Annotated in this window: 65 protein-coding genes (2 of these 65 only partly in view); 27 read left to right on the top strand and 38 right to left on the bottom strand. The window is 68.8% G+C overall.

Annotation, left to right across the window (positions count from 1 at the left end):
• A protein-coding gene (locus WOA58_RS07365) for an MFS transporter (RefSeq protein ID WP_340603539.1) crosses the window boundary here: on the top strand, window positions 1–432 show its final stretch. The gene continues 777 nt to the left of window position 1, outside the view; 432 of the gene's 1,209 nt are visible here — the last part of the coding sequence; the start codon falls outside the window, past its left edge; its stop codon occupies window positions 430–432.
• Window positions 433–494: 62 nt separating this feature from the next.
• Here WOA58_RS07365 and thsA read toward each other — a convergent pair whose 3' ends face one another.
• The 4 genes from thsA to WOA58_RS07345 form a co-directional block, all read right to left on the bottom strand.
• Window positions 495–2,054 (bottom strand): thermosome subunit alpha, encoded by a 1,560-nt coding sequence (gene thsA / locus WOA58_RS07360; protein ID WP_340603749.1) that lies wholly within the window; start codon window positions 2,052–2,054, stop codon window positions 495–497.
• A gap of 138 nt (window positions 2,055–2,192) precedes the next feature.
• Entirely contained in the window at window positions 2,193–3,146 is a 954-nt protein-coding gene (locus WOA58_RS07355; protein ID WP_340603538.1) for a glycosyltransferase family 2 protein, read from the bottom strand.
• 57 nt (window positions 3,147–3,203) lie between these two features.
• Window positions 3,204–3,911 (bottom strand): class I SAM-dependent methyltransferase, encoded by a 708-nt coding sequence (locus tag WOA58_RS07350; RefSeq protein WP_340603537.1) that lies wholly within the window; start codon window positions 3,909–3,911, stop codon window positions 3,204–3,206.
• 40 nt (window positions 3,912–3,951) lie between these two features.
• Window positions 3,952–4,350 (bottom strand): PPOX class F420-dependent oxidoreductase, encoded by a 399-nt coding sequence (locus WOA58_RS07345; RefSeq protein WP_340603536.1) that lies wholly within the window; start codon window positions 4,348–4,350, stop codon window positions 3,952–3,954.
• Window positions 4,351–4,473: 123 nt separating this feature from the next.
• On the opposite strand from WOA58_RS07345, the gene WOA58_RS07340 reads away from it, so the two are divergent.
• Genes WOA58_RS07340 through WOA58_RS07325 form a run of 4 tightly spaced genes read left to right on the top strand, consistent with a single transcriptional unit; the run spans window position 4,474 to window position 6,654 of the window.
• On the top strand, window positions 4,474–4,755 hold the full coding sequence (locus WOA58_RS07340) for a winged helix-turn-helix domain-containing protein (protein WP_390220739.1): 282 nt from the start codon (window positions 4,474–4,476) through the stop codon (window positions 4,753–4,755).
• Window positions 4,756–4,785: 30 nt separating this feature from the next.
• On the top strand, window positions 4,786–5,532 hold the full coding sequence (locus tag WOA58_RS07335) for an MBL fold metallo-hydrolase (protein WP_340603534.1): 747 nt from the start codon (window positions 4,786–4,788) through the stop codon (window positions 5,530–5,532).
• 36 nt (window positions 5,533–5,568) lie between these two features.
• Window positions 5,569–6,234 (top strand): YkgJ family cysteine cluster protein, encoded by a 666-nt coding sequence (locus WOA58_RS07330; protein ID WP_340603533.1) that lies wholly within the window; start codon window positions 5,569–5,571, stop codon window positions 6,232–6,234.
• A 15-nt stretch (window positions 6,235–6,249) separates the two neighbouring features.
• Entirely contained in the window at window positions 6,250–6,654 is a 405-nt protein-coding gene (locus tag WOA58_RS07325) for a TRAM domain-containing protein (protein ID WP_340603532.1), read from the top strand.
• Window positions 6,655–6,907: 253 nt separating this feature from the next.
• Here the strand turns inward: WOA58_RS07325 and WOA58_RS07320 are convergent, their stop codons facing one another.
• The 3 genes from WOA58_RS07320 to WOA58_RS07310 form a co-directional block, all read right to left on the bottom strand.
• On the bottom strand, window positions 6,908–8,608 hold the full coding sequence (locus WOA58_RS07320) for a radical SAM protein (RefSeq protein WP_340603531.1): 1,701 nt from the start codon (window positions 8,606–8,608) through the stop codon (window positions 6,908–6,910).
• Window positions 8,609–8,663: 55 nt separating this feature from the next.
• Window positions 8,664–9,086, bottom strand: coding sequence for a universal stress protein (locus WOA58_RS07315; protein WP_340603530.1), 423 nt, complete (start codon window positions 9,084–9,086; stop codon window positions 8,664–8,666).
• A 69-nt stretch (window positions 9,087–9,155) separates the two neighbouring features.
• The gene (locus WOA58_RS07310; protein WP_340603529.1) at window positions 9,156–9,647 is read right to left on the bottom strand and encodes a metallophosphoesterase; all 492 of its coding nucleotides are present in this window, start codon (window positions 9,645–9,647) and stop codon (window positions 9,156–9,158) included.
• A gap of 73 nt (window positions 9,648–9,720) precedes the next feature.
• Here WOA58_RS07310 and WOA58_RS07305 point away from each other — a divergent pair, with 73 nt between their 5' ends.
• Together WOA58_RS07305 and WOA58_RS07300 are read left to right on the top strand one after the other, a co-directional pair.
• Window positions 9,721–9,879 (top strand): DUF7559 family protein, encoded by a 159-nt coding sequence (locus tag WOA58_RS07305; protein WP_340603528.1) that lies wholly within the window; start codon window positions 9,721–9,723, stop codon window positions 9,877–9,879.
• Window positions 9,876–10,358 carry an Hsp20/alpha crystallin family protein gene (locus WOA58_RS07300; RefSeq protein WP_340603527.1) on the top strand — a complete coding sequence of 161 codons (483 nt, stop codon included), beginning with the start codon at window positions 9,876–9,878 and terminating at the stop codon, window positions 10,356–10,358. Before WOA58_RS07305 ends, WOA58_RS07300 begins: the two co-directional genes overlap by 4 nt.
• On the opposite strand, the gene WOA58_RS07295 is transcribed toward WOA58_RS07300, so the two are convergent.
• The 4 genes from WOA58_RS07295 to WOA58_RS07280 form a co-directional block, all read right to left on the bottom strand.
• Window positions 10,355–11,455: an NAD(P)/FAD-dependent oxidoreductase gene (locus WOA58_RS07295; RefSeq protein WP_340603526.1), complete on the bottom strand. Its 1,101-nt coding sequence runs from the start codon at window positions 11,453–11,455 to the stop codon at window positions 10,355–10,357. The genes WOA58_RS07300 and WOA58_RS07295 overlap by 4 nt on opposite strands.
• A gap of 64 nt (window positions 11,456–11,519) precedes the next feature.
• Window positions 11,520–12,296, bottom strand: a complete 777-nt coding sequence (locus WOA58_RS07290) for a DUF7388 family protein (protein WP_340603748.1) — start codon at window positions 12,294–12,296, stop codon at window positions 11,520–11,522.
• Window positions 12,297–12,441: 145 nt separating this feature from the next.
• Window positions 12,442–13,023 (bottom strand): NUDIX hydrolase, encoded by a 582-nt coding sequence (locus WOA58_RS07285; protein ID WP_340603525.1) that lies wholly within the window; start codon window positions 13,021–13,023, stop codon window positions 12,442–12,444.
• Between the two features lie 24 nt (window positions 13,024–13,047).
• Window positions 13,048–13,455, bottom strand: coding sequence for a DUF7109 family protein (locus tag WOA58_RS07280; protein WP_340603524.1), 408 nt, complete (start codon window positions 13,453–13,455; stop codon window positions 13,048–13,050).
• 74 nt (window positions 13,456–13,529) lie between these two features.
• On the opposite strand from WOA58_RS07280, the gene WOA58_RS07275 reads away from it, so the two are divergent.
• A complete protein-coding gene (locus WOA58_RS07275; RefSeq protein WP_340603523.1) occupies window positions 13,530–13,766 on the top strand; it encodes a hypothetical protein in 237 nt (78 codons plus the stop codon).
• Here the strand turns inward: WOA58_RS07275 and WOA58_RS07270 are convergent.
• The 7 genes from WOA58_RS07270 to WOA58_RS07240 form a co-directional block, all read right to left on the bottom strand.
• The gene (locus WOA58_RS07270; RefSeq protein WP_340603522.1) at window positions 13,763–14,854 is read right to left on the bottom strand and encodes a glycosyltransferase family protein; all 1,092 of its coding nucleotides are present in this window, start codon (window positions 14,852–14,854) and stop codon (window positions 13,763–13,765) included. The two genes, WOA58_RS07275 and WOA58_RS07270, sit on opposite strands and share 4 nt — an antisense overlap.
• Window positions 14,855–14,900: 46 nt before the next feature.
• Window positions 14,901–16,073 carry an MFS transporter gene (locus tag WOA58_RS07265; protein ID WP_340603521.1) on the bottom strand — a complete coding sequence of 391 codons (1,173 nt, stop codon included), beginning with the start codon at window positions 16,071–16,073 and terminating at the stop codon, window positions 14,901–14,903.
• 63 nt (window positions 16,074–16,136) lie between these two features.
• Window positions 16,137–17,225 carry an aldo/keto reductase gene (locus WOA58_RS07260; RefSeq protein WP_340603520.1) on the bottom strand — a complete coding sequence of 363 codons (1,089 nt, stop codon included), beginning with the start codon at window positions 17,223–17,225 and terminating at the stop codon, window positions 16,137–16,139.
• 38 nt (window positions 17,226–17,263) lie between these two features.
• Window positions 17,264–18,142, bottom strand: coding sequence for an SDR family oxidoreductase (locus WOA58_RS07255; RefSeq protein ID WP_340603519.1), 879 nt, complete (start codon window positions 18,140–18,142; stop codon window positions 17,264–17,266).
• Window positions 18,142–18,570, bottom strand: a complete 429-nt coding sequence (locus tag WOA58_RS07250) for a DUF5791 family protein (RefSeq protein ID WP_340603518.1) — start codon at window positions 18,568–18,570, stop codon at window positions 18,142–18,144. The genes WOA58_RS07255 and WOA58_RS07250 overlap by 1 nt, the downstream gene beginning before the upstream one ends.
• A gap of 45 nt (window positions 18,571–18,615) precedes the next feature.
• Complete coding sequence (locus tag WOA58_RS07245; protein ID WP_340603517.1) at window positions 18,616–19,959, bottom strand: alkaline phosphatase family protein; 1,344 nt, start codon at window positions 19,957–19,959, stop codon at window positions 18,616–18,618.
• Between the two features lie 250 nt (window positions 19,960–20,209).
• The gene (locus WOA58_RS07240; protein WP_340603516.1) at window positions 20,210–20,743 is read right to left on the bottom strand and encodes an inorganic diphosphatase; all 534 of its coding nucleotides are present in this window, start codon (window positions 20,741–20,743) and stop codon (window positions 20,210–20,212) included.
• Between the two features lie 196 nt (window positions 20,744–20,939).
• Between WOA58_RS07240 and WOA58_RS07235 the strand changes: the two genes are divergently transcribed.
• On the top strand, window positions 20,940–21,299 hold the full coding sequence (locus tag WOA58_RS07235) for a PadR family transcriptional regulator (RefSeq protein WP_340603514.1): 360 nt from the start codon (window positions 20,940–20,942) through the stop codon (window positions 21,297–21,299).
• Here the strand turns inward: WOA58_RS07235 and WOA58_RS07230 are convergent.
• Together WOA58_RS07230 and rnhA are read right to left on the bottom strand one after the other, a co-directional pair.
• Entirely contained in the window at window positions 21,296–21,850 is a 555-nt protein-coding gene (locus tag WOA58_RS07230) for a DUF7108 family protein (protein ID WP_340603512.1), read from the bottom strand. The genes WOA58_RS07235 and WOA58_RS07230 overlap by 4 nt on opposite strands.
• Window positions 21,843–22,436 (bottom strand): ribonuclease HI, encoded by a 594-nt coding sequence (rnhA, locus tag WOA58_RS07225; RefSeq protein WP_340603511.1) that lies wholly within the window; start codon window positions 22,434–22,436, stop codon window positions 21,843–21,845. The genes WOA58_RS07230 and rnhA overlap by 8 nt, the downstream gene beginning before the upstream one ends.
• Before the next feature lie 178 nt (window positions 22,437–22,614).
• Between rnhA and WOA58_RS07220 the strand changes: the two genes are divergently transcribed.
• From WOA58_RS07220 to WOA58_RS07205, 4 genes are all read left to right on the top strand, one after another.
• A complete protein-coding gene (locus WOA58_RS07220) occupies window positions 22,615–23,586 on the top strand; it encodes a transcription initiation factor IIB (RefSeq protein WP_340603510.1) in 972 nt (323 codons plus the stop codon).
• Between the two features lie 105 nt (window positions 23,587–23,691).
• A complete protein-coding gene (nreA, locus tag WOA58_RS07215; RefSeq protein ID WP_340603509.1) occupies window positions 23,692–24,999 on the top strand; it encodes a DNA repair protein NreA in 1,308 nt (435 codons plus the stop codon).
• 48 nt (window positions 25,000–25,047) lie between these two features.
• The gene (locus WOA58_RS07210) at window positions 25,048–25,221 is read left to right on the top strand and encodes a hypothetical protein (RefSeq protein WP_340603508.1); all 174 of its coding nucleotides are present in this window, start codon (window positions 25,048–25,050) and stop codon (window positions 25,219–25,221) included.
• A gap of 39 nt (window positions 25,222–25,260) precedes the next feature.
• Window positions 25,261–25,476, top strand: coding sequence for a hypothetical protein (locus WOA58_RS07205; RefSeq protein ID WP_340603507.1), 216 nt, complete (start codon window positions 25,261–25,263; stop codon window positions 25,474–25,476).
• On the opposite strand, the gene WOA58_RS07200 is transcribed toward WOA58_RS07205, so the two are convergent.
• Genes WOA58_RS07200 through WOA58_RS07190 form a run of 3 tightly spaced genes read right to left on the bottom strand, consistent with a single transcriptional unit; the run spans window position 25,477 to window position 27,000 of the window.
• Window positions 25,477–25,998 (bottom strand): DUF302 domain-containing protein, encoded by a 522-nt coding sequence (locus WOA58_RS07200; RefSeq protein WP_390220634.1) that lies wholly within the window; start codon window positions 25,996–25,998, stop codon window positions 25,477–25,479. It lies immediately after the preceding gene.
• 48 nt (window positions 25,999–26,046) lie between these two features.
• Window positions 26,047–26,706: a CPBP family intramembrane glutamic endopeptidase gene (locus WOA58_RS07195; protein WP_340603506.1), complete on the bottom strand. Its 660-nt coding sequence runs from the start codon at window positions 26,704–26,706 to the stop codon at window positions 26,047–26,049.
• Window positions 26,707–27,000, bottom strand: a complete 294-nt coding sequence (locus WOA58_RS07190) for a DUF5789 family protein (RefSeq protein WP_340603505.1) — start codon at window positions 26,998–27,000, stop codon at window positions 26,707–26,709.
• An 80-nt stretch (window positions 27,001–27,080) separates the two neighbouring features.
• Between WOA58_RS07190 and WOA58_RS07185 the strand changes: the two genes are divergently transcribed.
• Entirely contained in the window at window positions 27,081–27,653 is a 573-nt protein-coding gene (locus tag WOA58_RS07185) for a GNAT family N-acetyltransferase (protein WP_340603504.1), read from the top strand.
• Here the strand turns inward: WOA58_RS07185 and WOA58_RS07180 are convergent.
• Window positions 27,650–27,901: a hypothetical protein gene (locus WOA58_RS07180; RefSeq protein ID WP_340603503.1), complete on the bottom strand. Its 252-nt coding sequence runs from the start codon at window positions 27,899–27,901 to the stop codon at window positions 27,650–27,652. The genes WOA58_RS07185 and WOA58_RS07180 overlap by 4 nt on opposite strands.
• An 89-nt stretch (window positions 27,902–27,990) precedes the next feature.
• On the opposite strand from WOA58_RS07180, the gene WOA58_RS07175 reads away from it, so the two are divergent.
• From WOA58_RS07175 to WOA58_RS07155, 5 genes are all read left to right on the top strand, one after another.
• Window positions 27,991–29,673 (top strand): acyl-CoA mutase large subunit family protein, encoded by a 1,683-nt coding sequence (locus WOA58_RS07175; RefSeq protein ID WP_340603502.1) that lies wholly within the window; start codon window positions 27,991–27,993, stop codon window positions 29,671–29,673.
• A gap of 69 nt (window positions 29,674–29,742) precedes the next feature.
• Complete coding sequence (locus WOA58_RS07170; RefSeq protein ID WP_340603501.1) at window positions 29,743–30,561, top strand: aldo/keto reductase; 819 nt, start codon at window positions 29,743–29,745, stop codon at window positions 30,559–30,561.
• 51 nt (window positions 30,562–30,612) lie between these two features.
• Window positions 30,613–31,356: a hypothetical protein gene (locus WOA58_RS07165; protein ID WP_340603500.1), complete on the top strand. Its 744-nt coding sequence runs from the start codon at window positions 30,613–30,615 to the stop codon at window positions 31,354–31,356.
• Between the two features lie 38 nt (window positions 31,357–31,394).
• Window positions 31,395–31,544 carry a hypothetical protein gene (locus WOA58_RS07160; RefSeq protein ID WP_340603499.1) on the top strand — a complete coding sequence of 50 codons (150 nt, stop codon included), beginning with the start codon at window positions 31,395–31,397 and terminating at the stop codon, window positions 31,542–31,544.
• 144 nt (window positions 31,545–31,688) lie between these two features.
• Window positions 31,689–31,877, top strand: coding sequence for a DUF7333 family protein (locus tag WOA58_RS07155; RefSeq protein WP_340603498.1), 189 nt, complete (start codon window positions 31,689–31,691; stop codon window positions 31,875–31,877).
• 1 nt (window position 31,878) lies between these two features.
• Here WOA58_RS07155 and WOA58_RS07150 read toward each other — a convergent pair whose 3' ends face one another.
• The 5 genes from WOA58_RS07150 to WOA58_RS07130 all read right to left on the bottom strand — a co-directional run bounded on the left by WOA58_RS07150 (window position 31,879) and on the right by WOA58_RS07130 (window position 35,475).
• Window positions 31,879–32,829 (bottom strand): phosphoadenosine phosphosulfate reductase family protein, encoded by a 951-nt coding sequence (locus tag WOA58_RS07150; protein ID WP_340603497.1) that lies wholly within the window; start codon window positions 32,827–32,829, stop codon window positions 31,879–31,881.
• 122 nt (window positions 32,830–32,951) lie between these two features.
• Window positions 32,952–33,182, bottom strand: coding sequence for a hypothetical protein (locus tag WOA58_RS07145; protein ID WP_340603496.1), 231 nt, complete (start codon window positions 33,180–33,182; stop codon window positions 32,952–32,954).
• Window positions 33,183–33,368: 186 nt separating this feature from the next.
• Entirely contained in the window at window positions 33,369–34,340 is a 972-nt protein-coding gene (locus WOA58_RS07140) for a phosphoadenosine phosphosulfate reductase family protein (RefSeq protein WP_340603495.1), read from the bottom strand.
• Window positions 34,341–34,424: 84 nt separating this feature from the next.
• The gene (locus tag WOA58_RS07135; protein ID WP_340603494.1) at window positions 34,425–34,994 is read right to left on the bottom strand and encodes a DUF7110 family protein; all 570 of its coding nucleotides are present in this window, start codon (window positions 34,992–34,994) and stop codon (window positions 34,425–34,427) included.
• Between the two features lie 136 nt (window positions 34,995–35,130).
• A complete protein-coding gene (locus tag WOA58_RS07130) occupies window positions 35,131–35,475 on the bottom strand; it encodes a glutaredoxin family protein (protein WP_340603493.1) in 345 nt (114 codons plus the stop codon).
• A gap of 155 nt (window positions 35,476–35,630) precedes the next feature.
• Between WOA58_RS07130 and WOA58_RS07125 the strand changes: the two genes are divergently transcribed.
• Entirely contained in the window at window positions 35,631–37,049 is a 1,419-nt protein-coding gene (locus WOA58_RS07125; RefSeq protein ID WP_340603492.1) for a hypothetical protein, read from the top strand.
• Here WOA58_RS07125 and WOA58_RS07120 read toward each other — a convergent pair whose 3' ends face one another.
• The 3 genes from WOA58_RS07120 to WOA58_RS07110 are packed head-to-tail and all read right to left on the bottom strand — an operon-like array spanning window position 37,050 to window position 39,912.
• Window positions 37,050–38,171: a glucosidase family protein gene (locus WOA58_RS07120; RefSeq protein ID WP_340603491.1), complete on the bottom strand. Its 1,122-nt coding sequence runs from the start codon at window positions 38,169–38,171 to the stop codon at window positions 37,050–37,052.
• Between the two features lie 42 nt (window positions 38,172–38,213).
• The gene (gene gfcR, locus WOA58_RS07115; protein ID WP_340603490.1) at window positions 38,214–38,849 is read right to left on the bottom strand and encodes a transcriptional regulator GfcR; all 636 of its coding nucleotides are present in this window, start codon (window positions 38,847–38,849) and stop codon (window positions 38,214–38,216) included.
• A complete protein-coding gene (locus WOA58_RS07110; protein WP_340603489.1) occupies window positions 38,836–39,912 on the bottom strand; it encodes a glucose 1-dehydrogenase in 1,077 nt (358 codons plus the stop codon). Before WOA58_RS07110 ends, gfcR begins: the two co-directional genes overlap by 14 nt.
• Before the next feature lie 136 nt (window positions 39,913–40,048).
• On the opposite strand from WOA58_RS07110, the gene WOA58_RS07105 reads away from it, so the two are divergent.
• Window positions 40,049–41,296, top strand: a complete 1,248-nt coding sequence (locus WOA58_RS07105; RefSeq protein WP_340603488.1) for an HAD family hydrolase — start codon at window positions 40,049–40,051, stop codon at window positions 41,294–41,296.
• A gap of 300 nt (window positions 41,297–41,596) precedes the next feature.
• Here WOA58_RS07105 and WOA58_RS07100 read toward each other — a convergent pair whose 3' ends face one another.
• From WOA58_RS07100 to WOA58_RS07090, 3 genes are read right to left on the bottom strand one after another with little or no spacing between them, the layout of a single operon-like run.
• Entirely contained in the window at window positions 41,597–42,172 is a 576-nt protein-coding gene (locus WOA58_RS07100) for a cysteine hydrolase family protein (protein WP_340603487.1), read from the bottom strand.
• Complete coding sequence (locus WOA58_RS07095; RefSeq protein WP_340603486.1) at window positions 42,165–42,995, bottom strand: YqcI/YcgG family protein; 831 nt, start codon at window positions 42,993–42,995, stop codon at window positions 42,165–42,167. Before WOA58_RS07095 ends, WOA58_RS07100 begins: the two co-directional genes overlap by 8 nt.
• A 44-nt stretch (window positions 42,996–43,039) precedes the next feature.
• Window positions 43,040–44,182: an MBL fold metallo-hydrolase gene (locus tag WOA58_RS07090; protein WP_340603485.1), complete on the bottom strand. Its 1,143-nt coding sequence runs from the start codon at window positions 44,180–44,182 to the stop codon at window positions 43,040–43,042.
• Window positions 44,183–44,402: 220 nt separating this feature from the next.
• Here WOA58_RS07090 and WOA58_RS07085 point away from each other — a divergent pair, with 220 nt between their 5' ends.
• On the top strand, window positions 44,403–46,121 hold the full coding sequence (locus tag WOA58_RS07085; RefSeq protein ID WP_340603484.1) for a hypothetical protein: 1,719 nt from the start codon (window positions 44,403–44,405) through the stop codon (window positions 46,119–46,121).
• Between the two features lie 25 nt (window positions 46,122–46,146).
• Complete coding sequence (locus WOA58_RS07080) at window positions 46,147–47,043, top strand: dihydrodipicolinate synthase family protein (RefSeq protein WP_340603483.1); 897 nt, start codon at window positions 46,147–46,149, stop codon at window positions 47,041–47,043.
• On the opposite strand, the gene WOA58_RS07075 is transcribed toward WOA58_RS07080, so the two are convergent.
• Complete coding sequence (locus tag WOA58_RS07075; RefSeq protein WP_340603482.1) at window positions 47,038–47,493, bottom strand: pyridoxamine 5'-phosphate oxidase family protein; 456 nt, start codon at window positions 47,491–47,493, stop codon at window positions 47,038–47,040. The two genes, WOA58_RS07080 and WOA58_RS07075, sit on opposite strands and share 6 nt — an antisense overlap.
• Window positions 47,494–47,614: 121 nt before the next feature.
• Here WOA58_RS07075 and WOA58_RS07070 point away from each other — a divergent pair, with 121 nt between their 5' ends.
• Both WOA58_RS07070 and WOA58_RS07065 read left to right on the top strand, forming a co-directional pair.
• Window positions 47,615–48,853: a mandelate racemase/muconate lactonizing enzyme family protein gene (locus WOA58_RS07070; protein ID WP_340603481.1), complete on the top strand. Its 1,239-nt coding sequence runs from the start codon at window positions 47,615–47,617 to the stop codon at window positions 48,851–48,853.
• 259 nt (window positions 48,854–49,112) lie between these two features.
• Complete coding sequence (locus tag WOA58_RS07065) at window positions 49,113–50,075, top strand: acetamidase/formamidase family protein (protein ID WP_340603480.1); 963 nt, start codon at window positions 49,113–49,115, stop codon at window positions 50,073–50,075.
• On the opposite strand, the gene WOA58_RS07060 is transcribed toward WOA58_RS07065, so the two are convergent.
• Window positions 50,076–50,582 carry an MOSC domain-containing protein gene (locus tag WOA58_RS07060; protein ID WP_340603479.1) on the bottom strand — a complete coding sequence of 169 codons (507 nt, stop codon included), beginning with the start codon at window positions 50,580–50,582 and terminating at the stop codon, window positions 50,076–50,078.
• Window positions 50,583–50,673: 91 nt separating this feature from the next.
• Between WOA58_RS07060 and WOA58_RS07055 the strand changes: the two genes are divergently transcribed.
• Window positions 50,674–51,207 carry a hypothetical protein gene (locus tag WOA58_RS07055; RefSeq protein ID WP_340603478.1) on the top strand — a complete coding sequence of 178 codons (534 nt, stop codon included), beginning with the start codon at window positions 50,674–50,676 and terminating at the stop codon, window positions 51,205–51,207.
• Here WOA58_RS07055 and WOA58_RS07050 read toward each other — a convergent pair.
• A complete protein-coding gene (locus tag WOA58_RS07050; RefSeq protein ID WP_340603477.1) occupies window positions 51,204–51,554 on the bottom strand; it encodes a 2Fe-2S iron-sulfur cluster-binding protein in 351 nt (116 codons plus the stop codon). The two genes, WOA58_RS07055 and WOA58_RS07050, sit on opposite strands and share 4 nt — an antisense overlap.
• Before the next feature lie 110 nt (window positions 51,555–51,664).
• On the opposite strand from WOA58_RS07050, the gene WOA58_RS07045 reads away from it, so the two are divergent.
• On the top strand, window positions 51,665–51,968 hold the 5' end (the start) of the coding sequence (locus tag WOA58_RS07045) for a geranylgeranyl reductase family protein (protein WP_340603476.1). It continues 1,064 nt past the right edge of the window; 304 of the gene's 1,368 nt are visible here — the first part of the coding sequence; the start codon lies at window positions 51,665–51,667; its stop codon lies off the right edge, out of view.

Below are 51,968 nucleotides of genomic sequence, written 5' to 3'. Positions count from 1 at the left end.
ACTGTGTTGGTGGCCGGCCAGGCGATCGGCGCGCTCTCGATCCCGCCGCTCTCGGACCGCCTCGACGCGCGCCGCCAGGCGGTCGTCTGCTCGGGGCTGCTCGTCACGGCCGGGACGACGGTCCTGATACTCGCCGAGTCGGCGCTCGTCGTCGCCGCCGCCGGGATCGTCGCCGTCGGGGTCGGCCTCGGTGGAGTCGGCCCGCTGCTGCGCGCGATCCCCGTCGAGCTCGAGGGGATCGGGCCCGGACTCACGGCCACCGCCGTGGGCTTCGTCTTCGCCGTCGGCGAGATCGGCGGCTTCCTCGGCCCGTTCCTGATCGGCTCGCTGCTCGACCTCACGGGCTCGTTCGTCCCCGGGCTCGGCGCCATCGCCCTCGCCGGGCTCGTGATCGCCGCCGCTGGCTGGTTGATGACCGGCGTAGGGGGGTGAAGCGATCGCTGTCGGGATCCATCCTCGAAAGAAGGGAAACGCCGGTTCGTGATTGGGCGGCGTCAGTCAGCGGAGATGATGTCGTCGATGCGGACGATCATCGTCGCGGCCTCGGTGGCGCTCTCGACGGCCTCGCGCTTGACGGCGGCGGGGTCGAAGACGCCCTCCTCGTAGGGGTCGGCGACCTCGCCGGTCTGGCCCTTCGAGATGATGCCCGCACGGCCGCTCGCGTCGTACTCCGAGCGCAGCTCGACCAGTGCGTCGATCGCGTCCATCCCGGTGTTGCGCGCCAGGGTCCGGGGCAGCATCTCGACCGCGTCGGCAAAGGCCTCAACGGCCAGCTGCTTGCGCCCCGAGACGCCCGCGGCCTCGCTGCGGACCCGCTCGGCGATGGCGATCTCGGTCGCGCCCGCGCCGGGGACGATCCCGCCCGATTCGATGGCGGCGGTCACAACGTCGAGCGCGTCGCCGACGGCACGTTCGAGTTCGTCGACGACGTGGTCGGTGCCCCCGCGGACGAACAGCGTGACGGCCTCGGCCTCGGCGCCGCCCTCGACGAACGCGAACTCGTCGTCGCCGTACTTCTCGACGCCGATCGACTCGGCGTAGCCGAAGTCGTCGGTGTCGAGGTCCTCGAGCGTCCCGATGCGCTTGGCGCCGACGGCGCGGGCGACCGCACGCGCATCGCTGTTGCCGACGTTCTCGAAGGCGAGGATGCCCGCCTCCGCGAGCGCGCTCGCGACGCGGTCCTCGACGTCGTCAGTGACGAACGCGACGTCGACGCCGGCCTCGGCGAGCTTCTCGGTATACCCTCGAAGCTCGGTCTCCTCGGCCTCGATGGCGGCGTTGAGCTGGTCGATGTCGGTGATGTTGTACTCGGCGTCGATGTTCGCCTCGCGCACGCCGAGCTCCATGTCGAGCACCGCGACGGTGGCGTCCTCGACCGACCGGGGCATGGTCTCGGTGACGGGCTCCTCGTCGACGATGACGCCCTCGACGAGCTTCGTCCCGCTCGAGCTGCCGCCGACCTGGGTCTGGACGCGGATCTCGTCGCGGGCGATGCCCTCCTCGGACTGGACGCCCTTGACCGTCTCGACGACGATCTCGGCGAGGCGCTCGGCGCCGACGTCGCCGGTGCCCTTGCCGGTCATGCTGGACTCGGCGACCGCGTGCAGGTGCTCGTCGTCGATGTCGTCGCGCTGGGTGAGGTCGTTGATCGCCCCCTGGGCGATGCGGGCGGCCTCGTTGTAGCCCTCGACGATCGTCGTCGGGTGGACGTCGTCCTCGAGCAGATCCTCGGCCTGCGCGAGCAGCTGACCCGCCAATACGGCGGCCGTCGTCGTCCCGTCGCCGACCTCGTCCTCCTGGGTCTGGGCGACCTCGACGATCATCTGGGCCGCGGGGTGCTCGATGTCCATCTCGTTGAGGATCGTCGCCCCGTCGTTGGTGATGACGACCTCGCCCGAGCTATCGACGAGCATCTTGTCCATCCCGCGGGGCCCGAGAGTGGTCCGTACGGCCTCGGCGACCGCCCTCCCGGCCGAGATGTTCGAGGACTGCGCGTCCCGACCCTTGGTGCGCTCGCTGTCGTCGCTGAGGATGAAAACGGGCTGTCCGCCCATGCGCCGCTGTGATGCTTGTGACATGTGTATCTCTCAGATAAGGGTCGTTAGCGGTTCTATATAATGTTTTCTACTCGGGACGACGGTGCGAACCGCTGTCATCCCGCTTCCCGCCCGCGTTCTTCGGGTGAAACCCGCTCACCGCCAGTCGTACCGTTCGACCGCCCGGTCGCGACGCCCGGAGATCCCGTAGGGGTTGCGACGCGTCGTTCGGTCGCTCGCGCGCGCACGGAGGCCGTCCTTCAGCCCGATCAGCGTGTTCGCGGTCACCGCACTCCCGCCGCCGACCCACGCCGTCGGCTTGACCTCGCCCCTGAGCACCCCGCGTGCGGAGCTGACCCCGTCGACGGTCGAATGGCCCGCCAGACGCCGGAGGACGCTCGGGCGCGGCCCGTAGTTCTTCGCGAGCCGGTAGGCGAGCGCCCGGTACTTGAGCCCCCATCGGCGGTGGGCCTCGTTGCCGACGAAGCTCCCCCCTTGGCTCACGACCCGCGGGTCGCCGTCCTCGCCGCCGTCGGTCTCGACGCCCTCGCGGACGCCCATCCCGGACTGCCAGCTCACGGCCCGCTCCTGGCCCGCGAGCCGGTGGGCCAGGTCCCGGGCCCCGCCGGTCTCGAGGTACTCGTCGAACCCGTCGAGCTCGTCGATCGCCTCGCGGGTCAGCGCGACGTTGCCGCCGTTGAAGTAGGTGACCTCCCGGCCGACCACGGTGCGGTGTTCGCGCGCCTCGGTGGTGACCCCGCCCCGGATCGGCCGGTGGGTCGGCCCGGTGACGGCGTCGCTCCCCTCGAGGCCGCGCTCGATCGCCCCCGCCCAGCCGTCCTCGATCCGGTGGCCCTGATCGAGCAGCGCCACGGCCTCGCCGCCCGCGACCTCGAGGCCGGCGTTGCGCGCGACGTTGATGTTCCTGTCGGCTATCTCGACGAGCACGTCCACGTCGGGGCGCTCGTGGAGCATGCCGCTGGTCCCGTCCGTCGAGGGCCCGTTGACCACGACCGTCTCCGCGGTCGGCAGGCGCTCGCGGAGCGCGTCGAGACACCCCACGAGCTGCCGCCGACCGTTGAGGGTCGGGACCACGACGGAGAACTCCATACCACCCGATACCGCACCCGAACACTAAAAATACAGTGGACTGGGGTCGCGCCGGCGCTAGTTGATCCGTGCGTCCCAGTACGTGACCGACGCGAACCCGTCGCCCGCTTCGGTGTCCCGGAGCCCGGACTCGACGCGGTAGAACGCGTCGGCGACCGACCGCGGGATCGCCCGGTAGAAGCCGTAGGGAAGCAGGAAGTCGTGGGTCGAGTCGGTCAGCTCGTAGCCCGTGCGCTCGAGCATCGCGCTGACGTCGCTCTCCTCGTAGAGCCGCGAGCCCATCGGCAACAGCCGGTTGTAGATCGAGCGCGTGCTCGGCGTGTTGAACGTATCGAAGACGAGCTGGTCGCTCGTCACCCGGCGGATCTCCTCGAGATACCGATCGGGGTTGGGGATGAGGTGGAAGAACCGCATCGCGAGCACGGCGTCGAAGTGGTCGTCGGGAAACGGCAGGCGAGCCGCGTCCCCACGGACGAACTCGACGCGCTCGGACAGCCCTGCCCCGCGGGCCTTCTCGCGGCCCTGCGAGAGCATCGCGTCCGAGATGTCCAGACCGACGACGTCCGCGCCGCGGGCCGCGAGCATCACCGAGAACCGCCCGGTCCCACAGGCGATCTCGAGGACCTTCTTCCCCTCGAGGTCGCCGAGCGCGGTGCTGACCGCCTCCTTCTCCTGGCGGTCGATCAACCGACCGCCCTGGGAGAACCGTTTGTCTTCGTACTCCTCGGCGACCTCGGTCGCCTGGTACCACTCCTTGCCCTTCACGATCTCACATACTCCGGCCGGGGGATAAAGGCCTACTGGATCACTGGCCCGCCACGACCCGATCCGGGCGGATCTTGACGATCACGCGCTCGGCGTCCTCTCCGTCGTGATACGGGTACTCCTCGACGTCCATGTACCGCCGGGCCAGCGCGTCGATATGCTCGACGGCCCCCTCCGTCGTCACCTCCGCGACCTCCCCGCGGATCGAGAGGTAGGTGTAGGGGTCCTCGGGGTCGAGGAGCGACAGCCCCACCTTCGGGTTCCGCGTCAGGTTGCGTTCCTTCTGGCGCCCGCGGAGGGTGTTGATCAGGACGTGCTCGCCGTCGTAATCCACCCACACCGGCGTCACCTGCGGCGTGCCGTCCTCCATCAGCGTCGCGACGTGGGCGAACGTCTTCCGGCCGAACAGCTCCTCGTACTCCTCCGGTATCTCCTCCATGCCCCGTCGTACGCGCGGGACCCGGGTAAACCGTTCCCTCGGTGTGGTAATTATACTCCTTATGTTATATGGACTGTTTACACAAACATATAGCCAACGTTTACCATGAACCCCTTGCGAGGGATGGGTATGAGTACACGTGCGGATCAGCTGGGTGGGTCCGAGACGGTCCTGTCGGACGAGGAATACCGCGAGCGCCTCGTCGAGCTGCCCCCGAGCGCGAAGCTCGTCGCGAAGGTCCTCGAGACCGACTCGCCGCTCTCGCAGGGCCAGCTCGCCGAGGAGTCGCTGCTGCCCGACCGTACCGTTCGCTACGCGCTGAACCGCCTCGAAGAGTCCGGGATCGTCGACTCGCGCTACAGCTTCCGCGACGCCCGCAAACAGGTCCACTTCCTGCGCCGGTAGCTTCTCGCCGGTCGGGGATCTATCCCCGGCATGGAGCTCCGTCGGTTCCCCGTCCCGGTCGCGACCAGCGCGCCGACCGGCACGACCAACGCCTACCTCGTCGGCGACCTGCTGGTCGACCCCGCCGCGCGCACCGACGCGCTCGACGACGCCGCCGAGCGCGCGACCCACGTCGCGGTCACCCACACCCACCCCGACCACGTCGGGGCCGTCTCGGAGTACGCCGACTCCCGGACCGTCTGGGCGCTCGCGGGCCACGAGGCGCGCTTCGAGGAGGCCACGGGGATCGAACCCGACGAGACCTTCGCCGATGGCGATCGCCTCGCCGGGCTCACGGTCCTCGAGACGCCGGGCCACGCGCCCGACCACGTCGCCCTCTCGACGGGTGAGGCGGCGATCTGTGGCGACCTCGCGATGGCCGAGAGCAGCGTGTTCGTCGGCGGCGAGGGCGCCGATATGACCATCTATCTCGACTCGCTTCGCCGGCTCCGGGAGCTCGACCTCCGGGTCCTCCATCCGGGCCACGGCGAGCCGATCGAGGCTCCGAAAAACCGGCTCGAGGGGCTGACCGAGCACCGCCTGGAGCGAGAGCGCCGGGTCCGGAAAGCGGTCGAGGCCGGGAACCACGAGGTAGAAGCGATCCGCGACGCGGCCTACGAGAAGGATCTCTCGGGAGTCGCGGAGCTCGCCTCGCTGACCGTCGAAGCTCATTTGGAGAAGCTCGCCGCGGAGGGCGAACTCGAGTGGGACGGCGAGCGCGCCCGGGTCCGGGACTGACGACGGCCTTTTGGCTCGCCGGGTCCTCGTCGAGCCATGGAGTCGCTCGAGACCGAACTGGAGCGCGCCCGCGGGCTGGACGTCGGCGGGCTCGCGGACGCCATCGAGTCCATCGGCTTCGAGTGCACCCGGTGTGGTGCGTGCTGTAAGAGCGAGGCCGACGATCCCCACACGGCGACGGTCTTCCCCGACGAGGTCCGGGAGCTGGAGGACGAAGAACGGGACTGGCGTGACGTCGCCCGTCCGATGCCCTACGGGCTCGACGAGGCCGGCGAGGGCCAGACCTTCGAGTGGGCGCTGCAGACCGACGGCTGTGGGGACTGCACGTTCTACGCCGAGGACGAGGACGGGACCGGCGCCTGCACCGTCCACGACGAGCGCCCGCTGATCTGTCGGACCTACCCCTTCAGCGTCGCGCTCGGAGGGACCAGCCAGCCGATGGGCGAGGCAGTGGATGAGGAGGGGATGGTCCGCGCCCACGAGTGCGAGGGGCTGGGCCGCGACATCTCGCGGGCGGAGGCCGAGGAGCTGGCGGCGGCGCTCAAGGAGCGCGCGGTCCGCGAACTGGAGGAGGCGATCGGGGTACGCGAGAACTATCGGCCCGTCGAGGGATCGACGATCGTCCACGACTCGGAGGGCCCGAAACGGCCCGACGGACGCGAGATCGGCGACACTACTATTAGGGGCGACTCCCACGATTAGCGTGGAGATCTCCCCATGCAAATCTCTGATAAACTCCTGTGTCTGTTCAACGCCGAACTCACCGAAACCAACGGCAGCTACACCGTCGAGATCCCCGAAAGCGAGGTCGAGACGGGCTCGCTCGACCCCGGCGAGACCTATCGTGTCGCGCTCATCTCCCGCGAGGAGACCGAACCCGAGGAGAAGAAGGCCAGCAGCAGCCGCCGACCCTCGAGCGAGCCCCAGCCCCCCGTCGAGGAGGGCGAGATCCGCTACGTCGAGATCGAGGACATCGGCAAACAGGGCGACGGCATCGCCCGCGTCGAGCGGGGCTACGTGATCATCGTTCCCGGCGCCGAGATCGGCGAGCAGGTGAAGGTCGAGGTCAGCCAGGTCAAATCGAACTTCGCGGTCGGCGAAGTCATCGACGAATCGGTCTGAGACACGCACGTTTTTCATCGTCGGGTATCCTCGTGCGCCTTCGGCGCACTGCGGGTACCACTCTCTGCTCACGGCAGCGAAGCCGCCGTTCGCATGGTTCGCGGGAGCTCTGCTCCCGCGCTACTCGAAAAACCTGTCCGCGGGGTTTCGGTCCCGCTGACGCCACTGAACGTCGCACAGTGAGCGCACTAAAAACCGCGAGCGAACGGCGTTCGCTCGCGGACCGCCCTACTCCGTTCGGTATATAACCTTCTCAGGCGAACCGCGAGAGGTCCACGCCCGCCTTCTCGCCGGCCTCGCCCGCAGACTCGTAGGGCCGGCCCACGACGATGTCGCCCGCGGTGGACTTCCCGATCCCCGGCACGGCCGTCAGCTCGTTCATCGACGCGCCGTTGACGTCGAGAGGATAGGGCACCCCCGTCACCGAGCGGTAGCCGTGGTCGACGATCGCGACGTCCATCGAGCTTCCCAGTTCGTGCTCGCCGGGCACCCCGATCAGCAGCGAGTAGGTGCCCAGCTGGCGCCCGAACGTCGTCCCCTCCTCGTGGTACTCCATGTGGACGTCCTCGAGCACCGTGCCGGCGGGCGCGACCCGCTTGAGCATCGGGTTGTCGATCTCCTCCCTGACCTCGCGCTTGTAGGGCTTGAACCGCTCCTTGTGCTCGCGGGCGATGTCGGCGCCCGTCTCGGCCATCTCCGTGCCCGCGAACGCCATCACCTGGCGGATGTTGATCCGCCGGACCATCAGCCCCTCGTCATAGACCCGCTGCAGGAACGCCTTGTTGTGCTCGTAGGTCTCCGGGCGCTCGCCCATCAGCCCGTGAACGAGGTTGATTCCAGGTAGGAGCTTCGGGAGACGGTCGCCCGCACCCTCGCCGTGGGACGGCCCCGTACCGGGCTCCTCGCCGGGTCGCCAGCCCCCCTCCTCGTTGACCACCCGCACCGCCTCTAGACACTCCTCGGCACTCACGAGCAGGTTGTTCTCCTCTTGGACGACGGGATCCGCGCTCTCCAGCCCGAACGCCGCGGTGTCGCCCGGCGTGTTGTGCTCGGCGATGATCCGGATCCCCTCGCGCGAGCGCTCGGGGTAGTCGACGATCGTCACCGGGTTCATGTTGTCCAGATGCAGCGTCCCGAGGTCGGGGACGGCCTCCCGGATCCCGCCGTAGAGCTCGCGCAGCGCGTCGGGGTTGGGCGCCTCCCCATCGCCGCCGAACGCGAGGATGTCGGCCTGGCGGCCCAGCCGGAAGTGCCGTGCGCCCCGATCGGCGAGCTGCGAGACCTCGCCGACGACCGACTCGGCGCTGCGGAAGGCGGGGTCGCCGTAGAGCGGCTCGGTACAGAACGAACACCGGTAGGCACACCCACGGGACGTCTCCATCTCGCAGATCAGGTAGTCGGGGTGGTTGGGGTGCTGTTCGATCACGAACGCGCCCTTCCGGCCCCAGCGGTCGATCTCCCGGTTGTCCCGCATCCGACTGTTGAACCCCTCCAACCCCGACTCGACGAGGTCGTAGGCGGCGGCCTCGACGTCGCCCTTCGCGACGAAGTCGTAGTCGAGGTCCTTTCGCTCCGTCTCCTGGGCGCCGGCGTTCTCCTCGCCGACGCCGAACTTCACGGGCCCGCCCATCAGGCTGGTTCCCCGCGAGACCCACGCCAGCTTCTTGACCTCGTCGGGCTCGGCGGGGGTGCCCCCGACGTAGCTCCCTGGAACCGTCATCCCGCCGATGTAGAGCATGAGGTCCGCCTCCTCGACGTCGCGCCATTTCGATCGATCGTCGCGCAGCTCGTCGATCGTGTGGTAGGTGATCTCCTCGCGGGCGACGCCCGCATCGACCAGCGCGCCCGCCGTGTAGCGCGGATACGTCGAGATGTAGGGGGGGACGCCGAAGTGGGCCGGCTCGTCGACGTAGCCGTCGACCAGCGTCACGGAGAGGTCCGCCGGGTCGGTCATACGCGGCGTAGACCCCCGACCGGTAAAACGGATGTGGCTCGTGGCTCGGCCCGTCTCAGCCCACCACCGTCACCGGGACGTCCGCCTGGAGCACGACCGACTGGGTGACGCTCCCGAAGAGGAGCTTGCCCGTCGCCGAGCGTTTTCGCCCCCCGATCACGACCATGTCGACGTCGTGCTCGTCGACGTATTTCAGGATGGTGTCGTCGGGCGCGCCCTCCTCGACGACCGCGACGCAGTCGACGCCGGCCTCGGCCGCCCGGTCGGCGATCTCCCGGGTGACGCGCCGTGCCTCCTCGGCGACGGCCTCCATCGTCGACTCGGCCTTCGTCGGCGCGAGCTGCCGGGTCGCCGCCCTGTCGACCACACAGAGCGCGTGGACCGTCGCGCCGTACGTCCCCGCGAGGTCGAACGCGTGTGGGATCGCCGCCGATGCCTGCTCGCTGCCGTCGGTCGGGACGAGTATGGTCTCGTACATCGTCCTGTAGAGTGTTGTCTATTAACATAACCCCGGCGGGTGAGCCCCCGTGCCCGCCGGGCCGGCGGCTCAGACCTCGCGGAACTCGACGTCCCCGGTCTCGGTGTCGACGATCGCCACCGTCCGGTGCTCGTCGGGCACCGTCGGGAACTGCGCGCCGGGGTTCACTACGAGGGTGTCGCCGACCTCTCGGAGCTCGCGTTCGTGGTGGTGGCCGTAGCAGACGTAGTCGTACTCGCCCGACTCGGCGTAGCCCTCGACTTCCTCCGTCAACTCGCCGTGAAGCACGGCGAAGCGCTTTCCGTCGAACTCGAGCTCGGCGAAGCGGCCGTGGAGCTCGCCATCGAGCTCCTCGAAGCCCGCCTCGAGGCCCGCGACCTCGCCGTCGTTGTTGCCGAGCACGCCGTGAAGCTCGAACCCCTCGAAGAAGGGCAGGACGGGCGGGGCGATGAAGTCGCCACAGTGGATCAGGGTCTCGACCTCCTCCTCGCGGAAGGTCTCGGTCGCGCGCTCGATCGCCGCGACGTTGTCGTGGGTGTCGGAGATGACGCCGATTCGCATGTCGGGGGGTCGGCCGGCGAGCACTTAGAAGCCACCCACGGCATTGATAATCGCGGCGGACCTAGGGAGCTCCATGCCCGCGACCCTCGAAGTCGTCTGTACGGACGACGGCTGCGAACTCGACATGTTCGAGCTCCACTACACCTACGACATGCCCGACGACGTCGGCGTCGGGGACTTCTCGTGTCCCTACTGCGGCGGCGTCGACTGTCTGGAGGCGGTCGAACTATGAAGGTCTGGGAGATCGGCAAGTCGGTCGGCAACCGCGTCGCCGAGAGCGTCGGCCGGGTCTCGAGTCGTGTCCAGGAGTCCCGCCCGCTCGACGCCGACCTGCTCGAGAGCGACGACGCCTACCTCGCGGTCTTCGACGCGCCCGGCGTCTCGGCCGGCGACGTCGAGGTCCGATTCGCCAACGGCGAGGTCCGGGTGCGCCTCGAGCGGTTCCGCGAGTTCCACGAGGGCTTCGAGATGCGCCTGCCGGGCCGCGGGCTCTCGCTCGACGGCCACGTCCGCCTGCCCGAGGACGCCGCGATCGACCCCGAGGCCGCAACCGCGACGCTCAAGGACGACGGCACGCTCCAGGTACGCATCCCGAAGGGCGAGGACGACGCGACGACCGTCACCATCGAGGACGGCGAGACGATCGACACCGCCTCGCCCGACGACGGGTCGACGACCCCCGACGACGAGTCGGTCGGCACCCCCGCCTAGAGCGCCATCCCCTCGACGATCGGGAACGCCTCGTCGCCCGAGAAGCGCGTCGGGTCGAACTGCCCGATCCCCGACCCGCCCCGGAGCTCGCGGGCGATCGTCTCGCCGATCGCCGGCGCGCGCATGAACCCGTGGCCCTGCCAGCCCGTCGCGACGTACAGGTCCTCCGAGAGCCAGCCCAGCAGGGGGTCGCCGTCGGGCGTCGCGGTACAGAGCCCGGCCCAGGAGCGATCGACTGCCACCTCCCGCCCGAACCGCGCTTCGACCCGCGCCGTCGCCGACTCGACGAATGATTTGTCGGCCTCCCGGTCCCACCCGTCGGGATCGCTTTCGACCTCCTCGGTGCCGTCGCCGACGAGCAACCCTCCCGAATCGGGGCGCAGATAGAACCCCTCGGTCGCGTCGTAGGCCATCGGCGTTTCGGCCCCTTCCTCGGTCGTTAGCGCCTGCACCCGGTAGGGCTTCATCGCGAGGTCGTAGCCCGCCTCCCCGACCACTCGCGCGGTGTGTGCACCTGCAGTGACCACGACGGCATCGAAGGGCTCGCTTTCGCCGTCGACCCGGACACTGCCTCCGCCCTCCGTGAGCACCGCTTCCGTCCCCGTTCGGATCTCGACGCCCGCTGAGCGGGCCTTCCCGGCCAGCAGTTCGGCGTAGGTCGCAGGATCGGTCCAGCCCGCGTTCCGGGCGACGGCCGCGACTCCGACGTCGTCGGTTTCCAGATCCGGCGCCAGTTCGACGAGCTCCGCACGACCGACGAGCGCGGCGTCGATTCCGTGATGCTGCATCCGCGGGACCTGCTCGCGGATCGCCCCGCCCCGGTGCTCGTCGCCCGCGTGGGCGAACCAGAGATATGGCGTCTCGTGGAAACGAAAGTCGCCCTCGCCCGAGAGCTCGCGGAAACGTTCGATCGCCCGGCGTCCGATCCGCGCGTCGACGTCCTCGGCGTAGGCGTCGTAGAGCACGCCCGCGGCGCGGCCGGTGCTGCCCGAGCCGACCTCGCCGCGCTCGAACACGACGACGTCCTCGCCGGCCCGCGCGAGGTCGTGGGCGGCCGTGAGCCCGACCGCGCCGGCGCCGACGATCGCGACGCTCATCGGTCCGTTCCTCCTGCTGATCGTCCCATGGCGGCTCGTGTGCGGGCCGGCTACTTGACTCCCGCTACAGGAACTCCCCGATCCCGCGGGCCGGATAGCCGACGACCGTGTCCGCGCCGGCCGCCTTGAGCGACCCGACCTGCTCGCGTACCGCCTCGACATCGCCCACGAGCGCGAAGTCGCCGCTGGCCGCCGAGAGCACCTCGCGGGCCCGTCCCGTCGCCGCCGCGTCCGTCGGCGCGCCCTCGGGCAGCGCGCGGGCGACCGGCCGCCGCCGCGAGACGTAGCCGCCGAGCGCGTCGAGCACTTCGTCGGCGTCGTCCGTCAGCACGGTTGGCGCGTAGACGGCGACCTCCCCCTCGAAGCCGGCGGCCCGCAGCGCCCGGAGGTCGCGCTCAGTCGAGCGCCCCAGCAGCTCGAACTGTGGCGCGCCCGTCGCGAGCGCGAGCCGCTCGACGCCCTCGGTGCCGACCCAGGCGTCGGGGTCGGCCTCGGCGGCCGCGCCGAGCCGCGGCGCGACGGCTCTGGACCGTTCGTCCTCTGTGAGGTAGGCGCCGTGGCCCGCGACGAGCACCCGTTTGGCTCCCTCCGGAAGCTCCGCGAGCAGCGAGTCGTCGCCCAGCGGGTCGAAGCCGTCGGCGCGGACGGGCGTGGTTAGGTAGAGCTCCCTCTCCTCGGCGAGCTCCGCGAGCACGCCTCGCTCGGGGAGGTGGCGTTGCCCCTCGTAGTCGATCACCAGGGAGTCGAAGGGCAGCTCCGTTCCGCGGGAGACGTCGCACTCGGCGGGTTTGAGCGCGGCGGCGTCGAGCCCGGTCGAGCGGACGTCCTCTCCGGCCAGCATCGGTTCCTCGGAGAACTGGCTCACTGTCGGCGCGGAACGCGGGCCCCCGCGCTGGCGGGCGTTCGAACGCGGTTCGACGGTCCTTCGGTCATTGGCCTCCCTACCGCGCTCGGGCGCAAAAGCGTATCGTTCGTACCGTTCGGCGCTATCCGTAGGACTCGGGGTCGAGGCGCTCGGGCGCGCGCCAGTCGGTCGCCAGCTCGAGGAACTGGACGACGATCCGTCCCGTCGCCCCCCAGACGGTGTAGCCGTCGACGTGGAAGTAGTGGATGACGATCTCGCCGTAGTGGGGGTGCTCGCGGCGCTCGAGCTCGTGGTTCGCGTCGTCGATCAGGCCCGCGATCGGCAGGACGGCGATCTCGGCAACCTCGCGGTCGTCGGGCTCGTAGACCCGGTCGGGCACCCTGACGACGAACGGCGTGATCGAGAAATGGGTGACGGTGCGGATGTCGTCGAGCTGGCCAACGAGCTCGACCTCCTCCTCGCGCAGCCCGATCTCCTCGTTGCCCTCCCGCAGCGCGGTCGCGTAGATGTCCTCGTCGACCGTCTCGCGCCCGCCGCCGGGGAAGCTCATCTGGCCGGGGTGATCGGAGAGGTCCTCGGCGCGCTTGGTGAACAGCAGGTGGGGCTGGCCGCCCCGCTCGACGACGGGCACGAGCACCGCCGCCTCGCGCCTCTCGTCCGTGACCCGGCGGGGCTCGTGGCCCCTGACCCGACTGAGGTCCATCGCCCGACCCTACCGGCTCGCGCGTTATAGCCGTTCTTGCTCGCGCTCGCGGACCCCGCTCGCGTCGACCGGCGCCCACGCCTCGAGGTCGTAGCTCACCTCCCGGGCCAGCTCGGGGTCGTCCTCCGCACGGAGCCGTTCGAGCACCCGCTCGCCGACCGCCTCCCGGTCGACCTCCCGCTCGGGGACCTCGAGGATGTGCGGCAGGTCGCCCGCGCCCTCCGGGAGCGTCGGGAAGGCCGCCGGACCCGCCAGGAGCAGCCCATCGTGCTCGACCAGCGCGTAGGCCTCGATCGCCCCCTCGACCCGCTTCTCGGGGCCCGGATCGCGACCCTGTCGGAAGGCCAGTTCGGAACGCGCCTCCCGCAGCTCCTCGCGGGTCAGCGCGCCAAAGAGGTCACAGATCCCCGCGAGCTCGTCGTCGCTGAGCATGGCTCCCCATCGAGGGGCCGACCCCAAGAACCCCTCGGCGCAACGGCTTTCCCGCCGCCCCTCCTTCCGTCGCCATGGACGACACCGCGCTCCTCGAGGCGCTCCGGGAGGTCGACCCCGCTACGACCGAGGGGATCGCCCGCGGCCTCGGGGCGGATCCCGACGCCGTCGACGAACGCCTCTCCGAACTCGAGTCGATCGACCGGGTCGAACGCGACGGGGACGAGTGGCGGATCGCGGGCGACTCGCGCCTCGACTCCAGCGTCGAGCACATGGCCGACCGGCTCGGGAGCGAGGGCGAGCGCCGCTAGAGGGTGTCGAGCGCCCGGTCGCTCGCGCGAACGACGTCGGCCGGTTCCAGCGACGTCCCCGACCAGGCGGGCAGCCGGAGGTCACCCTCCGCGGGGACGATCGCCTCCGCGTAGGTGTCGACCTGCGAGCGCTCGTCCTCCGGGTCGTACTCCAGACCGTTGAACGCGGCGTCGGCGGCGTAACCCCGGACGAACCGCTCGGCGCTCGCGCGGTAGCGTTCGGGGAGGCCGTCGAACTCGGGCTCGATGCCCCGTTCGGCGAGGACCCCGAAGAGCGCGTTCGCGACGTGCTCGCTCATCCCCGCGAGGCCGGTCGCCCCGCCGACCGCCCGGTGGTCGTGCTCGTGGACGCCCAGATCGACCTGGACGCTCCCCTCGAAGCCGGCGAGCTCGAAGGTCTCGCCCAGCACGCCGACCTCGAGGCCCCACGAGGGCTGGAGGCGCAGCTCGCGGGCGAGCTCGGCGGTGAAACCCATCTCGCCGGCCAACGCGTACCGGAAGGCGTCCAGATACTCGAGGACCGGCGCGTCGTGACGATCCCGAAGGGCGGCGACCAGCGGCTCGTAGAACAGCCTGAGCAGCCGGCCGTAGAGCCGCCCGTTCTCGACGCGGGCGTAGTAGCCCTTCGAGAACGCGAAGCCGGACCCCGAGAGCGGCGCCAGCAGCCGGGGGACGTGCGAGGCGTCGTAGCTCTTCACGTCGGCGTCGTGGAGCGCGACGAACTCCTCGCGGGCCGCGAGCCCGAGCCCGAGCCAGACGTCCCGGCCCTTTCCCGCCGGCGCGTCGAGCCCGTGATCGGCGAGCAGTTCCTCCACCTGTGGCGCGTTACACCACAGGAGGGTCAGCGGGAGGTCGAACCCCGCGAGCCAGTCGCGAAACGCCCCGACCCGTTCTGCGGGCGCGCGAAGGGGAACGACCACGCGGGCGGGGTCGACCTCCTCGAGCGCCGCGAGGGTGCGCTCGGGGGCCAGCCCGGCGAGTTCCCGTTCGGTCATCGGGACGACGACGGCCGCACGGTCGACGGGCGCCTCGGGGGTCGGCCCCGTCAGGTCGTGCAGCGTCGCGATCCGTTCCTGGACGTACTCCATCCGTCTCTCTGTTCGTCACTTCGGGCGAGCGGGTAAAAGCGGGCCGTTACGCGTCCGTCGCCGCCGGCAGCCGGCCCGTGGCGCCGAGCAGCGCGAACGCGCCCACGAGGACCGCGAGCGCGAGCGCGAGCCCCTGGAAGACGGCGTCGTAGCCGACCCCGTACTCGACGAGCTCGCCGACGAACCAGCTCCCCAAGGCCTGACCGAACATCATCCCGCCGCTGAAGGTGGCGTAGGCGCCCCCGCGGTGCTCGTCGGGGAACGACGACAGCAGGAACGCGTCGGCCGCGGGGAACATGCTGTGGATCACGTAGCCGATGACCGCGCTGAGGAGGACGATCCCCCACAGTCCATCCGTTACGGTCAGCAGGAGGACGCCCGCGATGAACGACCCGATGATCCCGAAGAGGTACGGCAGCGTCGGCAGCCGGTCGACCAGCTGGCCGCTGATCCAGAAGGCGGGCACGCCGGCGGCGAAGGCCACCGTCAGCAGGTTACGGGCCGTGGCGGGGTCGAACCCGCGGGCGGTCTCCATGTAGGAGGGGTAGAAGTTGAAGATCCCCTGCCAGAGGAAGCTCGCCGCGCCGAAGACGGCGACCCCGATCGCGATCAGGCGCCACTCGCCGCGGATCGCGCCCACGAAGTCCCGGTCGACCCCGCTCGCGGCGGGGAACTCGGTGCGTTTCGCGATCCGATAGAGGATCGCGGTCGCGATCAGCGCCGCGAGCGCGATCAGCGCGAAGACGAGCCGCCAGGAGACCAGCAGCGCGAGGCTCACGAGCGGGGCGGCGATCACGGCCGCGAGCTGGGTCGCGGTGCCGTGGATTCCGAGCATCCGGCCGACCTGCCCCGAGTAGAGCTCGCTGATCAACGGGTTCGCCGAGACGAAGTAGCCGCTCGTGGCGGTGCCGATGAGAAAGGCGCCCAGCGCGAGCGTGACCACGGAGTTCGCGAACGTCGCGAGCAGCGAGGCGCCGGCGAGGGTCGCCCCCGAAAGCAGGACGACCCGGTGGCGCGGGATGACGGTGAGGAGGTAGCCGATCGGGATTCGGGGGAGCGCGCTGCCGGTCCAGACGAGGGTAACGACCAGCCCGATGGTCCCGGGGCCCACCGAAAAGGCGGCCTGCAGGGGCTCGACCAGCGGCGCGTAGACGACGCGCACGAGGTTGATGAGGAACGCCATCGAGCACAGCGAGACGAACAGGCGGGTCGTGGCCACTACCGCACCCGAGACGCGGGCGGGCCCCAACGTTTTCGGAACGCGCCGGGGTTGCCGCGTCCCCTACTCGAACACCCGGTCGAACGCCTCCGCGCCCATCGGGTCGAACCGACAGGCGTCGAGGTTCTCGCGGACGTGTTCTCTACTACTCGCCCCGACGAGCGCGCTCGTCACCCCCGGCGCGCTGCGCGCGAAGTTGATCGCCTTCCCCGCCGATGACTCGCCCTCCAGGCGCTCCGCGACCGACTCGGGCAGTCCCTCCGCGAGCCGGCCCTGTCCGATGCTCGCGCTCGCGAAGGCGTTCAGCCCCGCCTTCTGGGCGAACCAGAGCGCGCTTTCGGCCCCTTCCGCCCCCTCGTGGGCCTCGACGGTGAACCCGTCGGCCATGTGGACGTTGAACGGCAGCTGTATCGCCCGGAGGTGCGTCGCGGTGTTGCCCGCCTCCTTCGCCGCCGCCCGCGCCCGCGAGGCGACCTCGGGCAGCGAGAGGTGGTTCGCGTGCTCGGGATGCACCCGGAAGGCGTCCCAGGTCGCCACGCCGTAATACCTGAGATCGCCCGCCGCGACGCGCTCCTCGAGTCGGGTGAACGTCTCCTCGAGCCGGTCGTAGACCGCCTTCCGGGAGCGCTCCTCCAGCTGGGCCTCGGGGTTGTGGACGTAGTAGAGATCGATCGCCCCCAGATCGAGGTTGTCGAGGGAGCGATCGAGCTGGTTCTCGATGAACCCGGGCGCGATGCAGTGGCTGCCCCGGACCAGCTCCTCGCGGGGGACGATCCCCGGCTCGACGTACTCCTCGCGGACGTACTCGCCCGGGTCTGCGGGTCGCTCGCCGTCGAAGGGGAGGAAGCCGCCCTTGGTCGCGACGAGCACCTCCTCGCGCTCGACGTCGGCCTCGGCGAGGGCCCGTCCCACCACTCGCTCGCTTCGCTGATGGCGGTAGTTGATCGCGGTGTCGAGGACGTTACAGCCGTTCTCCAGGGCCGTCGTGATCGATTCTTCGTACTCGTCGTCGACCACGTCGGTCGGCTCGCCCAGGTAGGTGCCGATCCCCAAACTGGAGACGACGCCGTCGCCGAAGCGCCTGAAGTAGGTCCGGCCGAACTCGTCGCCGAAGCGGTCCCGGTAGGCCCAGGTGCCGTCTGCGGTCGCCATGGGGAGAGTACCGCCCCGGACGGGATATACTGTCGGCCCTACCGGCTCGGGTAGGCCTTCACCGCCTCGCGATACCCCTCCCGGAAGGTCGGGTACGAGAACTCGTAACCCAGCTCGCGGAGCCTCTCGTTCGAACAGCGCTTGCTCGTGAGGATCCGCCGGCGGGCGGGCTCCGAGAGGTCGTCGTCGGCCAGCCGTTCCTCCTTGGTCTCCTTGGGCGGCTCGGGCAGGCCGCACTGCTCGGCGAGCCAGTCGGCGAACCCCCACTTGCCGACGGGCTCGTCGTCGACGGCCAGTACGGTCTCGCCGCGCGCGAGGTCCTCCTCGAGGAGGTAGCGCACGACCCCGGCGGCGTCGTCGCGGTGGATCATGTTCAGGTAGCCCTCGGTCACGGGTCGCTCCAGATACCGCTCCAGTCGGTACCTGTCGGGCCCGTACAGCCCCGCAAACCGCACGACGGTGCCCGTGACGGGCGAGTCGAGGGCCACCTCCTCGGCCTCTCGCAGTACGCGGGTCTTCTCGGTGGTCGGCTCCGTCGGGGTGGCCTCGTCGACCCAGTCGCCGCCGTGATCGCCGTAGACGCCGGTGCTAGAGGTGTAGACCAGGCGGTCGGGCGGGTCGGCGCGGCCCGCGAACTGTTCGATGGCGGTCCGAAGCCCCTCGACGTAGATCCCGCGGGCGGCCTCGGCGCCCCGACCCCCCGAGCTCGCGGCGAAGACGATCGCGTCGACGTCGGGCACCCGCGAGAGCGCCTCGCTGTCGGTGACGTCCGCCCGCATCGCCTCGAAGCCCGCGTCCTCGATCGCCTCACAGCCCTCCGACGATCGGCGGACCCCGATCGGCTCGTGGCCGCGTGCGAGGAGCTGGCGGCCGAGCTCGATTCCCACGTAGCCACAGCCCAGGATGGCGACCCGCATCAGCGCTTTCGCTCCCCGATGAACTGGTGGATCTCGGCGTACTCCGCGAGCGTCATCGGCGCGCGACCCTCGACGCGCTGGTGGACCTCCTTGCCCGAGAGGTCGCTATCGAGGTTCGCCGCGATGGTGTCGACGTCGAGCACGGCGGTGGTCATACCCAGCAGAAGACGGTCCTCGACCTCCGCACGGACGATCTCGGCGTCGGGCTCGTCCTCGGAGAGCGCGAGGATACCGCAAGCCTCCTCGACGGTGAGCTCGGGCGACTCGCCCGCCGCGAGCGCCGCCAGGGTGTCCTCGTCGATCCCCGTCTCCTCAGCTGCGTGCTCGACGCCGACCTCATCGATCACGCCGGCGAGTTCCGCCTCGTACTGTTCTCTGAGGTCCTCGGGGCTCTCGGCCTCGCTCCCGTCGAGATCGCGATAGAGCATACCCGGGCTACGGGGCCGGGGTTGAAGAATACCGTCGGTCCGCGCTCAGACCAGGCTCGCGCCGTCGAACTCGCCGCGGTCGTACTCGACCTCCATCAGGTCGAGGATCGTCGGCGCGATGTCGTAGAGGTTGGCGTCGCTGATCGACGCCTCGCCGTCGATGTGTAGGGTCGCGTTGTCGAAGCTGTGCATCCCGTTTCGCGGCCCCTTCCCGAAGACCTCGCCGTGACCCTTGAAGCCCGACTTGAGGTCGAAGCCATGGGAGGGGATCGCCACCAGGTCCGGCGCGATGTCGTCGTGCTCGCCCCGGAAGGCGTCCTCCTTCTCGACGACGCGCTCGCAGACCTTCCGGCCGTCGGGCCCCTCGAGGGCCTCGAGGTCGGCCTTGAGCTCGTCGCGGACCGCATCGTACTCCTCCTGCGGGACGCTTCCCCGCGGCTCTCGGTCCTCGAGGTTGATGTAAAAGCGCCCGGGGATCAGCGAGTACGCCTTCGCGTCGGTCGCGATGTCGCCCAGTTCGGAGTGGTCGTCGTCCTCGAAGGAGAGCCACCCCTCCTCGGCGAGCCACTGGTTGCAGTGGACCTCGTAGTCGAGGGTCGTGAAGCCGTGGTCGCTCGCGACCACGAGCGTGACGTCGTCTGCGAGGCTCTCCCGGAGATCGCCGATGTAGCCGTCGAGCTTCCGGTAGAACTCCATGAACTCGTCGTAGTACTCGCCCTCCTCCTCGTAGTCCTCGAAGAGGAAGTGGTTGACCCGGTCGGTGGTCATGAAGACGCCGAAGAAGAGGTCCCAGTCGTCCTCGGCGATGTAGTGCGAGAAGGCCTCGTAGCGCGCGTCGAGCGTCGCGTGGGCGTCCTCGATGAACTCCCGTTTGTCCTCGTCGTGGCCGAGCTTCGCGTTGACGTCGATCCGGTAGTCGAGCCCCGAGAGCGTCTCGCCGAGCTCGTCGGGGTAGGCCGCCTTCTCCAGCCCGGGCGAGAGGAAACCCGAGACCATCCGCTGGACCGTGCGCTGGGGCGGGAAGGTCACGGGGACGTTCATCACCGTCGCCTTCCGGCTGGCATCGGTGACCCGGTCCCAGAGCCGGTCGGCCTGGACGTCCCGACCCATCGGGACGTAGGTGTCATAGGAACCGTTCTCGCGGTCCTGAAAGCCGTAGACGCCGGTCTCGCCGGGGTTCTGTCCGGTCGTCAGCGAGGGCCAGCAGGCGCTCGATTCGGGCGGGACGATGCTCTCGATCGCCTCGGCGGTCCCCTCGTCGGCGATCGCCGCGAAGTTCGGGAACTCCTCGGGGTGCTCGGAAAGGAGCGAATACGGGACACCGTCGATACCGACGAACGCGACGCGGGGCTTTTCTTCGCCGCCGCGTATCCGATCGAAGAGACCCATGCCCCCCTCTACTGGCGTCCCCTACAAGAAGCTTCGTTTCACGTCCCGTGCTACCGGTCGCTGCCGGCGCCCTCGTCGCCTCGGGCCTCCGTCTCGCTTTCGGCGTCGAAGTTCGTCGGGACGACTGTCGGGTGGGCGAGACCCACCGCGGCTGTGCGTGCTGCCATACGACATCGTAGGTCCCGGACGTTCAAAAGATTACCCATAATTATAACACATCCGAACGGCGGACGGTGATTACTCGTGGGTATCAGCCGAACTGCTCCTCGTAGAGCTCCTGGGAGTGCTCGATCGCGTCGTAGGCGGCCTCGCGGTCCTCCCAGCCCAGCGTCTCGACCTCCTTGCCCTCCTCGAGGTTCTTGTACGTCGAGAAGAACTCGTCGATCTCGTCGATCGTCTGCTGAGGGATGTCCTCGAGGTCCTCGATGTGGTCGAACCGGGGGTCCTCGGTCGGGACGGCGATCACCTTGTCGTCCTGCTCGCCGTCGTCGTCCATCCCCATCAGCGCGACGGGACGCGCCTCGATCACGCAGCCGGGGAACGTCCGGTCCTCGACGAGCACGAGCACGTCGAAGGGGTCCTCGTCGTCGTAGTAGCTCTGCGGGATGAAGCCGTAGTCCGAGGGGTAGTGGACGTTGCTGTGGAGCACCCGATCGAGCATCACGCCCGGAATGTCCTTGTCGTACTCGTACTTGTTGCGCTCGCCCTTGAGACACTCGACGACCGCGTAGATCTCTTCGGGCGGGTTCGGTCCGGTCTCCAAGTCCTCCCAGAGGTTGCTCATATGCACCTCGACCTGCTCAGGGCGGGAAAAAAGTCCTTTCGACACTCCGGCCGTTCCCCAATCATGTCCGGTATAAAACATTATCCGCTAATCAATATTCAATTTATGATGTTTGTGGGTAACAAGTTATATTTTCAACAGAAATAAATGGAATGGTTGGCAAGTGTTAAATAGCGGGATGACATGTTCTATAGCGATGTCAGAGGCACAATCTGTTCCGGGCACCCAGCAGACGGCACACGATTTGACCGCGTTCCAGCACAACATCCTCGTGATCCTCGCGGAGGAGCCGATGTACGGGCTGGCGATCAAGCGCGAACTGGAGAGCTACTACGACACGGAGGTCAACCACGGCCGGCTCTACCCAAACCTCGACGACCTGGTCGAGCGCGACCTGGTCGCGAAAAGCGAGCTGGACAAGCGCACCAACCAGTACGAGCTCACCGACGACGGCTACGAGACGGTTCTGGGCCAGCTCAACTGGGTCTTCTCGAAGCTCATCACCGACGAGGAGCGCGCCGAGGACGTCGGCGACCTGGTTGCCGCGCACGACTAACGCCGATCCGGATCGGCTTTCGCGGCCGCCTCCACGTGCTGTAGCGACCGCTCGATGCGCCGTTTCTGTTCCTCGCTCGGCCACGCGTTCCGCACGAAGTACTCCGAGAGGAACTCCGCTCGCTCCTCCGGGGTCGCCTGCTCGACCGGCTTCGCGTAGTGGTTGCCCATGAAGTCGGCGAACGCCTCGGCGTTCTCCCCGTGGACCTCGCCGTGGGCCTCCCGGACCCGGCGGGCGACCGCGCGGTTGTGCTTCTCGACCGCGTCCCAGTCATCGGGGCTCTCAGGACCGGCGACCTGCACCTCGATCGCCCGATCGGTGTCGTCGACCCGGTCGGGGCGGATCGTCCCGTCCTCGATCCACCCGTCGGGATGGAGCACCAGCGTCGCCGTCGCGTCCTCCTCGCGGACGCGGGCGGTGAAGCCGTGTTCGGAGAGCAGTTCCTCACGGTGCGCGCGGTAGGCCGCCGCCTCGTCGGGGTCGCTCGCCCGTCGCGCGAGCCTCGTCAGTCGCGTCGCCTCCTCGACCGTCTCCTCGGGTAGCTCAGCCATTCTCGAACGCCTCGTTGACGAGTTCGTCCGCGCGCTCGTTTACCTCCCGCGGAACGTGCGTGATCGACCACTCCTCGAACCCCGACAGCAGCTCGCGGGCCCGGACGCGCCGTTCGCGCATCCCGGGGTCGTTGGCGTCCCACTCGCCGCGGACCTGCTTGACCACGAGCTGTGAGTCCCCGTTGATCTCCACCTCGTCGAACCCGTACTCGCGGGCGGCCTCGAGCCCCCGGATCAGCGCCTCGTACTCCGCGCGGTTGTTCGTCGTCTCGCCGATCCGCTCGCCCCCCTCGGCGACGATCCCGTCGCCCGAGACGAGCACCCAACCGATCGCCGCCGGGCCGGGGTTGCCCCGGCTGCCACCGTCGAAGTAGCAGTGGACCCGCCCGCCGGCCTCCCGGAGCACCGACTCGATGTCGGCGGGACGGGCGCCCTGGACGACGACCGTGTCCTCGTAGGCGACCGCGTTCGCGTCGCCCAGCGTCGCGCGCCAGCGCTCGTGGTCGGTGTTGCCCGCCGAGACGGTCGCCCCGGCGGCCTCCAGCTTCTCGCGGGCCTCGTCGGGATCGTGGGGGAGGGACGGCATTGTCTGACGCTGGCCGGTTCTCGACTATAGCCGTTCTGGTCTCCGTCCGCCGCCCGATATCGGCCCGCTGGCACCTCTTTCCGGGAGAATTCGCCCCTCCACGGATTCCGTCCTTTGAGTCGGGACTCGAACCTGCCCAAGGGTTTAAGTACACCGGTTCCACTACTATTTAAGTGCGATGACACGGTCCACCCGTCAGCGGGAGCGCGAGCACGAGACGGAGCAACCCGAGGGAGCCCAGGAGGACGAAGGGGTCCGCACCTGTCCGGAGTGTGGGTCCGACGACCTCGTCAAGAGCTCCGATCGGGGTGAACTCATCTGCGATGACTGCGGCCTGGTCGTCGAGGAGGGGAACATCGACCCCGGGCCCGAGTGGCGGGCGTTCAACCACTCCGAGCGCCAGAGCAAATCGAGGGTGGGCGCGCCGACCACCCAGACGATGCACGACAAGGGGCTGACCACCACGATCGACTGGAAGGACAAGGACGCCTACGGCCGGTCGATCTCCTCGAAGAAACGCAGCCAGATGCACCGACTGCGAAAGTGGCAGGAGCGCATCCGCACGAAGGACGCCGGCGAGCGAAACCTCCAGTTCGCACTCAGCGAGATCGACCGCATGGCCAGCGCGCTCGGCGTCCCCCGCTCGGTCCGGGAGGTCGCCTCGGTGATCTATCGCCGGGCGCTCTCCGAGGACCTCATCCGCGGGCGCTCGATCGAGGGCGTCGCCACCGCGGCGCTGTACGCGGCGTGTCGCAAGGAGGGCATTCCCCGGAGCTTGGAGGAGATCAGCGAGGTCTCGCGGGTCGAGCGAAAGGAGATCGGCCGGACCTATCGGTATATCTCCCAGGAGCTCGGCCTCGAGATGCGTCCCGTCGATCCCAAGAAGTACGTCCCCCGATTCTGCTCCGAACTCGAACTCAGCGAGGAGGTACAGTCGAAGGCCAACGAGATAATCGAGAAGACCGCCGAGGAGGGCCTGCTGTCGGGCAAGTCCCCCACGGGCTACGCGGCGGCGGCGATCTACGCCGCCTCGCTTCTCTGTAACGAGAAGAAGACCCAGCGCGAGGTCGCCGACGTCGCGCAGGTGACGGAAGTCACCATCCGGAACCGCTATCAGGAACAGATCGAGGCGATGGGCATCCACAGCTGACCCGTCGCTCTCGCCGGCCGTTTCGCGCTCCGTGCCCCGGCGCGGATCGCCCCCGAGCGCCCGCCAGCCGAACGTTCAAGCCGCTTCGCGTCCTATAAACGTCGAATGCGACTCGACGAGTACCTCGAGGGGTTCGAACGCGACGAGGCCGCCGAGCGCCGCCGCCTCGCCCGCGAGAAGTCCTACGGGATCACGCAGTACCTCGACGAGGTCGAGGACCGCTTCTCAGACGCCCTCTCGGGGGACTCGCTGGTCGGCTCGACCGCCCCCTCGATCTTCGTCGGCCACTCGAACTACCCGCAGGTGTCGACCGGCCTGCTCTCGCCGGTCGGCGACGAGGACCACGCCGAGCAGTACGCCACCGACAGCGGCTGGTACCGCCAGGGGCTCTCGATCGACGACGTCGTCCAGCGCCGGACCGGGCTGTTGAACGCCAACCGCTTCACCGACGTCCGTTCGGTCGGGGAGAGCCCGACCACCGCCAAGACCGGCTCCCCGAACGTCCACGACGTCTGGGACGGCTTCGTCGGCACCCAGCGCGAGGTCGCGATCGCCGACCGGCCCGTCGACGTCGAGATCGGCCTCTCGGACTCCCGACTGGACTTCGACTTCCCGGACGGCGACACTGCCGCGCCACGGGGCCCCCGGACGGGCGCCGAGTCCGCGACCCTGACCGAGAACCCCCACGTCCCGCGGGCCGTCGAGAAGACCTTAGAGGACGACGACTGGCGCGCCGAGGGCGCGATGACCTACCTCTACCGACGGGGATTCGACGTCTACGAGATCAACCGCATCCTCTCGGCGGGCGCGCTGGGCGAGGCCGAGACCCGGCGGCTGGTCCCGACCCGCTGGTCGATCACCGCCGTCGACGACACGATCGGGAAGTTCCTCCGGGGCTCGATCCGCTCGAACCCAAGCGTCGACCAGACGCGGGTGTTCTCGAGCGAGTACATGGGCAATCGCTATTGGGCGATCCTGACCCCGGGCAACTGGGAGTTCGAGCTCGTCGAGATGAAGGCGCCCGGCAGCGTCTGGAACCCCGTCGACTCGGACGTGTGGGTCGCGAGCGACCACGAGGGCTACGAGGGCCGAACGAAATACGTCGACGGCGGCACGGCCGGCGCCTATTATGCGACCCGGCTCGCGGCCCTCGAGTATCTGGAGGAGATCGGCCGCCAGGCGAAGGTGCTGGTACTGAGACACGTCTCCGACGAGTACTGGGCTCCCGTGGGCGTGTGGCAGATCCGCGAGAGCGTCCGGGACGCCTTCGAGGGCGAGAGCGGGGTCGCGGAGACCTTCCACGACGCCGTTCGGGGCGTCGAGTCACATCTCCCCGTCTCGTCGAGCGACCTCCGGCGTTCCTCGGAGATGGTCGCGGGCGTCCAGGCGTCGCTCGCGGACTTCTCGGCCTGAGCCCCGGCCCACCAGAAGGGCTATGACGCGGGTCGCCCGATCCGGGGTATGATCGTCCTCGGCGGCGTCGAGCTCGTGGTCGTCATCCTGGTGTTCCTCCTGCTGTTCGCGCCGGCGATCCTCGCGGTGCTTGTCGGCGTCCACCTCTATCGCGAGCGCACCGGCCGGATCGAGGAGCTGGAGACCGAGATCGAGGCGCTGCGCGAGCGCGTCGACGACTGACGGGCCAACGCTTATTCCGCCCCACCCGTAGCCTCTAGTATGCTCGCGTCCGTCGTCGCGTTCTCCACGCTCGAGCTCGGCCTGCTCGCGCTGATCGCCGTCACGCTCCTGCTGCCGGTCGTGCTCGCGGTGCTGATCGAGCGCGTCGTCTACGAAGGCGGGGCGGCCGACCCGGTCAGTTTCGCCGAGTTCGAGGGTCGGTTCGAGGACGGCGACGCGTGGGCCGACCAGCTCCACGAGGACCGCGAGAACTGACTACTGCGGGCTGCCGCCGCTCCCTTCCTGCTTGCCGCCCTGGCGCCCGCGGGGCTTCTCGCCGCCGCCGGCGTCGTCGGTCGTCTCGAGGTCGTCGAAGGCCTCCTCGACCATCCGTCTCGTCCCGTCGACGACCTCCTCCCAGTCGTCGTTGTCGGGGGCGATCCCGTTCAGCCGGGCGATCTTCATGATCGAGACGTGATGGACCTGCTGGACGCCGGGCTCGACCTCCCAGACGACGACGTTACAGGGGAACAGCGCGCCGATCTCGCGGGTGACCTCGAGGGCCTTGTCAGCCATCTCGGGGTTGCACGCGCCGAGCACGTAGTAGGGGTCGCGATCGGCGTCGATCTTCTCGCGCAGCAGCTCCGAGGGCGAGAACTCGACGGGCATGCCGAAGCCGGCCGCCTCGAACGTCTGGCGGACGTGCTCGACCGCCTCGTCGTGGCCCATGTTCAGCGTGACGCTTCGCTCGCCGATGTCCTCCCGGGTGAGCTGCTCCGGGTCGATCGGTAGGCTCATGTCCGGCACATCGTCCGATGGCCCCAAAAAAGGTCCGCCGGCGACAGCCTACAAGGGGAGCGGGAGCCAGGACAACCACTGCAGGACGGTCTCCGGGGGGAGGATCGGGTCATGCAGGACGAGCCAGTCGAGCAACACGAGCCCGCAGCCGTGGGCGACCGTCGAGGGGAGGATCGAGTCGGCGTGGTAGTCGACGGCGCCGAACAGCACGTCGGTCGGCCCCGAGAGCGCGAGCTCGATCGGCGGCTTGCCGAGGTGCAACAGCGTGTAGACGATCGGGCTGATGAGGACGCATTTCGCCCCGAGGTCCCGGACGCCGACACAGAGCAGCCCCCGGAAGTAGGTCTCGGTCGCCAGCGCGAGGACGAACAGCTGGACGGCGTGGGGAACGAAGCTCCCGAGCTCGGGGGCGGTCTCCCACATCGGGTAGAACTCCCGAACGCTGGGAAGGGTCGAGCCAACGAGGTAGAACGGCAGGACGAACGCCGACAGCGCGATCGTGTCGACGATCGCCCGCCGGTCGACCCGCCAGCCGATGTGGCGGCCGTGGGCGAGCCCGAGCCCGAGCGGGACCAGCAGGTAGAGCAGGGTGTCGCGGACGACCCGTTGGCTGATGCCGTCGGTCGGCCAGCTCACCCAGACGAGGAGGACGACCCCCGCGACCAACAGCGAGCGCTGGACCCACGAGAGCCGTCCCAGCAGGCGCATCTACTCGGCGGTCGGGACCGGGCCGGTCCCGGTCACCTCGCGGCAGGCGTCGAGGAACTCCTGGCGGCTCTCGAAGTAGCTGACCCCGGTGCCCTCGAGGATCTCGCCGACCTCCATCGGGCCGTCGGGCGTTCGGACGACCGCGTCGCCCTCCTTGCGTCGGATCTCGCTGCGCTGTACGGGCCAGTGGAGCCGGGAGGCCACCCGGGCCAGCGGGGCCCCCTCGACCGGGGTTCCCTCGCCCAGCTCGACGAGCGGGGCCTCTTCCTCCTCGGCTTCGTCGTCGTCGCTCATGTCCCCGGGTTCGAAGGCGGCGCGATTCAAGCTTTCGGTCGCCGTGAAAGGCTTTTACTCCGGCGGGCGTAAGCCCGGCCATGTACGTCCGACGCGCCAAGAACCGCGAGGAGGCCTGGCTCCGCGACGGGATCGAGCGGATGGGCCTCGACGGCGCGGCGTTTCGCCCCGAGGAGTACGTCGTCGCGCTCGACGAGGAGACGGGCCGGAAGGCGGGCTTCGGTCGGCTCCGGCTCCACGACGAGGCCCCCGAGATCACGAGCCTCGGGGTCGTCGAGTCCTGGCGGGGGCAGGGCGTCGGCGCCCACGTCGTCGAACGGCTCGTCGGCTACGCGGGCGACGAGGGGTTCGAATCGGTCCACGCGCTGGCGCCCGAACCCGACTACCTGCTCCAGTTCGGGTTCGAGCCCGTCGAGCGCTCCGCGCTCCCCGCGGCCCTCGCCGAGCGCCTCGACGCCAAGCGCGAGGACGGCGATGAGGTGATCGCGATGACCCTCCCCGTCGGGGAGTTCTCGATGCCCGAGCGCCTGCGCGAGCGGTTCAAGGAGGCCGCGCCGGCGACCGAGGTCGCGGAGGCCGGCGAGTCGCTTCCCCCCGAGGAGTTCGGGATCGACCCTGACTCGGCGACCTACAAGTACGATACGGGCGGTTAGTAGTCCTCGCGGTCGGTGACGAAGCCGCTCTTGAAGGCGACCCAGGTGAGCACGCTGATGAAGAGGATCGGGGGCAGCATCGCGAAGACCCACAGCGGCTCGAGCCCCCAACCCAGCACCAGCGCGACGTTCATGATCCCCAGCGCGACGAACGGGGACGTGTACTTGGCCGCCCGCCAGCGGTCGCTCCGGTCGTCGGTCGGGATCGGCGAGCCCTCGTTCTCCTCGGGCGCGACCGGCCTGTCCATGGGCTGCGTTGGATCGCGGCGGGGAAAAACGACACGGAGCGAAACGGGCGGAGCGCGGTCTTAAGAGCCTGGGCGCGGTACGGTTTCGCATGTTCGACCAGGAGGATCTCGAATCGATCCGCGAGGGGAAGGAGCGCTGGGAGGAGGAGACTCGGGGCCCGACGATCGACCGCTTCGGCGAGCGAAAGGAACGGTTCACGACCGACACGGCCGGCCACGAGATCCAGCCGCTCTATACGCCCGACGACGTGGCGGACCTCGACTACGAGGAGGACCTCGGCTTCCCCGGCGAGGACCCCTATACCAGGGGCGTGTACTCGACGATGTACCGAGGCCGGCTCTGGACGATGCGCCAGTACGCCGGCATGGGCAGCGCCGTCGAGACCAACGAGCGCTACCACTACCTGATGGACCAGGGGCAGACCGGCCTCTCGATGGCCTTTGACTTACCGACGCAGATGGGCTACGACTCGGACGCCGACATGGCCGCCGGCGAGGTCGGCAAATCCGGCGTGGCGATCGACTCGCTCGACGACATGCGGACCGTTTTCGAGGGCATTCCCCTCGACGAGGTCTCGACGAGCATGACGATCAACGCGCCCGCGAGCGTGCTGCTCGCGATGTACATCGCCGTCGGCGACGAGCAGGGCGTCCCCCGAGAGGAACTCAGAGGAACGATCCAGAACGACCTGCTGAAGGAGTACATCGCCCGCAACACCTACATCTACCCGCCTGAACCCTCGATGCGGATCATCACCGACGTCTTCGAGTTCTGCGCCGAGGAGGTGCCCAACTTCAACACGATCTCCATTTCGGGCTATCACATCCGCGAGGCCGGCGCGAGCGCGGCCCAGGAGCTGGCCTTCACCCTCGGAAACGGCATCGAGTACGTCGAGGCCGCCCTCGATGCCGGCCAGGACGTCGACGAGTTCGCTCCCCAGCTCTCCTTTTTCTTCAACGCGCACAACGACGTCTTCGAGGAGGTCGCGAAGTTCCGCGCCGCACGGCGGATGTGGGCACGGATCATGGAGGAACGGTTCGACGCCGAGACCGAGGCCGCAAAGCAGCTGAAGTTCCACACCCAGACCGCCGGCTCGATGCTCACCGCCCAGCAGATCGAGAACAACGTCGTCCGGGTCGCGTATCAGGCGCTGGCGGCCGTTCTCGGGGGGACCCAGAGCCTCCACACCAACGGCAAGGACGAGGCGCTCGCGCTGCCCACCGAGAAGTCGGTTCGCACCGCGCTGCGAACCCAGCAGATCCTCGCCCACGAGTCGGGCGCCGCCGACACCATCGACCCGCTCGCGGGCAGCTACTACGTCGAGGCGCTCACCGACGAGCTCGAGGAGGAGGCGTTCGAGCTCATCAGGGAGGTCGACGACCGGGGCGGGATGCTCCAGGCCGTCGAGGACCAGTGGGTCCAACGGCAGATCCAGGACGTGGCCTTCGAGCGCCAGGAGGAGATCGAGGACGGTAGTAGAGTGATCGTCGGCGTCAACGAGTACGAGGTGAGCGAGGACCCCGAGATGGACATCGAGGAGGTCACCGAGGAGGACCAGCAGCGCCAGATCAGCCGGCTGGAGTCCGTGAGGGAGGAACGCGACGACGGGGCCGTCGAGGACGCGCTCGCGGCGCTGGGCGAGGCCGCGGCGGGCGAGGAGAACGTCATGCCGTACATCCTCGAGGCGGTGAAGAGCGAGGCGACGACCGGCGAGATCTGTGACGTCCTCCGGGAGGCCTTCGGCGAGTACCACCCCGGAAGCGCGCTCTGAGGCCGGTTTCGAACCCCACTATCTGACCGCATTCCCAAGGCCTATTCGACGCTCGTCCCACTTTCGGGTATGGACTCACCGACCAGTGACGACGTCGCTACCGTGGACGGGATGCCGGTCCTCGGCCTCGGGACGTGGGAGAACGAGGAGGAGTGTGCCGAAAGCGTCCGGACGGCCCTCGAGACGGGCTACCGGCATATCGACACCGCCCAGATCTACGGCAACGAGGAGAGCGTCGGCGAGGGGATCGCGCGCGCGGACGTCGACCGCGAGGAGGTCTTCCTCGCGACCAAGGTCTGGATCGAGAACCTCGCACACGACGACGTCATCGAGAGCACCGAGGAGAGCCTCGAGAAGCTCGGCGTCGACTACGTCGACCTCCTCTACGTCCACTGGCCGGCCGGCGAGTACGACCCCGAGGAAACGTTCGACGCGCTCTCGACGCTCGTCTCCGACGGGCTCGTCGAGAACGTCGGCGTCTCGAACTTCGAGCCCGAACACCTCGACGAGGCCCGGGAGGCGAGCTCGGTGCCGATCTTCGCGAACCAGATCGAGTGCCACCCCCTCCTTCCCCAAGAGTCCCTGCGAGCGTACGCCGACGAGCACGACCTCCCGTTGGTGGCGTACTCGCCGCTGGCCCGCGGCGAGGTCTTCGACGTCCCCGAGCTGGGGGAGATCGCCGAGAAACACGGCGCCAGCGAGGCCCAGGTCAGCCTCGCGTGGCTCCGCGAGAAGGGGATCACGGCGATCCCCAAGGCCACCGGCGAGGAGCACATCCGCGACAACTGGGACTCCCTCTCGCTCGACCTCGACGCCGAGGATATCGAGGTCATCGACGGGATCGATACGGAAGAACGCCAGGTCGACCCGAGCTTCGCCTCCTGGTAGAAGGTTATAATCTGCCGAAACAGTAAAGTAATTTTATGATATTGTGGTGGTATGGCAGTGCGGTCACGCCGTCCCGGGCCGGTCGGGGCGATCGACGTCGACCTGCGGCGGCTCCACGCCGGATGGATGGGGTTGGCCTTCCCGTCCCGGCGGGTGGCCATGGGCCCGGTCCCCGGAAACGGTATACCGAGCGCGACGACCGGGTTGGTCGCGTACGGCGGGTGGGCCGGGTTGGGCGCGCTCGTCGTGGTGCTTCTCTACCCCCTGGTAGCCGTCGGCTTCGCGGTGCGGGCCCCCGTTCGCCGGATCGGTCGGATGGCGACGGACCTCGGGATCGCGGGCGTCGTCGCGCTCTCAGCGCTGCTCTGGGGCGGACTGACGGCGATGGCGTATCTGCAGTTTTCCCGGTGGGGGTTCGTCGCGGCCGCGGCCGTCGTCGGCACGTTCGCGGCCGCGGCCGCCGTCCCGTGTTCGCGCGGCGGGCGGAAGGCGGCCGTTCTGCTCGCGTACCCGTTGGGACTGGCGGCGATCGTCCTCCCGGTTCTGGTAGTCGGATCCCTCCCGATGACCCTTAGTTCGGCGTCCCTCCCGGGTAGCTCGGTACTCGCCGTCGGCCTTCTCGAGGGGTCGCTCGCGTCCATTGGGGCGAGCGACCCCGTTCCGGACGGCACCACCCTCGGCGGGCTCGCCGCCGTCGGCGCCTGGTTCGGTCTCGTCGTCCCCCTCGGCTGGATGCTCGGCTGTACCCTCGCCTTGGCGGATCTGGTCCGCCCCTCCCGCCGCGGGAGAATCTAAACGATTATTACCTCCGACCGACGAGGGATGAATCACCCATGCCCCTCATCGATACTGTGCGGGCGTACCTCTCGGAGCCCGAACCGACCGTCTCGGAGTGTCGACACTGCGGGACGACAGTCGACCCCGGCGTCACGCGGTGTCCCGAGTGCGACGGGGAGGCGATCGCCCGGTACCACGTCGCGTGACGGTCGAACGACCGCCGAGCGGCCGGCACCGATCCCGAACGTCGGCCGAACGATCCTCACCTGTATCGGTTCCGTAGGGACAAGTATCCCCTCCATCGGGCCCCGCCGCGGAACCCTTATTCTCGCCCCGACGAAGGGGTAGGTATGGAGTTCGATCTCCCGAAAACGGCGGCGGTGTTCGTCGCGTTGATCGCCCTCGGCGTCGTCGGGACGTCCCCGATGATGACGATGGGGACCGTCCTGATGATGGTGCTCCCGTCGATGGTGGTCTTCGGCCTCCTCATGCTCGCGATCGGCGTCAAACACGGCGAGTACCGCGCGACACACCGCTAGCTCACATATAACCGAGGTCGCGAAGCCGCCCCATTAGGTCCTCCTTGTCCTGGGAACGGCCCGCGCGCTCGGTCGTGCCCTCGAGGTCCTGGAGCCACGCGGGGCGGTCGTCGCTTCTCGTCGAGCCGTTCTCGCTGCCCAGCGAGCGAAAGCCCTCGAAGTACTTCGGGCCCACCGGCAGGTCCGCCGGCTCGATCCCGGCGGGCAGGTCGTCGTAGTCCTGCGGGACGCGACCCGCCGGATAGCCCTCGACGGCGTCGGGGACGACGTGGTTCCACATCGCGTCCCAGACCGCCCGTTCCTCGAACTGGAGGATCGAGTGGATCCGGTCGTGGGGCGGGTACTTCTCGGGATCGTGGCGCGGACTGAAGAAGGTCTCGTCGGCGCGGGCGGCCTGCTCGTCCCAGCGCACGCCCGAGAACACCCCGTCGAACCCCTCCTCGCGGATGACGCCGTTGAGCGCCACCGTCTTCAACAGGTGGTTGCCCTCGTAGCTGTCGGCGCTGAATCGGAACGTATCGCCCTCGAACTCCAGCCGGTCGCGCAGCTCGCGGCGGTTCTCCTCGCCGAGGGCGTCGATCGGGATCTCGCCGCCGGGCTCGGCGAGGCGGGCGAACTCCTCGTTTCTGGCGTAGCGCAGGTCGAGCTCCCACTCCTCGGCCCATTTCTCGACGAACGCGATCACGTCCGGGAAATGCTCGAAGTGGTCGATGAACACGACGGGCGGCATCCCGAGGTCGAACTCGCGGGCGACCTCCCGGACGAAGTAGAGCACGAGCGTCGAGTCCTTCCCCCCGGTCCAGGTCACCGCCGGGTTTCGGTACTCGTTGAGGGCGTCGTGTGTCACCTCGATCGCCTTCTCGGTCTTGGCGTCGAGCGTCGGGTAGTCCGCCGGGCTCTCGCCCTCGCCGTCGGCGTAATCGACGTCGAGGTACGTCGGGAACTCGCTCATCACCCGGCACCGACGTACCGGACCGCCATCTATGTTGGTGCCGTCGTGCCGTTCAATCGAAAAGATCCGCTCGGCCCGCGACCCGAGGTCGGCCTCGGGACGCGGTGGTCGTCGTTCGTTTCTCAGGCCCGGTCGACCGTCGTCGAGACCAGCAGGACCGCGAGGTAGAGCAGGCCGATGACGCCGAAGACCGCGGCCAGGGTGGCCGGGTCGCCGCCGTCGAGCAGGAGCGACGGGGCGACCGTCTCGACGGCGTAGATCGCCGCGCCGATCGCGAGGAGGCCGGCCGCGATCGTCACTTCGGGGTCCTTGAAACGGTTCGCTACGGTCCGCGAACGGGTGGATTCGTTCATACTACCGGGTAGGGTCCGGCCCCGTAAATATATTCTCTGAAAGCCGGTCTCACGGGTGTAGGACGTCACTAAGCCACGCTTCACCGTGACACGGGTCCCGAACGGACGGGACCACGACGGGGAGTGAATACGCCGTTCGGTCAGTCGGAAAAAGCGACGGATCGCGAAGGGAAAACTATCGACGGCTCACATGTAGCCCAGATCGCGAAGGCGCTCCATCAGGTCCTCCTTGTCCTGGGCGCGGCCCTCGCGCTCGACGGTGTTCTCGACGTCCTGGAGCCAGGCCGGGTCGTCGGTGGACTTCTGGGTGCTGATCTCGCTGCCGAGCGACCGGAAGCCCTCGAAATATTTCGGCGAGATCGGGATGTCCTCCTGGGAGATGCCCTCGGGGAGATCGTCGTAGCCCTCGGGGATGTAGCCCTCCTCGGGGTAGCCCTCGACGGTCTCGGGGACGACGACGTACCAGAACGCGTCCCAGACGGCGCGCTCGTCGAAGTGCAGGATGGGCTGGATGCGGTCGTGGGGCGGGTAGATCTCGGGGTCGTGGCGCGGGCTGAAGAAGGTCTCGTCGGCGCGGGCCTCCTGTTCGTCCCAGCGCACACCGGAGATGACGCCGTCGATGTCGTGCTTCTCGAGGGCGTTGTTCAGCGCCACCGTCTTCAGCAGGTGGTTGCCGACGTAGGTGTCGAGCAGGAACGGGAAGGTGTCCTCCTCGTACTCGAGCAGGTCGCGGACGTGGTGGCGGTTCTGCTCGTCGAGCTCCTCGATCTCGATGTCGTCGCCGGGCTCGAGACCGTGCTCGTCGACGTACGCGCCGACGTCGTCGTTGCGCGCGTAGATGACCTCGAGGTCCCACTCGTCGGCCCACTTCTCGACGAAGTCGTGGATCTCGTCGAAGTGCTGGTAGTGGTCGATGAAGACCGCCGGGGGTACCTCGAGATCGAACTCCTCGGCGACCTCCTTGATGAAGTACAGCGTGAGCGTCGAGTCCTTCCCGCCGGTCCACATCACCGCGGGGGTCTCGTACTGCTCGAGCCCCCGTCGGGTGACCTCGATCGCCTTCTCGATCTTCGTATCGAGCGTCGGGTACTCCTCGGGGTCCTGTCCCTCGCCGTCCTCGTAGTCGACGTCCAAGTAGTCGGGAAAGCCGTCTGGCATACGCTAATGAGATTTAATTACCACGCACTAAGCGCTTACGGCCTGTTACGAGGTGTGGTGACAGCTCCCCCGATCGAACGCGGATCAGGTGATGAACTTGTTGTCGCGCCAGTTGACGCCGTTCTTGGGGCTGCTCTCGGGGCCGGGGCCCTCGACGACCTCGACGGTCGCGGGGCGTTTCTCGCCGTCGACGATCTTCGTGGCCTCGAGTTCGCCGTCGCGCTCGGCGATGGCGGTCAGCGTGCCCTTCTCGGCCTCCTGAGCGAGGTCACAGAGCACCTCGAACATGGGGAACTGGAGCGCGGTGTTCTGGAGAACGGTCTCGCGGTCGCCCTTGAAGGCGGCGAACTCGACGAGCTCGGAGGGGATCTCCTCCTCCTCCTCGCCCCAGGCGGGCGGCGCGCCGGGGCCGTTCTCGGGCTCCTCCTCGTACACGCGGGTCTCGGCGACGCTCGCCTTCAGCTGGGCGGTCGGCGTGTACTTGCTCACCGTCCCCTCGCGGGCAGCGGATTTGATGATGAGCGTGTTGTTGCGCCTCGTGATCTCGATGTCCTCGATCTGCTCCGGAAGCTCCGGGTCCGACTCGAAGTAGTCGGTGACGTCCTCGAGGGGCAGTTCCAGCGTCGAATGAAGTTGATATACGCGCCCTGACATTGTTGATGGATGGGTCTCGTGGGGTGGTTTGCGGCTCGCGATCGCGCCCGTGCAGGCTATAGTAGGTGCTCCAGACATATATGGGCTTTCCCTGTAAAAAGCTACTGCCTGCGATCGATCGTGACGGCCGGAGGACCTACTCCGTCGCCAGCGCCGGCTCGAGCTCGCCGCGCTCGTCCATCTCCGCGAGGACGTCGCTGCCGCCGATGAACTCGCCGTCGACGTAGGTCTGGGGCGTCGTCTCCCAGCCGCTGTGCTCCGAGAGCGCGACGCGGTACTCGTCGAGCGACTCGAGGGTGTCGACGCACTCGACGTCGTCGCGGTACTGGGTAATCAGGTCGACCGCGCGCTGTGAGAACCCACACTGGGGCATCAGCCGGTTGCCCTTCATGAACAGCACCACCTCGTTCTCCTCGATCGCGCTGTCGACGCGCTCGGTGACCTCCTCCTGGGAGAGCCCGCTGTTCGGTTGAAACGTCATACCCTGCCGTAGTCGTTCGAGGGGGAAAGCCGTTGTGTTGCGCTCGGGCCGCCCCGCGGTGGGTTTTTGGCGGTGGCCCCGCCACCTCCTGCCATGGACGCCAGTCCCCCTCGCGCGGCGTCGGACGAGCAGCGGAGCCGGAGGCCGATCCCGCCATGAGCGCCCTCCGATGGCTCGAGGAACACCGGTCGCTGCCGGGGCCGCTCGCGGGCATCGACTCCGGGACGACGTTGCTTCGCGCGCTGTCGCGGTATCACTACGGCGAGGACATCCCCGCCCTCGGGCTCGCGCCCCAGCGGGCGGCCTCGATCCTGCCCTACGGCAACTACCTCCCCGAGGGCGCCCGGCAGGTCCTCTATCGACGTGGGACCGCCGCGGAGGCGATCGACCCCGACGCCCTCGGCGACGTCGACGTCGGCGCCCTCCGGCGATGGGCGGCCGACCGCTACCCCGAACGGGGCTATCCCGCGGTGATGGTCGGATCGGCCAACGGCGCAGCCGTGCACCTGGCCGCCCTGCTCGGGATCCCATGGCTCCCCCAGACGTTCCTGCTGCCCGTCCGGCGGGACGTCGACCCCAACGAGCCGAAGGAGGACCTCGAGTGGGGGCGCGAACACGCCCGGGCGCTGCTCGAGGCCAACCCCGACGTCGAGCTCCACCAGGCGTTCGATCCCAACCAGGACCAGCTCACCCTCGCGCGAGCGGCCTACTTCCGCGTGAAGTCCCGTCGGCTCGGCCCCGCGTACGAGGAGTTCCTGGACGCCGTCCTCGAGCCCGGCGGGACCGTGATCCTCGTCGACTGCGAGCTCGAGTGGCCGACCACCCGGGTCGACGACCGCCACGTCTTCCAGTTCGGCGCGCCCGGCGGGCTCCCGCCCGAGGAGTACCGCGAGGGCAGCGAGCGCGTCCGGGCGTTCCTCGAACGCCACGGCGACGGCCGCCGGATGTGGGACGCGCCCGCGGCCGACGAACAGAGCACCGAGGCCGAGTGGGGCTTCGAACCGGCGCTCGGCACGGACGTCGAGCGCGTGGCCGACGAGCGGGGCTACGACGTCCGCCGGCTCTCCTTCAAGGGCTCCAACGAGCTGAGCGGGCTCGTCGCGGACTTCTACCGCGATCAGTACCGACGCCGCGGGATCGGCGGCGACCGGCTGCTCGTCGGGTCGTTCGCGCTCCTCCAGCCGTGGTGGGCGCTCAGGACCGGCTCGGTCCCCTACTGGATGACGTTCAACGCGGGCCCCGACGCCGACTCGCTGGAGGGCTACCTCGACGCGGCCGATCCCTACGAGGCCATCGACCTGACGCCGGTCTCGAACGGGGTCCGTGCCGCCGGCCAGGCGCCGGTCGAGCGGTGGCGCTCGCTCCTGGCCCGCGCCGAGCGACAGGGACAGTTCCTCGGCGTCGACCCCTCGAAATACCCCGCCGACTTCGGGACGTACTACCGGTATCACGCGGCGCTGCCGGAGGCGATCCCCGACCGCCATCCGATGCCCGCGCCGGTCGATCTCGGGGCGTTCGAGGCGTTCGTCGAGGACCCGCCCCGGGAGTACCCCGTCGAGTGGACCGAGGGCTAATCAGCTGGGGGCCCCGTCCGCGGCGATCGAGTCGGGCGGGCGGCCGGTCCGGACCCGGTACTCGGTCCACAGCGCCGCGGCGACGGTGAAGTCCTCCGCGCTGGCGTAGCCGCGCCTCTCGTAGGCCGTCCCGTCCGGGGCCAGCGCCTCGAGGAAGGTCCCGTACGGACGCAGACGGCGCTCGACGCGCTCGACCTCCCGTTCGGCGCGCCCGTCGAACCCGTAGCGGACCAGCCCGTTCGCGTACATGAAGCTGTTCCACGGCCAGACCCCGTCGTGGTAGTCGCGGTGCAACAGGAAGTAGGGGTGGACCTCGCCGTAGGAGAAGGGCCGCTCGCGCATCCGTAGGCCGTGTTCCGTCCGGAGGTCGTCGAGCGCCCCGACGATCCGCTCGGCCCGCCGGTCCCCGACGAGGCCGAAGTACAGCGGGACGACGTTCGCGTCGCAGGCGAGGACCGACGAGCCGCGGGCCTCGTCGAAGAACCGCCCGTTCCACAGCCCCGACAACCCCTCCCGGATCGCCGACCCCCACCCCGCGTAGGCCGTCTCGACCCCGCGCTCCGCCAGGCGCTCGAGCGCCGTCAGGAGCATCGCGGTGTTGTACGCCTCCCGTGGGTCGGCCGCCGAGTCCCACCAGGCGCTGCCGGCGCCGTCGACGATCCCCGAACCGGGGTCGAAGAACTTCCGACGATGGAACTCTGCGAGGGCGGCGACCGCGTCGCCGTGGGGGTCGATCCCGCCGGTCTCGTCGAGGAGGACGACCAGCGCCGGGAACGTATCGACGCCCTCGGCGGGCGTCGCGGCCTCGAACCCGTCGTGGAAGTCGGTGTAGAACGTCCCCGACTCGGCGACGCGCTCCACGAGCCCCTCGGTCGTCACCCGGAGCTCGTCGCCGAGCCCGCTCGCGACCAGCCCCGGGGCGGCGAAACAGAGGTCGCGGGGCCACACCCCCTGGAAGTGGCCCCCGGCCCTGAAGCCGTTCGCCGCCCGCTCGGCCAGGATCGACGCCGCGGCCTCCGCGAGCGTGCCCCGATCGGCGTACCCGTAAAGCCGCTTCTCGGCGTAGTGGCGCAGCCGCCTCGCGACCTCGATCGGGTAGTACCGCAGCCCCCGTCGCGTCACGGGCGGTCTAGCCTCCCGGGCGTGAAGCCTCCGTCGGTGTGGCTACTCCTCGCCCCCGACGGGGAGGACCTGCACCAGCGAGTAGACGGGGACGCCGTCGATCTCCTCGACGCCCTGCTTGTCGACCAGCACGACGCAGGCGACGGGCTCGCCGCCCTGCTCGCGGATCGCCTCGATCGTCTCGCGCATCGTGGTGCCGCTCGTGATCGTGTCGTCGATCACGTAGCACTCGCGGTCGCGGATCGCCGCGAAGTTCCGCGAGAAGCTCCCGCCGAGCTCGTCCATGTCGCCCTCCTCCCACTGGTGTTTGCGCGGGGCGTACGTACAGAGGTCGGTGTCGAGCTCCCGGCCGACCATCGTCGCCAGCGGCGCGCCCGCCTTCTCGATCCCCACCGTCAGGTCGATCTCCTCGCCCTGCTTTCCCAAGAGATCGGCCATCGCCTGCGAGACGTACGAGAGGCGCGCGCTGTCGCGCCCGATCGCGCTCCAGTCGACGTGGAAGTCCGTCGGCTCGCTGCGCATCTCGGGTTCGGCGGGCGGCTCGGCCCCGCCGCTTCGCTCGACCAGCCAGCTCGCCGTCTCCCGGGAGACGTTCAGCTCGTCCGCGATCTCGCCCTTCGAGAGCCCCCGCTCGGCCAGCTCGGCCGCGCTCTCGATCAGGTCGTCAACGTTCTTCATACGCGGCAAATTCGACCGCCGTTTTTATAGTCGTATCGTCATCCGCGAACGCCGCCTCCCAGTCGTCGAGCCCGTGGACGCCGGTCACCAGCGAGTCGAGGAACTCCTCCGGAAGGCTCCCGAGGGTATCGCTCGCGCCCTCGAAGTGGCCGACGTGGGAGTTGACGCTTCCCACCAGCGCCTTGTTGTGCAACACCAGCTCCTCGTGAAGCGTTCCGCCATCGATCTCGAACTCCCAGGGGCCGGGCACGCCCAGCAGCGCCCCGACGCCGTTTGGCGCGAGCGCGTCGATCGTCTGGAAGGCGTGTTTCGCGTAGCCCGTCGCCTCGTAGACCAGGTCCATCCCCTCGTGTTCCCTCGAGAGCTCGTCGACGGGCGTCTCCCGCGAGTCGACGTAGGTCGCGCCCAGCCCCTCGATGATCTCGATGGTCGGATCCGGCCGATCGCGCCGGCCCACGCAGTAGGTCCGCTCGAAGGGGTGGGTGTGGACGAAGGTTGCGAGCGTCAGCAGCCCCAGACTCCCGTTGCCGAGCACGGCGGCGCTCTCGGGGTTCCACTCGAAGGCCGACCGCGAGGCGTAGGCGTGGTCGAGCGCCTTCTCGGTGATGCTGATGGGCTCGATCAGGAAGCCAAGCGGCGCCTGCTCGTCGGGGATCCGCACGAGGTACTCCGCGGGGCTCGTGAAGTACTCGGCCATGAACCCGTGGGCGCCGACGATGCCGCGCTCGTGGTACTCGCCCTCGGGGGCCATGTCGGGCTCGCCGCGCTCGAAGTACTCGTTCTCGCCGTTGGGCGGCCGCCGAACGGTCGGCACCACGACGTCGCCCGCCTCGTACTCCGTTCCATTGGGATCCTCGACGACCCCGACGGCTTCGTGGCCCAGCACCAGGTACTCCTCGTCCGCGGGGAACTCCCCGTGACCCCCCTCGAGCACCTCCCGGTCCGTTCCGTCGACCCCCACCCGCAGCGTCCTGACGAGCGCCTCGCCCTCACCGGGCACGGGCTCCGGTATATCGATCACGCTGGGCTCGTGCTCGCCCTTCCGAACCGCCAGTGCGTCCATGCTCCCGACGAGGGTCCGACGGGCAAAAACAGTTACTCCACTACGAGTAAATATTCGAGCGGCGGCGATACACCCGGCGAAGCGCGCGGGAAGGGCGATACCCATTCTTTTGGCGTTCGGGCGAGCAGCGGCGGGTATGGAACGATACGACCTGCTCTATCGCCTCTACGAGGATCACGAGGCGGACTCGCTGAAGGCCTACCAGGACCTCGTCGACCTGTTCCCGCCCGTCGACTCGCGGGTCGCCCTCGAACACTGGGAGCGCGCGAGCGACGAGCTCGACCGGCGAAAATCCGAGATCCGCGCGGGCTTCCCGGACGGGGCCTACGCCGAGGTCGCGGCCCACGCCACCCGCGAGCAGGCCTTCACCGCGCTCGACCTGCACTCGAAGCACGGCCGCGGGGTGAACGTCTTCGTGCTCGACGTCGACGAAACCCTCAGATCGGCGGGGGACACCGACAACGAGATTCCCAGGGAGACGCTCTCCCTACTGACCGAGTTCCACGAGGACGGCGTTCCGATCGTGATCTGTACGGGCCAGACGCTGGAGAACGTCAAGGGCTTCATGATCCAGGGGCTGGGCAGCGAGATCGTCCACTCGGGGGAGCTCTCGATCGTCTACGAGGCCGGAACGGGCGTGTTCACGCCGGGCCACGGCGCCGACACCAAACACCTGCTCTACGAGGATCTCGACGAGGGCATCGTCTCGGTGTTCGACGACGTCCGCTCGCGGGTGCTCCGGGAGGCCCCCGAGGAGCTCAGGCGGGGCTGTCACCTCCAGGGCAACGAGTTCAACGTCACGATGAAGCCCAACTTCGAGATCGGCTCCGAGGAGGCGATCGAGATCATCGACGACGCGCTGGTCTACGAGCTCGGCCTGCTGGGCGAGGCCGTCGCCGAGGTCGCCGATGCCGACGTCGATCCAGACGCGGCCGGCGGGTTCGCCCGCGCGTTCTACGCCGACAGCGACCCCGAGATCCGTGACGTGCTCGAGGAGCGGGGCTCGCCGCCCGAGGTCGACCCCGAGGAGGTGCCCGAGGCCCTCGCCGACTACTTCGACCGGATCGACGTCGCCTACTACGAGGGCGACGCCGCCGAGATCGGCTCGCTCGAGCTCAACAAGGTGGTCGGCGTCGAGGCAGCCCTCGACGTGCTGGCGGTCGAGGACCCCTTCGCGCTCGTGATGGGTGACTCGAAGAGCGACCTGCGGGTGATGGAGTGGGTCGCCGAGGAGGGAAGCGGGATCGGCGCCGCGCCCGAGCACGCCTCCGAGGACGTCCTCGAACACGTTCGGGGGGCCGACGAGCTGGTCTTCGGACCCGGACGCTCGGCGGACATGCTCCGAACGGTCTACGCGCTCAACCGGCTGGTCAGTCTCGACTGAACGGGTCGGTCGTCGCAGAAACACGCCGCGGGCTTCGCTTCGGGAGGAGTGCCGGGGACGTCGCCCCGGCGGTCACGGATTCGGATGATCACACATGACGTTTGAGGCTCGGACAACGATCCAACGCCGCCGTTCGTGATATCTCGTGTCACACCATACCTCACCGTTTCCCGCTCGGGTAATAAATTTACCGTATGAACAGTACTGACGTGACTTTATCGCCTATTATACTACAATAGTCTCGAACGATGGTAGAATCAAACTCCTATGGGGGAAATACGCTTCGATCGTCGATCAGAGTCAACCCTCGGATCGAGATCGGTCGAGCCCGTCGACGACCTCCTCGGTCGGCGCGACGGTCGCGAACTCGCCGTCGAGGTGGGCGAGCGCGGTCCGATGCATCTCGTCGGCGGGGAAGCGCTCGCCGTCGGGGCCCTCGCGTTCGAACGTCGCCGTGGCGTCGGAGACGACCGTGGCGTCGAAGCCGAGGTTCTCGGCCATCCTCGTGGTGGTCGAGACGCAGTGGTCGGTCGTGAGACCGACGACGACGACCGAGTCGTGACCGCGCTCGCGGAGCCAGCTTTCCAACTCCGTCCCGATGAACCCCGAGTTGACCCGTTTCGTGAACACCGGTTCGCCATCCCGTGGCTCGGTCTCGGGCTTCCAGGCGAACCCCGGCCCGTCGCCCCGGAGCGGGGAGTCCGGCTCGGTGGAGTCGTGGCGGACGTGGACGCGCGGGTAGTCGCGTTCGCGCCAGGCCTCGAGGAGGCGGGCGGCGTTCGACTCGGCGTCGGGCGTGCTGCGCTCGCCGTATTTCGGGTCGTCGAACCCCGTCTGGAGGTCGACGAGGAGGAGAACGGGTCCGTCCTCAGTCATCCCCGGCCCTCGGCTCCGAGACGGATGTCGGTCGCGCCGGGGCGGCCTTCGGGTGCTCCCGCGAGACGTTGATCGGGCAGGTGTCGGGCGCCTGTTCGGGGTCCTCCGAGAACAGGTACTGCTTCCACTCGCGGTCGCCCTCGACGCCCCAGTCGCCCAGGTCGGCGTGGGGACAGACGCCGTCGTACTCGGTGAGTCGGCCCTGGATCACCTCGCGGGCGTGTTTTCCGGCCGCGGTGTCGCCGGTGACGTTCAGGTTCTCGAACAGCGCGCGGGGCTGGAAGGTGATCTCAAGGCCGATCGGGCAGTAGCGGCTCTTCCGATCGCCGTAGAACGGCGCCCGGCAGGTCGGGAACATCGGCTCGCCGGCGAAACAGAACTCCCAGTGAGGGTCGTCGGGATCGGTCGGGATGTCCTCGGGCCAGGGCTCGGGGTCGTGGACGTGGAGGAACTGGAGGACGTGCCAGAGCGCCTCGTGGTACTCGCGTTCCGATAGCTCGCGTTCGGGCGGCCGGAAGAAGGCGACCAGCGACGCCTGGTCGTTGTGGTCCTCGTAGACGTCGAGGTACTCCGCGAGCGTTCCGCCGAGCTCCAGCAGGGCGTCCTTGTCGGTCATCGAGGGGACCGCCGTGTAGAGCGGGTCGCCATCGCGGACCGACTCGGCGCCGAAGAAACAGGGGAACGGACTGCCGTTTCGCTCGCCAAGCAGCCCGTCGCGAAAGGTCCGCCAGTGATCCCCGACCCAGTCGGGGGCCGCCCCGCTTTCGACGCGCGCTACCATGGTTTCCTGGTCCCGGAGGTGGCCGACCACGGGCTCGGTCATGGCTACTGGCTAGGGCCGAGCGGCCTTTTAGCCGTTGTTTCCCGCTACGCGCTGCAGTTGTTCGGCCCGAGCTCGAGCTCGGTGGCCTCGTCCTCGTCGATCGCCTCCACGCCCCGGTTGACGTCGATCACCCGCTCGTAGTTGGGCGGCTTCTCGGGGAGGCTCTCGAGGCTCCGCTCGACGAACGCCTCTTCGTCGAGCGCCAGGACGTCGAGCCCCGTTCGAAGTCCGCCGACGGTCGCGCGGACCGGCTCGCCCGGAACGCCGCCCTCGAACTCGCCCTCGTCGGTGACGGTGACGTGACCCGGCAGCAGGGTGACCGAATCGGGTTCGGCGAGCAGGGTTCGGTGGATCGACTCGTGTTGCATGCGCGCGCCCCGTTCGCCGGCGTCCTCGCTGAACTCGAGTTCGGTTCTCCCCGTCCCGTCGACGAACAGCGTATCGGAGCTCAGCAGTGCCGTACTCCCGACGAGGTAGTTCACCATCTCACCGGTGTGGCCGGGCGTCCGGAGCGCCTTGATCTCGAGACTGCCGACCTCCAGCACCTCGTTTCGCTCCAGGGGTTCGTACTCGTACTCCAACCCGCGCTCGCGGGCGCGCTCGCCGAGGTAGTAGGGAACGCCCAGCTCGGAAGCGAGTTCGCGCCCGCCCGAGACGTGGTCGGCGTGGACGTGCGTGTCGAGGACGGCCGTGATCTGGTAGTCGCGCTCGCGGGCGGCGTCGACGAACTCGCCGGTGTGACGGGTCGCGTCGACGGCCGCCGCCTCGCCCGACTCGGGATCGCAGATCACGTAGCCCAGACAGCCCTTCGCCCGGCGCTGTATCTGGAGGACTTCCATCGAATCGAAGGCGATCGGGACGACGTCGTAGACCGCGCTCCAGGCCTCCATGCCGCCCTCGACCACCGCCACGTCGTCGTAGCCCGCCCTGTCGAGTTCGTCGGCGAAGTTCCCGGAGGAGATCCCCTTCGCACAGACGGTGACGAGCGGGCGGTCGCCGTCGATCGACCGATCGAGCTCCGCGGCCCGCTCGTCGTCGAGCGTCGCCTCCTTGCCGAAGGGGAAGTTGACCGCCCCCGGCATGTGCCAGGCCTCGAAGCTCTCCTCGGGGCGGGTGTCGACGAGCGTGAACGGCTCGTCGGTCCGCTGCATGCGCTCGAAGCGCTCGGCGCTGATCTCGCGTGCCATGAGTTCCGCTAGGCCGATCGTCCCCATAACCCTTCGTGCGCCGGTCGACCGGGCGAACACCCACCGAAACGATACTAGCCGATCGAGCTGAGCCCGTCTCGGGGCTACGGGTCGTCCGGCGGGCGCTGACGGACTGGTCCCGATCCTGATACAGTTATATGTCTCCGGTTAGCAATGCCGGTATCGTCGCCCTTCGTGACGACCGTGACCGGGGATGGACATGATGCGAAAGGAGCTGTTCGGGGTGTTCGGCGACCGGGAGGCGCTCGCCGACGCGCGCGACGAGGGGGAGTTCGACCGGGTCTGTTCGACGGGCTCGCTCTCGGTCGGGATCCGCGACCCGGATCTCGGCGCGCCACACCGCAGCGCCGCCCACGAGGACGGGGAGGGCTGCTGTGTGATCTGGGGGGAGATCTACACTCCCGACGGCGTCGACGACCCGGCCCGCTGGTTCCTCGAGGCCCATCGCGAGCGCGGGCGGGACGCGCTCGGGGGGCTCAACGGCTCGTATCTGGTCGCGGTCGACGACGGCGACCGGGCGGCCGTCTACACCGACCCGATCCGCTCCTGGGAGTGTTTCTACACCGACGCCGTCGGCCCGCGGGCGTTCGGCACCGACGCGACACGGCTCGCCCGGCTCGTTCCGGGGCTGGCGCTCGATCCCGACTCGTTGTTCGAGCTGGCTCACATCAGCGTCGTCCTCGGCGACCGGACCCTCTTCGAGGAGGTCTCGCGGACCCCCTTCGACGGCGTTCTGCGTTCGGACTCGACCGACCGTCTCGATCGGTTCGTCTACCGCCCCCGCGAGTTCGACCACGCCGGCGAGCTCGCCGACCGCCTCGAACGGGCGCTCTCGCGGCGCGCCGACCTGCGGGGGAGGAAGGCCGTCCTCCTGGGCGCGGGCTACGACTCGCGGACGCTGCTCGCGGGCATCCCCGACATCGAGTGCTGCTACACCGTCGGCACCGACACCGCCTCGGAGGTCCGGGTCGCGAGGAAGCTCGCAGAACAGTACGACGCGACCCATCGCGTCCTACCGGTCGACGGCTCGTACTTCTGCACCGACATCGACACGGTCCGCTACACCAACGGGATCGGCGAGTCGATCCACATCCACCAGCGCGGCGTCGAGCGCCTCGCGAACGCCGACGTGATGTATCACGGCTGGGCGATCGACTCGCTGCTCAAGGAGTTCTTCGTCCAGAAGAAGCGCGTCGGCGCGTTCGGGAAGTCGATCAAGCTCTCGGGGCTCGCCGAGGAGCCAGACGCCCTCGACTTCCTCACCGACAGGAAGCTCGGGATCATGCCCGAGAGCACGACGCTGCTGGACGGCTGCGAGTCGGTCCCCGACCCCGAGGCCCGCCTGGAGGCGTCGCTCGAGGACGAGCTCGAACGCTGCCGGGAGCGCTGTACGCGCGAACACGACCTCCCGAGCGTCTTCGGGGTCAAGAACCTCCCCTCGAAGTCGTTTCGCACCCACCTGGCCGACCAGTTCACCGAGTCGTTCGTCTGTGCCGACAGCGAGCTGATCGACTGGCATCTCTCGACCCCACCCGAACACCGGAGCACCGAGACCTTCCTCGCCGCGATCCGGCGCCTCGATCCCGAGGTCCTCCGCTACCGGCCGCCAGACCGCCCGCGGACCGTCTCGGTGCTCAACCAGGTCGAGGGGTTCCTCCGGCGCAACCTCCCGGTGACCTCCTTCGGGAAGCCGTGGCCCGACCGCCGCTCGGTCTACGAGGAGTACGATCTCGATCGGTCGCTGCTTCCCGACTCGCCGTCGCTGCACCCCTGTAGCGTCCGGCTGAAGCTCCGGGTTCACGACGTCGAGACCTGGGTCGACGCGGTCGCGGGCGAGGGGGCGCTCTCGCCCGAGGAGATCGTCTGCCCGCCCGAGGGACGCACGCTCGTCCCCGGCGAGCGCACCGCCAGCCATTAAGACCACGGGTCCCGACTGCACGGACATGCACACCGGCTCCAACGATCCGCTTTCGCTTCAGGGTGTGATCCCGCCGACGATCACCGTCTTCGACGACGACGAGGAGGTCGACTACGAGGCGACCGCGGCCCACGCACGGTACGTCGTCGACGGCGGCGCACACGGCGTCTTCCCGCTGGGCACCAACGGCGAGTTTCCCCTCCTGACCGGCGAGGAACGAAAGGGCGTCGTCGAGGCCGTGACGGAGGAGATCGACGAGGTTCCCGTGATCGCGGGCGTCGGCGCGCCCAGCACCTACGAGACCGTCGCGGCCGCCGCACACGCCGAGTCGGCCGGCGCCGACGGACTCGTCGTCGTCACCCCGTACTACTACCCGCTGGACGGCGACGCCGCCCTGAACCACTACCGTCGGGTCGCCGAAGCGGTCGACCTGCCGATCTATATCTATCACATCCCGAGCAAGACCGGCAACGCGCTGTCGCTCGACACCCTCGCGGAGCTCGCCGGGATCGAGAACCTCGCCGGGGTCAAGGACTCGAGCAAGGACGTCCCGTGGCTCGCCCAGGCGATCGACGCCCACCCCGAGCTGACCTTTCTTGCAGGGTCCGACTCCCTTCTATTCCCGGGCCTCGAGATCGGCTGTTCGGGCATGGTCAGCGCCGTCGCGAACGTCTATCCCGAGCTCGTCGCGGACCTCTACGAGTCCTACGAGGAGGGCGACGAGGAGCGCGCCCGCGAGCTCCAGAGCGACGTCTACGACGTGCGCGACGCGATCAAGTACGGCTCCTACATGGCCGGGGTCAAGAGCGCGCTGCCCCACGTCGGCTTCGATGCCGGCCCGCTTCGGAGCCCGCTGCAGCTGATGGACGAGGAGAGCGAGGAGGCGATGGTCGAGGACCTGGAGAGTCTCGACCTGCTATAACGGCCCGCCCGGTGCGTAGGACTGATCGCGCGCGACGACCGTCTCGGGCTCGAACCTGACGAGCCGGTAGCGATCGCTTCGATCGAAGACGGCGTGAAAGCGCCCGTCCCAGCCCTCCTCGGGGCCGAGATACCGCCGGAACAGCCGCTTGGCCCTCCCGGGGTCGAACGCCTCGACGCTCGCTTCCCCGCGCATGCCGACGTGCTGGACCAGTCCTCGGGAGGCGTCGAAGTCGACGACCGCGAGCGCGGTCCGCGGGTCGTTCTCGACCCGTTCTGGATAGCTCTTCAGCTCGGGGTTGACGACGATCCAGATCGCCTCGTCCTCCCAGAGATACCACAGCGGCGAGACGCGCGGCCCCTCCGGCGAGGCCGTCGCGAGAAAGCAGAACAGCGGGCGCGCGAGGAAGGTCTCGATGTCGACGGCGAGCGTGTCTTCGACGACGTCCATGCCGGAGCAGGGGACGGGACGACCTTGAAGCTGCGGCCCGACGCCGCGGAATACATCACTCGGATTCGAGTACTCAATTCGAACCCCTACTGTTTTGGCGTTGAGGGCGCCACTCGGAGGTATGGTTCGGGACTACAGACAGCTGCACGACCCCAACGCCGAGTACACGATGCGGGAGCTCTCAGCGAACACGATGGGGCTCGAGGCCAAACGGGAGGGCGGGCGCGACGTCCAGATCACGGACGTCCAGACGACGATGATCGACGGGAACTTCCCGTGGACGCTGGTGCGGATCTACACCGACGCGGGGATCGTCGGCACCGGCGAGGCCTACTGGGGTGCGGGCGTCCCCGAGCTCATCGACCGGATGACGCCGTTCCTGGTCGGCGAGAACCCCCTCGACATCGACCGGCTGTTCGAGCACCTGATCCAGAAGATGTCCGGCGAGGGCTCGATCGCGGGCGTGACCGTCACCGCGGTCGCGGGCATCGAGATCGCGCTGCACGACGTGGCCGGCAAGATCCTCGACACCCCTGCGTACCAGCTTCTGGGCGGGAAGTACCGCGACCAGGTCCGGGTCTACTGTGACTGTCACGCGGGCGACGAGAGCGAGCCCGAGTCGAACGCCGACGAGGCCGAGCGCGTCGTCGAGGAGCTGGGCTACGACGCCCTGAAGTTCGACCTCGACGTGCCCAGCGGCGAGGAGAAGGACCGCGCGAACCGTCACCTCAGCGACCGGGAGATCGACCACAAGGTGAACATCGTCGAGGCGGTCACCGACCGCGTCGGCGACCGCGCGGAGGTCGCCTTCGACTGTCACTGGTCCTTCGCCGGCGGGAGCGCCAAACGGCTGGCCGAGCGCCTCGAGGAGTACCCGATCTGGTGGCTCGAGGACCCCGTGCCCCCGGAGAACCACGACGTCCAGCGCGAGGTCACCGAGCAGACCTCGACGCCGATCGCCGCCGGCGAGAACGTCTACCGCAAGCACGGCCACCGCGGGCTCGTCGACGAGCAGGCCGTCGACATCCTCGCGCCCGACATGCCGAAGGTCGGCGGGATGCGCGAGACCCGCAAGATCGCCGACTTCGCCGACACCTACTACATGCCCGTCGCGATGCACAACGTCTCCTCGCCCGTCGCAACGATGGCCTCGGCCCACGTCGGCACCGCGATCTCCAACTCGCTTGCGGTGGAGTTCCACTCCTACCAGCTGGAGTGGTGGGAGGACCTCGTCGAGGAGAGCGTCATCGAGGAGGGCTACATCGACATTCCCGAGACGCCGGGTCTCGGCCTGACCCTCGACCTCGACACCGTCGAGGAGCATATGGTGTCGGGCGAGGAGCTGTTCGACGAGGCGTAAGCCGAAGTCAAGCCAGCAAATCTTTGATTTGCGTTGTTCGACGAGGCCTGAGTCCTCGTCGGGCCAGCGAGGCACCGCCTCGCGCTGTTTGACTGAGCGAAGCGAAGTCAAGCTTGCCGAGCTTTGTTCGGCAGTGTTCGATGAAGAGTGAGCTTCGTCGGATACACTGAGCTCTGCCCGTCGGATCAGCCAGAAACCGCCTCTCGATTTCGCCGCTACGTTCGGTTTTATCGGGTGTGACCGCGGAGGATGCGGTGTGATGGCGGCCACAGACTACGAGATCGACCACGAGCTGAGCGACGACGCGGAGAACGTCCACAACGCCTGGGACAACGCTCTCGACCCCGTCCTGACGGTCGAACCCGGCGAGGTCGTGCGCTTCGAGTGTCGGGACGCCCTCGACGGACAGCTGACACCCGACTCCGACGTCGACGACCTCGCGAACGCGAGCTTCGACCCGGTTCACCCGCTGACGGGCCCCGTCGAGATCGAGGGCGCCGAACCGGGCGACGCGCTGGTCGTCGAGCTGCTCGAGTTCGAGCACAAAGGCTGGGGCTTTACGGGGTTCATGCCCGGCGAGATGGGGCTCGGGCTCCTGCCCGAGGAGTTCGAGGACGCGGGGCTCCATATGTGGGAGCTCGGCGAGGACTCCGCGGAGTTCGTCGACGGCATCGAGATCCCGCTAGCCATGTTCCCGGGCACGATCGGGAACGCCCCCGCCGAGACGGGTGAACACGACACCCTCCCGCCGCGGGACGTCGGGGGCAACATGGACGTCAAGCAGATGACCGCGGGTTCGACGGTCTATCTCCCAGTGGAGGTCGATGGTGCATTGTTCTCGACGGGAGACTGTCATGCTGCACAGGGTGACGGCGAGGTCTGCGTAACCGGGATCGAAGCCCCGATGTTCGTCACCGCGCGCTTCGGCCTGGAGAAGGACGCCGACATCGCCCAGCCCCGCCTGGAGACGACGGGCCCGTTCACCGCCAGCGGCGAGGACGAGCCGATGTACGGGACGACCGGCATCAGCGACGACCTGATGGAGGCGACCAAGCTTGCGATCCGCCACATGATCGACCATCTCTCGGCCGAGCGGGGGCTCTCCCGGGCGGAGGCGTACATTCTCTGTTCGGTCGCCGTCGACCTGAAGATCAGCGAGGTGGTCGACGCGCCCAACTGGACGGTCACGGCGTTCGTCCCCGAGAGCGTCTTCCCCGAGTGATCACCAGCCCAGGCGCTCGGCGATCCGTCGGCCCATCGTCTGTGCGTCCTCCTCGAGCACCTCGATCCCGTCGTCGAGTGCGATCCGACCGGGTTCGACGACCTTCGCACAGACCCCGCCGCGCTTGTTCTTCAGCGCGCGGGCGACCCCGTCCTCGCCGGCGACCTGCTCGACGTGAGCACACGGCGGGCGCGGACGCGTCCCTCGGAGCACCGCGTCGCCGACCCTGAAGGTGGTCCCGAGCAGGTCGTGGACCTCGACCCCGCGGGTGACGACGTTGCGGCGGTGGCGGCCGTCCGAGAGGTCGATGTCGAACTCCTCGTCGATCTCGTCGATCGCCTCGCCCTCGATCAGCGTCACCTCACAGACGTCGTACGGCGAGTAGTAGCCCGTCCCCGTGCAGTAGTGATCGCCCTCCAGTCCGCCCTTGACGGCCGCGACCGACTCCAGGGACTCCATCGGGGCGGAGTCCTCGCGTGCGATGAACAGCTGCTCGACCCGTGGCATGGTTTCCGTAGGAGCCGCGGGCGAATAGCCCTTCGCCCGGGCCGGCAGGCGCAGCACCGATCCATTTACCCGCGGCGCGCGAAGGGTCGGCATGGTCGACGACATCAGCGCGGACCAGGTCGAGAAGTGGCTCGACGATCGCGTGGTCCAGGACGTCGAACGGACCACCGACAACGCCGCCGAATACAGCATCCAGTGTCGCCTCTCGCACATCCCGCTGAACGTCATCAAGGAGGACACCTGGGGGCCGCTGCGCGTCGTCGGCCGCGCGGCCTTCGACACCGAGCGCACTGCGGCCGTGATCGCCGACCCCGACCAGCGCTACGAGCTGCTCTCGCGGATCGGGCCGGTGTTCGCCGCGACGCCCGGCTTCTACACCTTCCTCGACGAGGAGGAGAGCTCCACGGAGTTCCCGAACGTCGACTCGCTTCAGTTCGAACACCGGATCTACCCCGACGGCGCGACCCAGCAGGAGCTGATGAGCGGGCTGATGGCGATTGCGACGGCGATCAAGTACGTCCAGAACACGGTCGCGGCGATCCGCCGGCACGAGACCGAGACCGAGACTGAAACTGAGACCAGGGACGGGGGAGAGGGCGAAAGCGAGAGCGAGGAGGAGAGCTAGTCGTCGTCGGCCGCGAGGTCCGACCCTGACCCGCTGACGGTGTGGTTCGCCCCCTCGTCGATCGCGATGCTCGGGGGGTACTTCCCGCGGTCGAGCCGGAGGTCCGACTGCGGGCGGGCCATGCAGGTCAGCGCGAACCCCGCCGCCTCCTCCTCGGTCAGCCCGCGCGCGGCGGGTTGGGTCACCTCGCCATCGACGATCTCGGCGGTGCAGGCGAGACACATCCCCACGCGACAGGAGTACTCCTGGGCGATCCCCTCCTCGATACATCGCGAGAGGATCGTCTCCTTGTCCGAGACCTCGATCGTCTCGCCGGTGCCGACGAACTCGACGGAGTAGGTGGCCATAGCACCCCTACAGCCAACTCGCTCAAAACGCTTTATCTCCCGTCGTGTCGCCGACGGAACGACCGGATTCGACCTAAAGCGTTTTGCCCGTCGCGCGGCCAAGCAACCATATGACTACACGAGAGTGCGACGTCGCTATCGTAGGGGCCGGCACGGCGGGCTGCTACGCCGGGGCGACGATCGCCGATGCGGGCTACGACGTCCTCGTCCTCGAACGCAAAACGGAGGAGGAGGCCGGCCACATCGCCTGCGGGGACGCCCTGAAGGGAGCCGACGAGTTCCCGGGGGCGATCCCCCGATCGAAGCTCGACCGCTCGATGACCAACACCGAGGTCGACCACGGCCGCTTCGAGCTGCCCGAACACGACACGGTCCTCGACATCCCCGTGCCCGGCGAGCTCGCGGTGATCGACC

The organism is Halalkalicoccus tibetensis, assembly GCF_037996645.1.
Taxonomy (GTDB): Archaea; Halobacteriota; Halobacteria; order Halobacteriales; family Halalkalicoccaceae; genus Halalkalicoccus; species Halalkalicoccus tibetensis.
This window is presented reverse-complemented; position numbering and strand designations above follow the sequence as displayed.

Coding starts and splice junctions, on each gene's coding strand:
- WOA58_RS07220 (WP_340603510.1), top strand. CDS start 22,615: ATGACACGGTCCACCCGTCAGCGGGAGCGCGAGCACGAGACGGAGCAA.
- WOA58_RS07320 (WP_340603531.1), bottom strand. CDS start 8,608: ATGACCGACCCGGCGGACCTCTCCGTGACGCTGGTCGACGGCTACGTC.
- WOA58_RS07275 (WP_340603523.1), top strand. CDS start 13,530: ATGGACGACACCGCGCTCCTCGAGGCGCTCCGGGAGGTCGACCCCGCT.
- WOA58_RS07180 (WP_340603503.1), bottom strand. CDS start 27,901: ATGGACAGGCCGGTCGCGCCCGAGGAGAACGAGGGCTCGCCGATCCCG.
- WOA58_RS07175 (WP_340603502.1), top strand. CDS start 27,991: ATGTTCGACCAGGAGGATCTCGAATCGATCCGCGAGGGGAAGGAGCGC.
- WOA58_RS07130 (WP_340603493.1), bottom strand. CDS start 35,475: ATGACGTTTCAACCGAACAGCGGGCTCTCCCAGGAGGAGGTCACCGAG.
- WOA58_RS07355 (WP_340603538.1), bottom strand. CDS start 3,146: ATGGAGTTCTCCGTCGTGGTCCCGACCCTCAACGGTCGGCGGCAGCTC.
- WOA58_RS07105 (WP_340603488.1), top strand. CDS start 40,049: ATGGAACGATACGACCTGCTCTATCGCCTCTACGAGGATCACGAGGCG.
- WOA58_RS07170 (WP_340603501.1), top strand. CDS start 29,743: ATGGACTCACCGACCAGTGACGACGTCGCTACCGTGGACGGGATGCCG.
- WOA58_RS07325 (WP_340603532.1), top strand. CDS start 6,250: ATGCAAATCTCTGATAAACTCCTGTGTCTGTTCAACGCCGAACTCACC.
- WOA58_RS07090 (WP_340603485.1), bottom strand. CDS start 44,182: ATGGCACGCGAGATCAGCGCCGAGCGCTTCGAGCGCATGCAGCGGACC.
- WOA58_RS07330 (WP_340603533.1), top strand. CDS start 5,569: ATGGAGTCGCTCGAGACCGAACTGGAGCGCGCCCGCGGGCTGGACGTC.
- WOA58_RS07205 (WP_340603507.1), top strand. CDS start 25,261: ATGCTCGCGTCCGTCGTCGCGTTCTCCACGCTCGAGCTCGGCCTGCTC.
- WOA58_RS07145 (WP_340603496.1), bottom strand. CDS start 33,182: ATGAACGAATCCACCCGTTCGCGGACCGTAGCGAACCGTTTCAAGGAC.
- WOA58_RS07245 (WP_340603517.1), bottom strand. CDS start 19,959: ATGGGTCTCTTCGATCGGATACGCGGCGGCGAAGAAAAGCCCCGCGTC.
- WOA58_RS07335 (WP_340603534.1), top strand. CDS start 4,786: ATGGAGCTCCGTCGGTTCCCCGTCCCGGTCGCGACCAGCGCGCCGACC.
- WOA58_RS07305 (WP_340603528.1), top strand. CDS start 9,721: ATGCCCGCGACCCTCGAAGTCGTCTGTACGGACGACGGCTGCGAACTC.
- WOA58_RS07060 (WP_340603479.1), bottom strand. CDS start 50,582: ATGCCACGGGTCGAGCAGCTGTTCATCGCACGCGAGGACTCCGCCCCG.
- WOA58_RS07165 (WP_340603500.1), top strand. CDS start 30,613: ATGGCAGTGCGGTCACGCCGTCCCGGGCCGGTCGGGGCGATCGACGTC.
- WOA58_RS07150 (WP_340603497.1), bottom strand. CDS start 32,829: ATGAGCGAGTTCCCGACGTACCTCGACGTCGATTACGCCGACGGCGAG.
- WOA58_RS07235 (WP_340603514.1), top strand. CDS start 20,940: ATGTCAGAGGCACAATCTGTTCCGGGCACCCAGCAGACGGCACACGAT.
- WOA58_RS07240 (WP_340603516.1), bottom strand. CDS start 20,743: ATGAGCAACCTCTGGGAGGACTTGGAGACCGGACCGAACCCGCCCGAA.
- WOA58_RS07095 (WP_340603486.1), bottom strand. CDS start 42,995: ATGACCGAGCCCGTGGTCGGCCACCTCCGGGACCAGGAAACCATGGTA.
- WOA58_RS07200 (WP_390220634.1), bottom strand. CDS start 25,998: ATGAGCCTACCGATCGACCCGGAGCAGCTCACCCGGGAGGACATCGGC.
- WOA58_RS07315 (WP_340603530.1), bottom strand. CDS start 9,086: ATGTACGAGACCATACTCGTCCCGACCGACGGCAGCGAGCAGGCATCG.
- WOA58_RS07055 (WP_340603478.1), top strand. CDS start 50,674: ATGGTCGACGACATCAGCGCGGACCAGGTCGAGAAGTGGCTCGACGAT.
- nreA (WP_340603509.1), top strand. CDS start 23,692: ATGCGACTCGACGAGTACCTCGAGGGGTTCGAACGCGACGAGGCCGCC.
- WOA58_RS07050 (WP_340603477.1), bottom strand. CDS start 51,554: ATGGCCACCTACTCCGTCGAGTTCGTCGGCACCGGCGAGACGATCGAG.
- WOA58_RS07125 (WP_340603492.1), top strand. CDS start 35,631: ATGAGCGCCCTCCGATGGCTCGAGGAACACCGGTCGCTGCCGGGGCCG.
- WOA58_RS07140 (WP_340603495.1), bottom strand. CDS start 34,340: ATGCCAGACGGCTTTCCCGACTACTTGGACGTCGACTACGAGGACGGC.
- WOA58_RS07100 (WP_340603487.1), bottom strand. CDS start 42,172: ATGACTGAGGACGGACCCGTTCTCCTCCTCGTCGACCTCCAGACGGGG.
- WOA58_RS07270 (WP_340603522.1), bottom strand. CDS start 14,854: ATGGAGTACGTCCAGGAACGGATCGCGACGCTGCACGACCTGACGGGG.
- WOA58_RS07285 (WP_340603525.1), bottom strand. CDS start 13,023: ATGGACCTCAGTCGGGTCAGGGGCCACGAGCCCCGCCGGGTCACGGAC.
- WOA58_RS07155 (WP_340603498.1), top strand. CDS start 31,689: ATGGAGTTCGATCTCCCGAAAACGGCGGCGGTGTTCGTCGCGTTGATC.
- WOA58_RS07110 (WP_340603489.1), bottom strand. CDS start 39,912: ATGGACGCACTGGCGGTTCGGAAGGGCGAGCACGAGCCCAGCGTGATC.
- WOA58_RS07345 (WP_340603536.1), bottom strand. CDS start 4,350: ATGGAGGAGATACCGGAGGAGTACGAGGAGCTGTTCGGCCGGAAGACG.
- WOA58_RS07210 (WP_340603508.1), top strand. CDS start 25,048: ATGATCGTCCTCGGCGGCGTCGAGCTCGTGGTCGTCATCCTGGTGTTC.
- rnhA (WP_340603511.1), bottom strand. CDS start 22,436: ATGCCGTCCCTCCCCCACGATCCCGACGAGGCCCGCGAGAAGCTGGAG.
- WOA58_RS07160 (WP_340603499.1), top strand. CDS start 31,395: ATGCCCCTCATCGATACTGTGCGGGCGTACCTCTCGGAGCCCGAACCG.
- WOA58_RS07190 (WP_340603505.1), bottom strand. CDS start 27,000: ATGAGCGACGACGACGAAGCCGAGGAGGAAGAGGCCCCGCTCGTCGAG.
- WOA58_RS07065 (WP_340603480.1), top strand. CDS start 49,113: ATGGCGGCCACAGACTACGAGATCGACCACGAGCTGAGCGACGACGCG.
- WOA58_RS07230 (WP_340603512.1), bottom strand. CDS start 21,850: ATGGCTGAGCTACCCGAGGAGACGGTCGAGGAGGCGACGCGACTGACG.
- WOA58_RS07300 (WP_340603527.1), top strand. CDS start 9,876: ATGAAGGTCTGGGAGATCGGCAAGTCGGTCGGCAACCGCGTCGCCGAG.
- WOA58_RS07135 (WP_340603494.1), bottom strand. CDS start 34,994: ATGTCAGGGCGCGTATATCAACTTCATTCGACGCTGGAACTGCCCCTC.
- WOA58_RS07260 (WP_340603520.1), bottom strand. CDS start 17,225: ATGGCGACCGCAGACGGCACCTGGGCCTACCGGGACCGCTTCGGCGAC.
- WOA58_RS07195 (WP_340603506.1), bottom strand. CDS start 26,706: ATGCGCCTGCTGGGACGGCTCTCGTGGGTCCAGCGCTCGCTGTTGGTC.
- WOA58_RS07255 (WP_340603519.1), bottom strand. CDS start 18,142: ATGCGGGTCGCCATCCTGGGCTGTGGCTACGTGGGAATCGAGCTCGGC.
- WOA58_RS07075 (WP_340603482.1), bottom strand. CDS start 47,493: ATGGACGTCGTCGAAGACACGCTCGCCGTCGACATCGAGACCTTCCTC.
- gfcR (WP_340603490.1), bottom strand. CDS start 38,849: ATGAAGAACGTTGACGACCTGATCGAGAGCGCGGCCGAGCTGGCCGAG.
- WOA58_RS07280 (WP_340603524.1), bottom strand. CDS start 13,455: ATGCTCAGCGACGACGAGCTCGCGGGGATCTGTGACCTCTTTGGCGCG.
- WOA58_RS07340 (WP_390220739.1), top strand. CDS start 4,474: ATGGGTATGAGTACACGTGCGGATCAGCTGGGTGGGTCCGAGACGGTC.
- WOA58_RS07295 (WP_340603526.1), bottom strand. CDS start 11,455: ATGAGCGTCGCGATCGTCGGCGCCGGCGCGGTCGGGCTCACGGCCGCC.
- WOA58_RS07085 (WP_340603484.1), top strand. CDS start 44,403: ATGATGCGAAAGGAGCTGTTCGGGGTGTTCGGCGACCGGGAGGCGCTC.
- WOA58_RS07080 (WP_340603483.1), top strand. CDS start 46,147: ATGCACACCGGCTCCAACGATCCGCTTTCGCTTCAGGGTGTGATCCCG.
- WOA58_RS07290 (WP_340603748.1), bottom strand. CDS start 12,296: ATGCTGGCCGGAGAGGACGTCCGCTCGACCGGGCTCGACGCCGCCGCG.
- WOA58_RS07185 (WP_340603504.1), top strand. CDS start 27,081: ATGTACGTCCGACGCGCCAAGAACCGCGAGGAGGCCTGGCTCCGCGAC.
- WOA58_RS07070 (WP_340603481.1), top strand. CDS start 47,615: ATGGTTCGGGACTACAGACAGCTGCACGACCCCAACGCCGAGTACACG.
- WOA58_RS07310 (WP_340603529.1), bottom strand. CDS start 9,647: ATGCGAATCGGCGTCATCTCCGACACCCACGACAACGTCGCGGCGATC.
- WOA58_RS07250 (WP_340603518.1), bottom strand. CDS start 18,570: ATGCTCTATCGCGATCTCGACGGGAGCGAGGCCGAGAGCCCCGAGGAC.
- thsA (WP_340603749.1), bottom strand. CDS start 2,054: ATGGGCGGACAGCCCGTTTTCATCCTCAGCGACGACAGCGAGCGCACC.